The organism is Hymenobacter caeli, from assembly GCF_013294115.1.
Lineage (GTDB): Bacteria > Bacteroidota > Bacteroidia > Cytophagales > Hymenobacteraceae > Hymenobacter > Hymenobacter caeli.
Genome location: NZ_JABSNP010000002.1, coordinates 169,564 through 227,234 on the forward strand (window position 1 = coordinate 169,564; position 57,671 = coordinate 227,234).

The following is a 57,671-nucleotide window of genomic DNA, read 5'->3' on the forward strand; positions in this document are numbered from 1 at the left end:
TCCTGAGCGGTGAGCAGGCTCTCGTCGATTTCAATTTTCAGCAGCTTGCGCTCGCCGTTGGCGGTGGCCCGCACCAGGCCCCCGCCAGCCTCGCCGGTAGCCGTGAGGTGCTGCAATTCCTGCTGGGCTTGCTGCATTTTCTCTTGCAGCTCCTTCACCTTACCCATCATGCCCATCATGTCGAATGCCATACTGAAAAGTGCCCCGAGGGCGAATTAAATGCGGTTTTGAAAAAAATAATTGGTGCGGGAGCGGGGCCCGCGCCCCGGCCCGCCGCCCGCGTGTACAAGCCACTTGCCGCGCCCGAAGTTTCTTGGCGAACCACTAAAATCGGGGTTCGGCCCCCGCTCCCGGCCCACCGCCTTGTTCCGTGGTACGGGCCGCGGGCGCACAAAGGTACTATTTGCGCAAACGAGCGGATTACCTTCGCGCCTCCCACCTCTCTTTGTCACGCCCATGAAACTTCTGATTGTTCTCGCGCTCCTGAGTGCGTCGCTGCTACCGGCCGGCCGGGCCCAGGCGCAAACCCCCGCCACTACCCGGGTGCAAACCGCTTCCGGCCCCATTGAAGGCCTGACGGCCGCCAGCGGCATCCGCGAATTCCGGGGCGTGCCCTACGCGGCGGCCCCCGTCGGGCCCCGGCGGTGGCAGGCCCCCCAGCCCGTGCAAAAGTGGACCACCGCGCGCCCGGCCACGCAGTTCGGGCCCCGCGCCATGCAGCTGCCGCTGTTCGGCGACATGAACTTTCGCTCGAACGGGGTGAGCGAGGACTGCCTTTACCTGAACGTGTGGGCCCCCGCCCAAACCGCCCGGCAGAAGCTGCCGGTGCTGGTGTATTTCTACGGCGGCGGCTTCGTGGCCGGCGACGGCTCCGAGCCGCGCTACGACGGCGAGGCCCTGGCCCGCCGGGGCGTGGTGGCCGTCACGGTGAATTACCGGTTGGGCATCTTCGGCTTCTTCGCGCACCCCGAGCTGGCCCAGGAATCGCCGAACCACGCCGCCGGCAACTACGGCCTGCTCGACCAGAGCGCGGCCCTGCGCTGGGTGCAGCAAAACATCGCGGCCTTCGGCGGCGACCCCGCGCAGGTGACGATTGCCGGCGAGTCGGCCGGCTCGTACTCGGTGAGCGCCCAAATGGCCTCGCCCTTGTCGAAAACGCTGTTTGCGCGGGCCATTGGCGAAAGCGGCTCGCTGCTGACCTCGGGCCCGGGGCCCGCGCCGCTGGCCACGGCCGAGCAAACCGGGGCGGCGTTTGCCGCCGGCCTGGGGGCTCCGTCGCTGGCGGCGCTGCGGGCCCTGCCGGCCCAGCAGCTGCTGGAGGCCACGGGCCAGCCCGGGGCCCCGCGCTTTAGCGCGGTTATCGACGGGTACTTTTTCCCACAGTCGCCCGCGGCCATTTTCGCGGCGGGCCAGCAGGCGCACGTGCCGCTGCTGGTGGGCTGGAACTCGCAGGAATCGGGGCCCCAGGGCGTGCTGGGCGCGGCGGCCCCCACGCCGGAAGGCTTCCGCCAAGCGGTGCAGAAGCTGTACGGCCCCCGCGCCGAGGAAGTCCTGAAGCTGTACCCCGCCGCCACGGCCGCCGAGGCCGAGCAGGCGGCCACCGACCTGGCCAGCGACCGGTTCATCGCCTACGGCACCTGGAAGTGGGCCGACGTGCACGCCCAAACCGGCGGCCAGCCGGTGTACCGCTACCTTTTCGCCCGCCCCCGCCCGGCCATGACGCCCGAAATGGGCAACGCCACCGCCGGCCTGGCGGGCGGCGTGGTGCAGCAGCCCGCGGGGGCCCCCAAAGCCCCGCCGGCCAAGGGCGCGGTGCATTCGGCGGAAATTGAATATGCGCTGGGCAACCTGCCCACCAACAAGGTATATGCCTGGACGCCGGAGGACTTCCAGGTGTCGGAGACCATGCAAAAGTATTTCGCCAACTTCATCAAAACCGGCAACCCCAACGGCCCCGGCCTGCCCAAGTGGCCCGTGATGCAGCCCGGCACCGACGCGCAATTCCTGCGCCTGGACGTGAAAACCCAGGCCGAGCAGGAGCAGCACCGGGCCCGCTATTTATTCTTGGACCAGCAAATGGGAAAGTGACTTGAACTGATAGGTGGCTGCTTGCGCCGGCTGGGAGGCCCCACCCCGGCCCTCGGAGCCGTCAAGTTCTGGCGGGTCGCCCTCGGGGAACCTCACCCCCTAGCCCCCTCTCCAAAAAAGAGGGGAAACTAGCTCTAGTTCTAAAAAACTAATGCTTAGAGCCTAAGGCTAAAAACTAATTCCCCCTCTTTTTTGGAGAGGGGGCTAGGGGGTGAGGTTCCCCCGGGGCGACCCGCCGGGGGCTCGCAAGGTTCCCCCCCCGCATACCTACGCCGCCGCCAGCCGCCCCGCTGCCGGCCGCATCAATAATAAATACACCGCGCCCGACACGAAGAAGCCCACGAACCAGGCGTAATTGTACACGCCGAGCAGCGCGGGCCAGACCGTGGCCTTGTCCAGCGCGCCGATGTTGGCCAGAAAGCCGGGCACGTTGGGCACGATGCCCACCGCCAGGGCCAGCAGCGCCGCCGGGTTGAAGCCGCCGCGGTAGCCGTAGCGGCCGTCGTAGCGGTACAGCTCATCGACGTGTAATTGCTGGCGGCGGAGCACGTAGTAGTCGGCAATCATGATGCCGCCGATGGGGCCCAGCAGCGCCGAGTAGCCCACGAGCCAGGTGAAAATGTAGCCCGAGGGGTCGGCAATGAGCTTCCAGGGGGCGATGAGCACGCCGAGCACGCCGGTGAGGTAGCCCCCGGTTTTGAAGCTGATGCGGGCGGGGGCCACGTTGGCGAAGTCGTTGGCCGGGCTCACGATGTTGGCCGCGATGTTGGTGGCCAGCGTGGAGAGGGCCACTGCCAGCATGGCCGCGCTCACCAGCAGCCGGCTCTCGAACTTGGCCGCCAGCACCACCGGGTCCCAGATGGTGTGGCCGTAGATGACGAGCGTGGCCGACGTGACCACCACGCCCACGAACGAAAACAGCGTCATCGACGCGGGCAGCCCCAGGGCCTGCCCCACCTGCTGGGCCCGCTGGCTCACGGCGTAGCGCGTGAAGTCGGGGATGTTGAGCGAGAGCGTGGCCCAGAAGCCTACCATGCCCGTGAGCGACGGAAAAAAGAAAGCCCAGAACGCCGCCGGCGTCGCAAACTTGCTCGGCTGCGCCAAAATGGGCCCCAGCCCGTGCCCGGCCGCCACGGCCCACCACAGCAGGGCCCCCGCCGCCAGCGGCAGGAAAAAGGCCTTGAACACCAGCAGCTTGCGAATGCTTTCCACGCCCCGGTGCACCACGTACATGTTCACCAGCCAGAACAGGAAAAACAGCAGCGCTGGCCCCGTGGCCAGGCCCCAGCCGGCCGGGAACACGGCCGGCAGCGTGGCCAGCCCCGGCACCCACAGCACCGCCATCTGGTAAAGCGCGAAGCCGCCAATCCAGGTTTGGATGCCGAACCAGCCGCAGGCAATCAGGGCCCGCAGCAGGGCCGGCACGTTGGCCCCGCGCACCCCGAAGCTGGCGCGGGCCAGCACCGGAAACGGGATGCCGTAGCGGGCCCCCGCCCGGCCGTTCAGCAGCATGGGCCCCAGCACCAGCGTGTTGCCCAGAAAAATGGTGCCCACCGCCTCCCACCAGTTCATGCCGCCCTCGATGAGCGAGCTGGCCAGCATGTAGGTCGGGATGCACAGGCTCATGCTAATCCAGAGCGCGGCGTAGTTGCCCGTGCCCCAGGTGCGGGCCGCGGGGCCCACCGGGGCCAGGTCGGGGCTGGTGAGGCCGGCGGCGTAGGGCGGGGCCAGCAGTTCGGGGGCGTTAATCATGAGGAGTGAGATTAGCGGGGGCTGGGCAATGGCATCTAGGGCAATTTAGGAAATTACAAAAAAATTTAGGCCGTCATGCTGAGCGCAGCCGAGGCATCTCTACCGCGTCGTTGAACGATTGAATTAGTCGGCGGTAGAGATGCTTCGGCTGCGCTCAGCATGACGGCCTAAAGGCTCTCAAAAACTCCTAGATAGCTCATTCCCCCGTCACTGGCACCTGCGTTTCGCCGCTGATGAGGCGGGCCTTGCCGGGCAGTGTTTTGTGGCGCTCCTTGCCCAGGGCGGCGGCCGGCGCGGGCACCCAGTGGTGGCGGCCGCCGGCCCGCTCGTCGTTGAATTCGGTAGGGATGGTGCCGGCGGCCGTGCGCTCCTTCCAAGTAAGGCGTTGCGTGCCGTCGTCGGTGCGCTCCATCGTGATGCACTCCTCCACGGGGCAGACCAGCGAGCAGAGGTTGCAGCCCACGCAGTTTTCCTCGATGATTTCGGGCACCCGCGTGCCGGCGTTGAGCCGGATGGCCTGGTGGGCCCCGTCCTCGCAGGCGGTATAGCACAGCTGGCAGCCGATGCATTTCTCGGCGTGGATGTTGGCCGTCACTTTATATTTCATGTTCAGGTCTTCCCAGTGCAGCACGTTGGGCAGGGCCCGGCCCACCATGTCGTCGATGGTCTGGAAACCCTTGTCCGTCATGTACTGGGTCAGGCCCGCCGCCATTTCCCGGATGATGCCGAAGCCGAAGTGCATGGCCGCCGTGCACACCTGCACCGAGCTGGCCCCCAGCAGGATGTGCTCCACCGCGTCGCGCCAGTTCTCGATGCCGCCGATGCCCGAGATGGGTAATTTAATGCCCGGGTGCTGGGCGCAGTTCTTCACCATGTTCAGGGCAATGGGCTTCACGGCCGGGCCGCAGTAGCCGCCGTTGGTGCCCTTGCCGTCCACGACGGGGTAGGGGGCAAAGCGGTCCAAATCGACCCCCACAATGCTCTGAATCGTGTTGATGAGCGAAATGGCGTTGGCCCCCGCCCGCCGCGCCGCCAGGGCCGGCTCCGTGATGTCGGAAATGTTGGGCGTCAGCTTCACGATGACGGGCTTCGTGGCCACTTCCATCACCCATTCCACAATCATCTGCAACACCTTGGGTTCCTGGCCCACCGCCGAGCCCATGCCGCGCTCGCACATGCCGTGCGGGCAGCCGAAATTCAGCTCGAAGCCGTCGGCCCCCGCGTCCTGGCTTTGCCGCACGATGTCGTGCCACTCCTGCCGGCTCTGCACCATCAGCGAGGCGATGACGGCGTGGTTAGGAAACCGCTTTTTCACCTCCTCAATCTCGCGCAGGTTGTCGGCCAGGGGCCGGTCGGAAATTAATTCGATGTTGTTGAAACCCACCAGCCGCTTGTCGCGGTAATTCACCCCGCCGTAGCGGCTCGACACGTTCACGACCGGCACCCCCAGCGTTTTCCACACCGCGCCGCCCCAGCCCGCATCGAAGGCTTTCATCACCTGGTAGCCGGAGTTGGTGGGCGGGGCCGAAGCCAGCCAAAACGGATTCGGCGCTTTGATGCCGGCGAAATTGATGGAGAGGTCGGGCATGGGAATCTTGGTCTCAATTGAACGTCATGCTCGTCTGGCGTCCGCGCAGCCGAAGCATCTCTATCACTGACTAAATAATTGATTACTGCTACGGGAAAGATGCTCCGGCTGCGCGGACGCCAGACGAGCATGACCGCGCTATTTCCTGCCGGTAGAATTATTTGCTCAAATAAGCATGAATTCCCCGCGCCGCTACCTTCGCTTCGGCCGTTGCATTCACCACCTCCGCACCACCGTTGCGGGCGTCGCCGGAGGCAAAATATTTGGGGTTAGTAGTTTGCCCGGTCTGCGCATCGGCCACGATGCGGCCCTTCCCGTCGAGCTGTAAGCCCGGAATTAACTCCAGAAACCCGGTTTTCTTAGCCTGGCCGGTAGCCATGATGACCATGTCGCACGGCTCCACGAATTCCGAGCCGGCCACTTCGTGCACTCGGTCTCCCGCGGTGGCCGTGCGTACGAAGCGAACCCCCGTTACGTAGCCGTCGCCCAGTATTGCCACCGGGGACACGTTGAACAAGCCTTTGACGCCCACGCTTTTGGCCAGGTCGTATTCAAAGGCGTAGGCCCCCATTTCTGCGTTGCCCCGGCGGTAGGCCATCACCACGTTTTCCGCGCCCATCCGCGCCGATTCGGAGGCCGCGTCCATGGCCGTGTTGCCGCCGCCCAGTACCACCACCCGGCGGCCCACTTTTATTGCGTGGTGGTGCTGGCGCAACTCCGCAATAAATTCCACGGCCCCCAGGCAATTGATTTTGCCGTCGCCGGGCAAGCCTAACACATTGGTTGAACCCAGGCCGATGCCGAGAAAAATAGCGTCGTATTTATTCTCTAAGGCTGCCAATTCTGCCCGCGAATTAATGGGCGAATTAAAATGGGTAGCATAGCCAAACTGTGCTTGTAAGTAGGCCATTTCGGCCAGCGTTTCTTCGTTCGTGATTTTGTAGGGTGCTACGCCGTATACCGTCAGGCCCGAGGGCTGGGCCTTGGCTTCGAACACGTCCACCGCGTAGCCCAGGACCCGTAGTTCGCAAGCCGCTGAAATACCGGCGGGGCCCGCGCCGATTACAGCTACACTTTTTCCATTGGCCACGCCCGGCCCAAACAGCTTTTCGCCGCTCTTAATCACCTTTGTGGTCGCAAAACTCTGCAAACGGCCAATCTCAATCGGCTTCACCTCCTGCAAGTTGTACACGCAGGCTCCTTCGCACAGCACTTCCGTGGGGCACACCTTGCCGCAGGCGTTGCCGAAGTAGTTGGCCTCGTAAATCGTGCGCGCCGCCCCCGTGTCGTTGCCCGAATTAATCTGCCGGATAAACTGCGGAATGTCAATGCCCGACGGACACGCCTGAATGCACGGCGCATCGAAGCAAAACAGGCAGCGCGAGCTTTCGTACAACGCCTCCGTCCGGTTCATCAGCGGCTTGAGCTGCGCGAAATTCTCCGCGAATTGCTGCTCGGTAGTAGGGGTAGAAAATTCGGCCATAGCTTTTTAAATTATGAGTTCTGAATTATGAGTTCTGAGTTAAAAATCGCAAGCCAAAGTGGCTGCAAAGCCAACTCATACCTCATAATTCAGAACTCACAATTCCCGCTACAATTCCACCAGCTTCTCGTACGTCTCCGGCCGGCGGTCGCGGAAAAACTGCCAGGTGGAGCGCACCTCGTCAATCATGTCCAGGTCGAATTCTGCGACCAGCAGTTCGTCGTTGTCCTCGCTGGCCTGGGCGAAAATCTGGCCGCGCGGGTCCACGAAATAGGACGTGCCGTAGAACTTGCCCAGGTTCCAGGGCTTCTCGGTACCGACGCGGTTGATGCAACCCATGAAGTAGCCGTTGGCGGCGGCGTGGGCGGGCTGCTCCAGCTTCCAGAGGTACTGCGAGAGGCCGGCCACGGTGGCGGAGGGGTTGTACACGATTTCCGCGCCGTTGAGGCCCAGCACGCGGGCCCCGTCGGGGAAGTGGCGGTCGTAGCAGATGTAGACGCCCACCTTGGCGTACTTGGTTTGAAACACCGGGTAGCCCAGGTTGCCGGGCTTGAAGAAAAACTTTTCCCAGAAGCCGGAAGTGTGCGGGATGTGGTTTTTGCGGTATTTGCCGAGGTAGGTGCCGTCGGCGTCAATCACGGCGGCCGTGTTGTAGAGGAAGCCGGCCGATTCGCGCTCAAACACGGGTACAATCATCACCATGCTGTACTTCTTGGCGTATTCGGCCATGCGCTCGGTGGTGGGCCCGGGCACCGATTCGGCCGAGGCGTACCAGCTGGCATCCTGGCCGGGGCAGAAGTAGGGCGTGTTGAAAATCTCCTGCAAGCACAAAATCTGCACGCCCTGGCGGCCGGCCTCATCAATCAGCGGCAGGTGCTTCTGCACCATCGCCTCCTTGATTTCGGCAATGGTGCCTTCGCCTTCGGTCAGTGGCAAGCTCATCTGGATGAGGCCGGATTTGATGATTCTCGACATGATGGATGGTTGTAAGTGAAATCAGTTTAGCGCAAGGTTTCGCGAAGTTTAAAGTTAAGTTTCGCAAAGTTTTAACCGACTATTTCTTAGCGAAACTTAACCTTAAACTTCGCGAAACCTTGCGCTAAAAGTTGGGTTTGCCGCGCCTAATAAACTGTCCGTAGCCCCTGCCAACTTTGGCCTTGCCGGCGTCGATGGCCACTTTGCCGCGCAGCAGCACGGTGTCAACTTTACCGGTCAGCTCCCAACCTTCGTAGGCGGAGTAGTCGCAGTTCATGTGGTGCGTGGCGGCCGAAATTATATGCGTTTTATTCGGGTCAATAATTACCAAATCCGCGTCGGCCCCGATGCTGATGGTGCCTTTACGGGGAAACATACCGAAGATTTTTGCCGCGTTGGTGGACGTTATTTCCACGAATTTATTCAGCGTAATCCGGCCCTTGTTCACTCCTTCGGAAAACAGTAATTCCACCCGGTGCTCCACCGCCGGGTGGCCGTTCGGAATCTTTGAAAAATCTTCCTTGCCCAGCAATTTCTGCTCCCACATAAACGGGCAGTGGTCGGTGCCCAGCACATTTACCAGGCCCTGGTTGATGCCGGCCCAGAGTGTGGCCTGGTCCTTTTTCTCGCGCAGCGGCGGCGACATCACCACCTGGGCCCCCTTGGCCGCGTCTTCGTAGCGCGAGGCGTCCAGCAATAAATACTGGATGCAGGTTTCGACCAGTACGCGCTGGTTGCGCTCGGTGGCGCGGCGCACCTGGTTGAGGGCCCCTTCGCAGGTCAGGTGCACGATGTAGGCCTGCACGCCCGTGTAATTGGCGATGTCGGCGAAGCGGCCGGAGGCTTCGGCCTCCGTCACTTCGGGCTGCGAGCGGTAGTGGTAGAGCGGCGTGAGCAGGCCCTGGGCCCGGTGCTGGGCCACGAGCGTATCAATCAGGTCGCCGTTGGTGGCGTGGGCCGTGACGAGGCCGCCGTGCTTTTTCACTTCTGCCATCAGGCCCACCATCTGCGCGTCGTCAATCATCAGGGCCCCCTTGTAAGCCATGAAGGTTTTGAAAGACGTAATTCCCTCAGCCATTATTTCCTTAATTTCCTCCTTCGTGCCGGGGTTAAAATTCGTCACCGCCATGTGGAAGCCGTAGTCGCCCACGGCGTTGCCGGTGGCGCGGCCCTGCCATTCCTCCAGCGCCGAGCGCAGCGAATGGCCCTGCTTTTGCAGAATGAAATCAATTACTGTAGTGGTGCCACCGTGCAGCGCGGCACGGGTGCCGGTTTCGTAGGTGTCGCTGCTGAACGTGCCCATAAAGGGCATTTCCAAATGCACGTGCGGGTCGATACCGCCGGGTACCACGATTTTGCCGGTGCAGTCGATTACCTCCGCACCGTTGGCCGGCAGGTTGCGGCCAAGGGCGGCAATGATTTCGCCCTCCACCAAAATATCGCACACCGCGTCGGAATCGGCCGTGACCACGCGGCCGTTTTTCAGGAGGATGGGCATTGGAATTTATGAAGTTAATCAGCTAATACTGCTCTTAATACTTGGGTTTAGCTTTTTATATATCGCATAAACTACAAAACCGGCTGTAATTAAATTAACAATATTCCAGCTTATCATAAGGGCGGAGGCGGTTTTATCAAATGTTGTCATACTTTTCCAACTCCCGTATCCAACTTCTGAATCATCATGTTTGTCGTCATAATTCATTAGCGCAATGCTAAGAGCAGCATAGATAATAAAATCGACCACAATCAAGAAAGCCACGGTTATGATACGTGTGATTATTCGTTTTGCCATTGAATTGAGGTGTTATCAATGTAACTAAACACCAAAATGTATTGAATTCAAATAGCGCTAGTTGGACTAATTCACGTGCTTATCCGCAATATCCAGCGCCTCTGAAATGATAGACAACCCTTCGTCAATTTCTTCTTTGGTGATGGTGAGCGGCGGGCAGATGAAAATGTAGCTCCAGCGCACGAACGTGTACATGCCCAGCTCGCGGATTTTGGCGGCCACTTGGTTCATCACCGCCATCTGGTCGTTGGTGGCGTTCCAGGGGGCCATGGGCTCCTTGGTGGCGCGGTTTTTTACCAATTCCAGGCAGCCGAAGAGGCCGGTGTTGCGCCAATCGCCGATGCTGGGGTGGTGGCGCATGAGTTGGGCCACCCGCTCGTCGAGGTAGTGCCCCATTTGCACCGTGTTTTCGAGCAGGCCGTCCTCCTCGTAAATGTCAAGCACGGCCACCGCGGCGGCGCAGCTCACGGGGTGCGCCGAGTAGGTGAGGCCCAGCGGCAAAGGCTTGTCGTCAAAGGATTTGGCAATGGCGTCGTCCACCATTACGGCCCCCAGGGGCAGGTAGCCGGCGGTGATGCCCTTGGCCATGCACATGAGGTCGATTTTCACGCCGTGGTGGTCGGATCCGAACCATTTACCGGTCCGGCCAAAGCCGCTCATCACCTCGTCGGCCACCAGCAAAATGCCGTGCTTGTCGCAGATTTCGCGGACGCGGGCCCAGTAGCCGGGCGGGTACTTGATGCAGCCCGACGTGCCCGACTCGCCCTCCAGAATAATGGCCGCCACGCTGCCCGGGTTTTCGTAGCCGATGATGCGCTCCATCGCGTCGGCGGCGCGCTGAGCGCACTGCGCGGGCGAATCCGAGTACCAGGGGCAGCGGTAGGCGTAGGGGTTTTCGACGTGGACCACGCCCGGCATGGCCTGGCTGTCCACGGCAAACTTGCGGGGGTCGCCGCCAGCGCTCATGGCCCCGTAGCTGGCCCCGTGAAACGACTGGTACAGCGTCACAATCTTGTGGCGGCCGGTGTACACCCGCGCCAGCTTGATGGCGTTTTCGATGGCCTCGGCCCCGCCCAGCGTGAAAAAGGCCTTGGTGAGGTTGGGAGCCGTTATTTCGGCCAGCCGCCGGCCCAAGTCGCCCCGGGCCTTGGTAATCATGCCCGGATAGACGTAGCTCAGCTCGCGCATTTGGGCGGCCACGGCCTCGGTCACGCGCTGGTCGCCGTGGCCGATGTTCACGTTCATCAGCTGCGACGAAAAGTCGAGGTAGCGCTTGCCGTCGCGGTCGTACAAATACACGCCCTCGGCCCGTTCGGCGCTGATGGGATTCAGGCCCGTTTGCTTCGACCACGAGAAGAGCGTGTGGTCCAGGTTGTCGTGCAGGATTTGGGTCGGGTCGGGAGCGAGGGTGGTTTCCATAAGGCGTTAATTTTTTAGAACGTCATGCCGAGCGCAGCCGAGGCATCTTGCGTGCTGGCATTTGGAGCATCTACTAGCCGCTCCAGGTTTGTAAATCTATTGGTTCCCAGCCAGGATTAAGCGTGTTGATGAGAAAATCCTTTTTTACCCGGGACCAATTTTTGATTTGCTTTTCTCTTGCTATGGCTTGTTTTGCTCCAGGACTAATTTCGAAATAAACAAGCAGGTTGCATTGGTAGCGTCCCGTGAATTTCCCGGCCTCGCCCAGGCCTGCGCTGTGCTCGTGCAGGCAGCGCGTCAAGTCGTTGGTTACGCCCGTGTAGAGCACGGTGCGGACTTGGTTAGTGAGAATGTACACGTGGAAACCCAAGGGGTTGGTATCTTTAGAACGTCACGTTAATAGGCCGTCATGCCGAGCGCAGCCGAGGCATCTCGCGTGCGTCGTTGCACGGGGTTTGATTACTGCTGCACGCGAGATGCCTCGGCTGCGCTCGGCATGACGTTCTTTTGTTAGGCTGTGCTACCTAGCTCATCCAATTCACCCGCGACTCGGGGTTCCACTTGGTCGTGGTCTTCTTCAGCTGGGTCCAGAATTCTATCGAGCTTTTGCCGGTGATGTCGCAGGCCCCGAACTTCGACTCGTTCCAGCCGCCGAACGAGAACGGCTCGCGGGGCACCGGCACGCCGATGTTGATGCCAATCATGCCGGCGCTGGCGTGGTCCATCACGTAGCGGGCGTGGCTGCCGCTCTGCGTGAAAACGGCCGCGGCGTTGCCGTAGGGGCTGGCGTTTTCCAGGGCCAGGGCCTCGTCCAGGGTGGTGGTGCGCAGGATGGCCAGCACCGGGCCGAACACTTCTTCCCGGGCGATGCGCATGTCGGGCGTCACGTAGTCAATCACGGTGGGGCCCACGTAGTAGCCGTCTTCGTGGCCGGGCACCACGGCGTGGCGGCCGTCGAGCAGGATTTTGGCCCCCGCCGCTTCGGCTTCGTCGATGTGCTGCTCGATGCGCGCCTTGGCTGCGCGGCTGATGACCGCGCCCAGGTTCTGGCCGGGCACGATTTTGCGGGCTTCCTCGACCAACTTGCGCACGATGTGGTCGATGGCCCCCACGCCCACCATCGTGGAACCGGCCATGCAGCGCTGCCCCGCGCAGCCCGACATGCTCGCCGCTACGTTGGCGGCCGTCATGTCGGGGTTGGCGTCGGGCAGCACCAGCAGGTGGTTTTTGGCCCCGCCCAGGGCCACGCACCGCTTGAGGTTACCGGTGGCGCGGATGTACACGACCTTGGCGATTTTGGTGGAGCCCACGAATGACACCGCTTTGATGCCGGGGTGGTCGCAGATGGCCTCCACGATTTCCCGGTCGCCGTTCACGATGTTCAGCACGCCGTCGGGCAGGCCGGCTTCTTTGAGCAGCTCGGCAATCTTCACGGCGCTCAGCGGCACTTGCTCCGAGGGCTTCAGCACCATGCAGTTGCCCAGTACCAGCGCGTTGGGGATGGTCCAGTGCGGCACCATGTTGGGGAAGTTGAACGGCGCGATGCTGGCCACCACGCCCAGCGGCTTGCGCTCGCTGCGGCACTCCACGCCCTTGCTCACTTCCAGCACTTCGCCGCCGATGAGCTGTGGCAGGGAGCAGGCAAACTCGGTCAGCTCGATGGCCTTTTCAACTTCGGCGCGGGCCTCGTCGTAGGTCTTGCCGTTCTCTTCGCGCACCAAGTCCGACAGGGCCCGCACGTCGCGCTCCAGTAAGGTTTTGTAGCGGTAAAAAATCTGCACCCGCTCTTTAATCGGCACGGCCGACCACGCCGGGAAGGCCGCCTGGGCCGCTGCCACGGCCGCGTCGAGGGCCCCCGCGTCGCTCACGGGCACCGTGGAAAGCAGGGCCCCATCGAGGGGACTGAACACGTCGAGCGTGGCCGCGCCGGCCGTGGCGGTGGCTTGGCCGGCCACGTAGTTTTGGATGGCCGGGTACTTCAACGTCTGGACTTCCATGGGAATTGCGTGGAGTGAAGGGCGCAAGCTACTGGTTTTGCGCAAATTCGCACACCACGGCCGCAAATAATTTTCCCCTTTGCACTTTTCTCCGGTCGAAAGGGCGCAAAAGTTCTCGCCGCCCGCCGCAAAGGGGGGGTAAACCCGCTGAAAATGCCGCCCCGGGGCCCTCGAGTGGTAGCGCGGTGGCGAGGGCTCCGCCATTTTGGTACGTCCGGTACAATACCAGCTTTAACGTGCGAAAGAATAACTTAAACGTCCCGATTTAATGAATGCGGTGTGAATCCCATGCTGACGTTAATACCAGTTAATATGAATTTACTGTGATTCTGTATGTATTTTCAATAAAATAATTCATCTTTTGGCTCTACTCTTGAAAGACAGTAGCATAAGTTTCGCCCGGTTGCTATATTTGAAATAATTCGGATAGTAGGCAGTCAAAGCCTGTTAATCAGACTGCTGCATCCGGCTTTATTGAACTGGGATAGTCCGATGAAGCAATTATACTTTTCTGCGAGATAAAATTATTTTACATTGCTTATGTCGTCACTTCCTGCCTCGCTGCTCCCCCCCGACGAGGCCGCACGGCTGGATAGCCTGCGGTACTACGACATCCTACCTGCTTTCCATGAACCCGTGTTTGACGAGTTCGTTGCGCTGGCAGCCCGGGTTTTCAGCCTGCCCATCTCCCTCATCGCCCTCGTTGACGAAGAGGAGGTGCATTACAAGGCCAACTACGGGATGCCGGGCAACGACGTGCAGCCGCGCAGCGAAGCGCTGTGTGCCACGGCCATTCTCAAGGATACGGCGGTAGTATACCAAGACCTGACGGTTGAGAAAAGCCCGTTGATTACGGCGCGGGCGGCCCGGGCAGCTCAGGTCAACGGCCTCCGCTTTTACGCGGCGGCCCCGCTGCGAATGCCCGACCGCCGCAACATCGGGTCGCTGTGCATCATCGACCGCCAGCCCCGCGTTTTCAGCCCCGACGAGCAGCGCCTGCTCGAGCGGCTGGCCGGGGTAGTGAGCAAAACGGTGGCCGTGCGCTGCGCCTGCCGGAGCCTGCCCGGCGGGGGCGAGTGGGAGTGGGACGGCCTGCGCCAGCGCCTGCAAGGCGAGACGCAGTCGCTGACGGCCCTGGTGCGCTACCTGTTTGCCCGCCAAGGCGTGCAGGTGCCGGTGCTGGCCGATAGCCTGGCCCAGGTGAGCCGGCGGCTCGAGGACCTGCACGAAGTACTGGACCAGTTCCAGGGCTAGCCGCCGCGGGCGGCTCTAATGTTCGGCCAGGGTAGGTGGTGGGCAACTTCCGTGCGGAAGGGCGGCAACCGTGCGCATTTATTTGTGTCCTTACGGAGCCGCTTACCGCAATTGGGCGGGCGGCGGAGCGCGGCCATGCGCAATCGATTGATGCCAAATACTTCCTTTTATATTTGCTGGCAGCGGCGGCCGGCTTGTGTGGCCGTTGCCCGGCTGTTTGCCGGCCCACAATGCGCTACCTATCTGCTTAGTCCCACCCATCGCCTACCAAAAAATCATGGAGCAAAATACGTATGATGCCATCGTCATCGGTTCGGGCATTTCGGGCGGCTGGGCCGCTAAAGAGTTGACGCAAAAAGGGTTGAAGACCATTATGCTGGAGCGGGGGCGCGACATCAAGCACGTAAAAGACTACGTGAACGCCAACAAGGGCCCCTGGGAGCTGCCGCACCGCGGCGGCAAAACCCAGCAGATGATTGCCGACTACCCCGTGCTGAGCCGCGACTACACCCTGAACGAAGCCAACCTGGATTACTGGGTGAACGAGAAGGAAAGCCCCTACGTGGAGGTGAAGCCCTTCGACTGGTTCCGGGGCTACCACGTGGGCGGCCGCTCGCTGATGTGGGGCCGGCAGTCGTACCGCTGGAGCGACTACGACTTCGAGGCCAACGCCAAGGACGGCATCGCCGTCGACTGGCCCATCCGGTACCAGGAAATGGCCCCCTGGTACAGCCACGTGGAGAAATTCGCCGGCATCAGCGGCAACCGCGACGGGCTGCCCCAGCTGCCCGACGGCGATTTCATGCCGCCCATGCTCATGAACGTGGTGGAAAAAGACGTGGCGGCCCGCGTGAAGGCCAATTACGAGCACCGGCGCATGGTCATCGGCCGGACGGCCAACATCACGCAGCCGCTGCCCGGCCGCACCAACTGCCAGTACCGCAACAAATGCTGGCTGGGCTGCCCGTTCGGGGCGTATTTCAGCACCCAGTCCTCGACGCTGCCCGCGGCCGTGGCCACTGGCAACCTCACGCTGCGGCCGTTTTCCATCGTCACCAAAATCCTTTACAACAAGGACACCAAGCGGGCCACGGGCGTGGAAGTGCTGGACGCCGAAACCAACCAGACCTACGAGTACCACGCGAAAATCATCTTCCTCAACGCCTCCACGCTGAATTCGGCGTGGGTGCTGATGAACTCGGCCACCGACGTGTGGCCCGAGGGCCTGGGCAGCAGCAGCGGCGAGCTGGGCCACAACCTGATGGACCACCACTTCCGGGCGGGGGCCCACGGCGACGCCGTGGGCTACGACGACAAGTACGTGTTTGGCCGCCGCGCCAACGGCATCTACGTGCCGCGCTACCGCAACCTGTTCGGCGACAAGCGCGACTACATCCGCGGGTTTGGCTACCAGGGCAGCGCCGGCCGCGAAGGCTGGGCCCGCGAGATTCCGGAGATGGGCATCGGGGCCGAGTTTAAGGACGCCCTCAGCGAGCCCGGCAAGTGGACGATGGGCATGACGGCCTTCGGCGAAACGCTGCCCTACCACGACAACCGCGCCTACCTCGACAAAACCAAGAAGGACAAGTGGGGCCTGCCCGTGCTGGCCATCGACGCCACCATCCGCGAAAACGAACTGAAAATGCGCGTGGACATGGCGGCAGATGCCCAGGAGATGCTGGAAAAAGCGGGCCTGAAAAACGTGAAAACCTACGACAACCGGCACGTGCTGGGCGGCGGCATCCACGAGATGGGCACGGCCCGCATGGGGCGCGACCCCAAAACGTCGGTGCTCAACAAGTACAACCAGGTGTGGGACGCCCCCAACGTGTACGTGACCGACGGCGCCGCCATGACCTCGGCCGCCTGCCAAAACCCCTCGCTGACCTACATGGCCCTCACGGCCCGCGCCGTGGACCACGCCGTGGGCGAACTCAAAAAACAGAACGTTTAAGCCCCGCTAACGTCTAAATCCCACTTTTATGGATCGTAGAGATGCTTTGGCCCGCGTGGCCCTCCTGATGGGCGGCACCGTCATCGGGGCCGATTTCTTTCTAAGCGGCTGCTCCTCGCCGGGCAAGCCCGCTGCCGCCGCCGACGCCCCCGTGGCCGCCACCGGGCCCCTGCTCGACGTGGACCAGATTCGCCTGCTCGACGAGGTAGGCGACACCATCTTGCCCACTACCGCCGCCTCGCCTGGGGCCAAGGCCGCCCACATCGGCCGCTTCATGAACGTGATGGTGCGCGACTGCTACACCCCCGCCGACCAGAATATATTCATGGACGGCATGACGAAGCTCAGCGAGGCGGCCAACAAGCAGTACAGCAAGAGCTTCCTGGCCTGCACCCCCGCCGAGCGCACGGCTTTCCTCACGGCCCTTGACAAAGAGCAGAAGGCCTACACCGCCAATAAGAAAGCCGACGACCCGGCTCACTACTTCCGCATGATGAAGGAACTCACGCTGCTGGGCTACTTCACGTCGGAAGTGGGCGCAACGCAGGCCCTGCGCTACCTGCCCGTGCCCGGGCGCTACGACGGCAACGTGCCCTACAAAAAAGGCGACAAAGCCTGGGCCACCTCCTGAAAAATCTTTGGTAAAAATCTCCCGCTGCCCCCCAAATTTCTTTTTTATGACCGCCACCGTCCGCTTTAAGCTGTCCCTGATGATGTTCCTGGAGTTCTTCATCTGGGGGGCCTGGTTCGTGACGCTGGGAACGTACCTGGGCAGCAACCTGCACACCAGCGGCGTGCAGGTGGGCGTGGCCTTCCTCACGCAGTCCGTCGGGGCCATCGTCGCGCCGTTCATCATCGGCCTCATCGCCGACCGGTTTTTTTCGGCCCAAAAAATACTGGGCGTGCTGCACCTGGCGGGGGCCGCGCTGCTGTGGTACGCCGCCGGGGCCACCAGCTTCGACGGCTTTTACCCCATCATCCTGCTGTACATGATTTTGTACATGCCCACGCTGGCGCTGGTCAACTCCATCTCCTTCCGGCAGCTGCAAAACCCGCAGAAGGAATTTGCTTCCATCCGGGTGCTGGGCACGCTGGGGTGGATTGTGGCGGGCCTCACGATTGGCTGGCTGCACTGGGAAAATAAAAACAGCGCGGGCCTGACCTCGCTGGACCTCACCCTGAAAATGGCGGCGGGCGCGTCGGCCCTGCTCGGGGCTTTTAGCTTCCTGCTGCCGCCCACGCCCCCGGTGCAGCAAGCAGGGCCCGTCGCCGTGGGCGACCTGCTGGGCCTGCAAGCCATTGGCCTGCTGAAAAACCGCTCGTACCTAATTTTCTTCCTGGCCTCGGTGGCCATCTGCGTGCCGCTCTCGTTCTACTACGGCTTCACCAACGTGTTCCTGAACGAGGTGGGCATGAAGTCGGCGGCGGGCGTGCAAACGCTGGGGCAGGTGTCGGAGGTACTGTTCATGCTGCTGATTCCGGTGTTTTTCAGCCGGTTGGGGGTGAAGAAGATGCTGGCCATCGGGATGCTGGCCTGGGTGGTGCGCTACGTATTTTTTGCCTTTGGCAACGACGGCAGCGCCTACTGGATGCTGATTGCGGGCATCGTGCTGCACGGCATCTGCTACGATTTCTTCTTCGTCACGGGCCAGATTTACACCGACAACCTGGCCGGCGAGCAGTCGAAAAGCGCGGCCCAGGGCTTCATCACCCTGGCCACCTACGGCGTGGGCATGCTCATCGGCTCGCTGCTGTCGGGCCGCATCGTGGACGCCCACCAGACCGCCGGGGCCCTGCACGACTGGCACGCCATCTGGCTCATCCCCGCCGGCATTGCCGCCGCCGTGCTGGCCGTGTTCGTGCTGCTGTTCAAAGACGACAACGCCCCCGTGCCGGCCGAGACAATCAGCTACGCCGAAGCCAATGCCCGCCTGGAGGTGTGATTGCTTAGCTGTTAGCTTTCGTTCAGGTAATTCACATAATGAAAGCTAACAGCCAATAGCTAACAGCTAAAATACTATCGCATGAAATTACGACTGGGCATGATTGGCGGCGGGCAGGGGGCCTTCATCGGGGGCATCCACCGCATGGCCGCCGCCCTCGACGGGCTGTACGAGCTGACGGCCGGGGCCTTCAGCAGCGACGCCGAAAAATCGCGGGCCACGGGCGTGCTCCTCGGCCTCGCGCCGGACCGCGTGTACGCCACCTATGAAGCGCTGATTGCGGGGGAGTTGCAATTGCCCGCCTCCGAGCGGGTGCAGGTCGTGGCCATCGTCACGCCCAACCACCTGCACTTTGCGCCGGCCCGGCGGGCCCTGGAAGCCGGCTTCCACGTCATCCTCGACAAGCCGATGACGTTTTCGCTGGCCGAGGCCCGGCAGCTCCGGGAAATTGCCGCCGCCAGCGGCCGGCGGCTGCTCCTCACGCACACCTACACCGGCTACCCGATGGTGAAGGAGGCCCGGCAGCTCGTGGCCGCCGGCACCCTCGGGGCCGTCCGCAAAGTGTACGTCGAGTACCCGCAGGGCTGGCTCAGCGCCTTTGAGGAGGGCGGCGACAACAAGCAGGCGGCCTGGCGCACCGACCCCGCCCGGAGCGGCGCGGCCGGGGCGATGGGCGACATCGGCACCCACGCCTTCAACTTGCTGGAGTACGTGGCGGGCCTGGAAGTGACGCAGCTCTGCGCCGACATCAACACGGTGGTGGCCGGCCGCCGGCTCGACGACGACGGGGCCGTGCTGCTCAGGCTCGGCAACGGGGCCAGCGGCGTGCTGGTGGCCACGCAGGTGGCCGCCGGCGAGGAAAACAACGTCCGCATCCGGGTGTACGGCGACCGGGGGGGGCTGGAATGGCAGCAGGCCGACGCCAACACGCTGCTGGTGAAGTGGCTGGACCGGCCCGCCGAGATTCGGCGCACTGGCACCGGCTACGTCGGCTCCTTCGCCCGGCACAACGCCCGCACCCCGGCCGGCCACCCCGAAGGCTACCTCGAGGCCTTTGCCAACCTCTACCGCAACTTCGCCCTGGCCCTGCAAGCCGACCTGGCCGGCCACCCCGCTTCGCCCGAAGCCCTCGACTTCCCGAGCATCGCGGAGGGCGTGCGCGGCATGGCCTTTATTGAGAACGTCATCGCCTCGGGCCGCTCGGATACAAAATGGACCGATTTCACCGTCTGATTCGCTTATGACCACCCTCCAGGGGCCCGCCATCTTCCTCGCCCAGTTCATCGGCGACCAGGCCCCGTTCAACAGCTTGGCGTCCATTTGTGCCTGGGCCCAGGGCCTGGGCTACCGGGGCGTGCAGCTGCCGACCCTCGACCCGCGCTTCATCGACCTGCAAAAAGCGGCCGAGAGCCAAACCTACGCCGACGAGATTAAGGGCGTTGTGAACGCGGCCGGCCTGCAAATCACCGAGCTGTCCACGCACTTGCAGGGCCAGCTGGTGGCCGTGAACCCGGCCTACGACCAGCTGTTCGACGGCTTCGCGCCCGAGGCCTACCGCCGCAACCCGGGGGCCCGCCAGCAGTGGGCCGTGCAACAGCTCAAGTACGCGGCGCGGGCCTCGCAAAACCTGGGGCTAACGGCGCACGCCACCTTCAGCGGGGCCCTGCTCTGGCCGATGGTGTACCCCTGGCCCCAGCGCCCGACGGGCCTGGTTGAGGAAGGTTTCGCGGAGCTGGGCCGCCGCTGGCGGCCCATTCTGGACGAGTTTGACCGCTGCGGGGTGGACCTGTGCTACGAAATCCACCCCGGCGAAGACCTGCACGACGGCGTGACGTATGAAATGTTTCTGGACCAGGTGGACCAGCACCCGCGGGCCTGCCTGCTCTACGACCCCTCGCACTTCGTGCTGCAATGCCTGGACTACCTGGCCTACCTCGACATTTACCACGAGCGAGTCAAGATGTTCCACGTCAAGGACGCCGAGTTCAACCCCACGGGCCGCCAGGGCGTGTACGGCGGCTACCAGAGCTGGCTGAACCGGGCCGGGCGCTTCCGCTCGCTCGGCGACGGGCAGGTCGATTTCAAGGCCATTTTCAGCAAGCTCGCCCAGTACGACTTCCCCGGCTGGGCCGTGCTGGAGTGGGAGTGCGCCCTGAAAAACGCCGAAGACGGGGCCCGCGAGGGGGCCCGCTTCATCCAGGACCACATCATCCGCGTCACCGACAAGGCCTTCGACGACTTCGCCGCCACCGCCCCGGACGCCAATTTCAACCGCACCTTGCTCGGATTATAACCGCCTCGCTCCCATGAGAAAAATTGCCTTGCTCCTCGGATTCTGTGCCCTGCTCGCCGCCTGCGAATCGGGGGCTAAAAAAGAAGCGGCCACCGACGCCAGCGTAAAAGCTGCCTCCTCGGCCGAGCTGACTGGCGACAGTGCCACGGCGTCGAATGTTTCCGCCGTGGACCACCAGCTCCAGGCCGATACCAGCGTTTCCAAAATAGGCACCGAGCACACCGGGGGCGTCGTGGCCGTGGGGGCCAAGCTGATGGCGGCCTCCGATTGCGTCGGCTGCCACAAAGAGCGTGAAAAACTGGTGGGCCCCGCCTACGTGGCCATCGCCCAGAAATACCCGGCCACCGAAGCCAACGTGGCCATGCTCGCGGGCAAAATAATTTCGGGCGGCAAAGGCCACTGGGGCGAAATACCCATGACGCCGCACCCCGGCTTGTCGGTGGGCGACGCCAAGGAAATGACGAAATATATCCTGAGCCTGAAATAATTAATTCGGGCCGGCCGTATTTATTGAGATGCTTGCTAATTAATTCGCCATGACCGAACGCCACAGCCGCCGCACCGCCCTCAAAAACGTGCTGGCCGGCACAGCCGCCGCCGGGGCCGCCGGGGCCCTCAGCGCTTTCGCGCCATTGGCTAAACCCTTGGAAACCGGCGCCTTGAAAAATAACATCAACCATTCGGTGTGCCGCTGGTGCTACAACGATTTGTCGCTCGACCAGTTGTGCGCCGCCGCCAAAGGCATGGGCCTGAAAGGCATCGATTTGGTGGGGCCCAAAGAGTGGCCGACGCTGAAAAAATACGGGCTCGATTCGCCCATGTGCAACGGGGCCGAAATTAATTTGACCGACGGATTTAACGACCCGCAATTTCACGCCACGCTGCAAAAGAATTATTCGGCCATGATTCCGCTGGTGGCGCAGGCGGGCTACAAGAATTTAATTTGCTTCAGCGGCAGCCGCCGGGGCAAAGACGACGAGACCGGCTGGGCCAACTGCGTGCAGGGCCTGCGCCCCCTGGTGGAGCTGGCCGCCCAGCACAACGTGGTGCTGGTGATGGAGCTGCTTAACAGCAAAATTGACCACAAAGACTACCAGTGCGACCGCACCGCCTGGGGCGTGGCGCTGGCCAAAAAGCTGGGCTCCGAGCATTTCAAGCTGCTTTTCGACATCTACCACATGCAGATTGACGAGGGCGACATCATCCGCAACATCACCGATTACCACCCCTACCTCGCGCACTACCACACCGGGGGCGTGCCCGGCCGCCACGAAATCGACGACACCCAGGAGCTGTATTACCCGGCCATTATGCGGGCCATTGCGGCTACGGGCTTCAAGGGCTACGTGGCCCAGGAATTTATTCCCAAACAGCCGGACAAGCTGGCTTCATTGCGCAAAGCCGTGCAGCTGTGCGACGTTTAATTACCAGAAAATAATTAATTGCTTACCTCGCCAAAAAAAACGATGACGCACAGAAGAGATTTCCTCAAGCAAGCCGGGTTGTTGTCGGCCATTTCTTTGATGAACCCGGGGGCCCTGTTCGCCGCGCCCCGGGCCCTGAAAGTGGGGTTGCAGCTCTACTCCCTGCGCGACTACATCGGCAAGGACGTGCAGGGCGTGGTGGCCAAGATTGCGAAAGCGGGCTACCAGGAAGTCGAAACCTACGGCTATAAGGACGGCGGCTTCTGGGGCCTGAAACCGAAAGAATTCAAGGCGCTGCTGGCAACGCACGGCCTGACGACGTCCAGCGGCCACTACGGCCTGGACGATTTCATTCGGGACGGGAATCAGGACGCGTTGAAAATGGCCATTGAGGCGGCCAAAGGGTGCGGCCAAACCTACGTGGTCGTGCCTTACCTGGGCGATAAGCTGCGGGCCACGGCGGACGATTTTAAAGCCGTGGCGGCCAAGCTGAACCAGGCGGGCGAAATCTGCAAAGCGGCGGGCCTGAAGCTGGGGTACCACAACCACGACTTCGAATTCAAGCCCATTGGCGGGGCCGTGCTGTACGAGGTGCTCCTCAAGGAAACCAGCCCGGGCCTGGTGGATTTCGAGATGGATTTGTACTGGGTGGTCCGTGCCGGCCTGGACCCGATTAAATTAATTGATGCCCACCCCGGACGCTTCCCCATGTGGCACGTGAAGGACATGGAAAAGGCTGACCCCGAACACAATACGGAGGTTGGCGCGGGTACCATCGACTTCAAAAAAATCTTCCAGCACGCGAAGACTGCCGGGCTGAAACACATTTTTATGGAGCAGGAATATTTTGCCATCGACGCCTACCAGAGCATCACGCAAAGCGCGGCCTACATCAAAAAAAACCTGCTCTCCTAACCGGCTCTTCCAACTCCCACCCACACTTAATTCCCGCCCTATGAAATGCCACTTGCTGATGGCCGCCCTGCTGGCCGGCAGCTGCGGGGCCGCCCACGCCCAGCAAACCGCCAAACCGGAAGACACGGAGGTGTACGAGCCCGTGCCCAAGGCGGTGACGCCGGCCCCGGCCGGCACCAGCGCCGCGCCTTCCGACGCCCTGGTGCTGTTCGACGGCAAGAACCTGGACCAGTGGGTGTCGGCCGACGACCGCAACGCCCCGGCGAAGTGGACGGTGGCCGGCGGCATCCTGACCGTGAACAAAGGCACGGGCAACATCGAAACCAAGCGGGCGTTCACCAACTACCAGCTGCACCTGGAGTGGCGCGTGCCGGCAAACATCAGCGGCACCGGGCAGGCGCGGGGCAACAGCGGCGTGTTCCTGGCCTCGCTGGGCAAGGGCGACGCGGGCTACGAGCTGCAGATTCTGGACGCCTACAACAACAAAACCTACGTCAACGGCATGGCGGGCAGCATTTACAAGCAGCTCGTGCCGCTGGCCAACCCCGCCCGCAAGCCCGGCGAGTGGCAGGCCTACGACGTTATCTGGACCGCGCCCACGTTCGGCGCGGGCGACGCCGTGGCCACCCCGGCCCGGGTTACGGTGTTCTTCAACGGCGTGGTGGTCCAGAATAACGCGGTGCTGCTGGGCCCCACGCAGTACATCGGCAAGCCGAGCTACCAGCGCCACGGCCCGGCCCCCATCAAGCTCCAAGCCCACGGCGACAAGAGCGAGCCCCTCAGCTACCGCAACATTTGGGTGAGGGAATTACCGGCCGCAGGCCAGTAGGGCCGGGTGGTTGTTCGCCGGGACGTATAATAAAAACGGTCATGCTGAGCTTGCCGAAGCATCTCTCCCGTTGAGTAACCCAATGATTGGGATACTCAGCGGGAGAGATGCTTCGGCAAGCTCAGCATGACCGTTTTATTACGGGTGTAAGCAAGCCGCTTACACCAGGTTTTTCTTGATGTAATCGATGCTCTCAGTGACGCTGTCGAAGGGCGAGCCGGGGGTGGCGTCTTGCTCCACGAAGAAGTATTGCAGGCCGGCTTCTTTGGCGTGGGCGAAGATTTTTTTGAAATCAATGCTGCCGTTGCCCACTTCGGTGAAGGCTTGCTGGAGCGTTTTGTCCATGTCTTTCACGTGCCAGAGGGGGAAGCGGCCGGGGTGCTGCTTGAACAGGGCCAGCGGGTCGTGGCCGGCTTTGGTTACCCAGTACAGGTCCAGCTCCATCTGCACCAGCTTTTTATCGGTGGCCAGCAGCAGGTCGTAGGGCAGCTGGCCGTTCTGGGCCTTGAACTCGAAGTCGTGGTTGTGGTAGCAGAGCTGGAGGCCGGCCTTCTGGCACCGCTCGCCGGCCTTGTTGAGCTGGTCGGCCACGTACTTGTAGTGGTCGAGGGTGCCGCGCTCGGCTTCCGACAAGTAGGCGCACACCATGTACTTGACGCCCGCCGCCGCCGCGTCGTCCACGGCCCGGTCCCAGTCGTGCAGCATGGTGCCCGGCACCGGGGCCCCGTTGGCCATTTCTTCGCCCAGGCGGTAGTGGCTGCTGGGCATAATCAGCCCGTTTTGCTTGAGCAGGGCGGCGAAGGCCTGGGGCGTCATACCGTAGAACTGCTGGCTGCCGGTGTAGGTAGCGCCTTCCACCGAGTTGTAGCCGATTTTGGCCAGCTGGGCCAGGGTGCCGGCGGGGTCTTTGGCCATCGCCTCGCGCACGGTGTACAGCTGCAGGCCGATGTAGCGCTTGTTGTAAGCCAGCAGGGAAGGCGAGACCAGCAGGCCGGCGGAGAGCAGGGCCGACGAGGCCAGGAAAGAACGGCGGGAAAGCATGGGGCGGGTGGGTTGAGTGAGCGAAGGTGCGAGGAAGGCCCGCCGGACCGGTTGCAGCAGCGCGAAAGCCAGCGACGGGTGGGGGCTAAGGTAAGCAGCCGCAGCTATTTGCCCGCGGTGGCCGCGAAAAGCTCAAGGGGCCGGGCTACTCGGAGGATAGCCGCTGCAAATACGCCCGGAACTCGGCCGTGCCGTAGTCGGCCATGCCTTCGGTGCGGACGGCCACGGTGCCGTCGGGGGCCAGCACGAAGGTGGTGGGAATGGAGCGCGTGGTAAATACTTTGGGCAGCGGCGCGGCCGGAAAAAACACCGGGAACGTGTAGCCCGCCTGCTCCACCACCCGGCGGGCCCGCGCGGGCTGCTCGTCGAGCGACACCAGCACGAAAGCCACCCGGGCGGTATCCACCTGTCCGTAGAGGCGTTGCAGGGCCGGCATTTCAGCGCGGCAGGGCGGGCACCAGCTGGCCCACAGGTTGAGGAGCACTACTTTGCCAGCGAAGCGGCGCAGGTTAGCGGGGCGGCCGTCGAGGGTGTACAGGGGCACGCTGGGCAAGCCACCGGCGGCCCCCACGCGGTGCCCCGGCCCGGGTAGCGCAGGCAGCGCGGGCCGCCAAAACCCGGTGGCCAGCAGGCCGCGCTGCAAGGTGCCCACCACCGGGGCTTTCAGGTCGGTGAAAAACACTACGGCCAGCCCGGCCAGAAACAAGCCCTGCCCCAGGTCGGCGCGGCGGCGGCGGAAGAAGTGCATGGCGGTTTTTGGGAAAAGACGAGGGGGAAGGCAAGCGGAACGGGCTGCCGGCTTTTTCCGCCGGCTGACCGCTAATCATTGCAGCTAGTCGGACGACTAAGACTTGCAAACGGGCCTCAGATAATGGGAAGCTTCGGTAGCGCACTTTCGCGGCCCCGGGCAGCAATTACCGGGCAGCCGGCGAAAAGCCGGCAGCCCGGGGCCCGGCGGCGCTACTTCAATATGGTGACCGAGCCGGTCTGGCGCACGGCCTGGCCGGTTTCGTCGGTTTGATCGAAGCGCCACACGTACACGCCGTTCACGGGGGCGTGGCCGTTGATGGTGCCGTCCCAGGTGGCGGCGCGGTCGGTGGCGCGGAACACCTGCTGGCCGTTGCGGTCCACGATAACCAGCACGAAATTCTGCAAAAACCGGCCTTTTATTTCGAACACGTCGTTCAGGCCGTCGCCGTTGGGCGTGAAGGCGTTGGGCAGCAGCAGGCGGGTGCGGCGCGTGAGCGGGGCCACGCTGGAGTAGCTGAACGTACCCGCCGGAATGCCCGCCCCGCTGATTTGCAGGCGGTAGCGCAGCACCTGGCGGTCGGCGGGCGGCGCGGCATCGGTGGCACTCAGCGCGGCGGTGGGGGCCGCCGTGGCCAGCACCGTGCCGTCGGGGGCCAGAGTTTGAAGCGCGTAGCGGGCCGGCTGGCCCGGGTCGGGCCCGGCGAAGGCCGTCCAGCTCAAACCCACCGTATTAGCGTCGTCGTCGAGGGCCCGGGCGGTGAGGATGCTCGGGCAGGCCGCGTTGCTTTCGGCCGATGCATTGCCGCACACGTCGGTGAAGCGCACCGAGTAGCACACGGCCGCCACCGCCGCGCCCGGGGCCCCGCCGGTGGAGTCCGTCACCGCCCGCCCGGTGGTAGTGGTGAGGAAATCGGTAGTCGGGCCGCCGCTGGGCTGGCGGCGGTAGCGCAGGCTGCCGCCGGCCGGCACGGGGCCCCCGGGCAATGCGGGCGTGAGCACCGCCAGGTTCTGGGCGTTGAAGCTGGCCACGAGCAGCGGCGCGGCCGGGGCCACGCCGGAGCTGGTGACGAGGCTGGCCTCGTTGGACACCACGGCCCCGCCGTCGGTGCTCACGCGGTAGGTGTAGCGGGTGCCGCACACCACGTCGGCATCTTCGAGCCCGCCGGCTACGGGCACCGCGCTGCTGATGGCCACGCCATTGCGGGTCACGGCGTAGGGCCCCGGGGCGGGGTTGGCGTCGGCCAGCCGCAGCTGGTTGCGGCCCCCGGCCGAGGCCACGGTTAGGCTCAGGGTGTAGCGGACGGGCGAAACAGCGGTGCCCGTCTGGCAGTAGTCGGTGCGCAGCAGCTGGTAGCCGCCGGCCAGGGCCCCGGGCACCACCGCGGCGGTGCTGCCGGGCGGCACGTCGGCCACGGCCTGGAAGGGCCCGGCGGTGCCGGCCGGGGCCCGCTGCAACGTGTAGCGGTAGCCGGCCGGCAGCTGGTCCACGGCCAGGGTGGCGTCGCCGCCGGGCAGGGGGGCGCTCAGCGCGAGGCGGTTGAGGGCCGGCACCTGGGCGGGGGGCAGCACGGGGATGGACTGCGTATTGGTGCCCTGGCAGATGCCCGCCGGGTTGTAGGAGCCCGTCACGGTGATGGTGGTGGCCCCGAAGGACAGCGCCACCACTTGGGGCTGGTTGCGCTGGATGGGCACGGCGGGCCCGTTGGGGCCCGCCTGCACGGTGTAGCTGTCGTACACGGCGTCGGTCACCGTGACCAGGGCCGAGCCGGCGGGGCAGGGGTCGATGCGGAACGGCGGCGGCACGGTGGCCGAGGCCACGAGCACGCGGGTGTAGAAGGTGCCCACCACGCCCCCGCCGGGCAGCACGGTGTTGGCGTTTTCCGAGATGGTGACCGGGCCGGCGGCGGCGGGCGTGTAGCGGTAGGTGGTGCTGGCCCCGGTGGGCGAAATCAGGCAGCCGGGCGGGTAGACGTCGGTGCCCGGCAGGGCGGTGTAGTAGGTCAGGTCGGCCGACACGTTGCGGCTGGCGCAGGGCACGAAGCGCACCGCCCGGCCCACGCACAAGGCCTGCACTTCCTGCCCGGTGGCAGCGTCCACGACGGCAAACGGCACGCCGCCGCAGCCGGGAGGCGGGGGCTGGGCGCAGTTTTGGGCCAAACCTCCGCCGGGGACCAAGACCAGGGCCGCGCCTAAAAGCAACAGGAAAAAAGAACTGGGGAAAGTCAACTTCATGCCCAAAAATACGTGCGGCCCGGCCCAATACCCCGCCCGGCCACCCGGACTACTCAAGCTTCCCAGGCGCGGCTGCGCACGAACGCCGCCGCCAGCCGCAGGGCCGGGTACGGGGCCTGGCCGGGGCCCGTGGCGGGCACCGCCGCCCGAAACGCTGCCAGCAGCCCGGTATAAGAGCCCGCCCCGGGCCCCGCTTCCCGCGCCTGGGCGGCGGCCAGCAGCTCCATACCCAGCAGCTGCTCGGCGTTTTCCACCAGCTGGCGGGTGCGCTGCGCCGCGTAAACATCTGTTTCTGCTTTAATGGATTGGCTGGCCACCAAGCTGTGCGCCGCCAGCCCTGCCGCTCCAGCGCCCAGCGCCGCCGCCCACTGCCCGGTGCGGCCCGCCGAGGCCCGGCCCAGCGCGGCCACGGCCTCCGCCAGCGGCCCCAGCGCCGGGGCCAGCGGTACCGATGCGGCCCCCAGAGCCTGCTCCACAGCCGGCTCTGCGGCTGCCAGCGCCGCTACTGCCGGGCCCATTGCATCTTCAGCAGTGTCCGGCGACAAGGCCCGCACCACCGGGACGGCCCCGAGCAGCCGCCGCGTGCGCAGCAGGGCGTCCACGGCGTAGGCCAGCGCGAGCGGCGCGCCGCGCCCCAGGGCGGCGGCCTCGCCGGCCCGCAGCGCCAGCGGGGCCCAGCTGAACAGGCTCAGGGCGTCGGCCGTGGCCAGGCGGTAACCCTGGTAGTTGACCTCGCCTTCGCCCAGCAGGGGCAGGGCCAGGTGGGCCCGGGCGGCCGCGTCGCCGCCCTGCTCAAACACCACCGGCAGCAGCTCACGGTTGTAGAGGGCCAGCAGACGCTCGGCGGTGCTCGTTGCCAGTCCAGCGGGCTGATTAACCAGCTGCTGCGCGGTCAACAACAGCATCAGGCGCACCAACGGCTGGGGCACCTCAGGGCCCGTGCCGCAGGCCCCGGCCCGCAGCGCATCCAGCTCGGCGGCGGGGGCAGGGGCCCCGGCGGGCGCGAAACCGGCGGCCACCCCGGGAGCCAGGGCTACGGTTTCGCCGCTGGCCAGCAAGTCTGCCAGGGTAGTAAGGGTAAGGGGCGCGTCGGGCGCTAGCAAGTGGGCGGGCATGGAAACATCGGTAAAAAGCGGGCCGTGCTCCGGTTACTGCGCACCAACCAAGGCCGCCACCGCCGCTTCGGCCGAAAGCAGCTGCTCCTGGCCGGAGCGCATGTCGCGCAGCTTCACCTGGCCGGCGGCCCGCTCGTCGGGGCCCGCCAGCAGCAGGTAGGGGATGCCCTTCTGGTCGGCGTACTGGAACTGCTTCTTGAGCTTCGCCGCGTCGGGGTACAGTTCGGCGGGCACGCCGGCGGCCCGCAGCCGGGCCAGCAGGGGCAGGCCCGCCGCCAGCGAATCGGCGTCGAACTGCGCCAGCAGCACCCGCGTCAGGGTGCCCGTAGTTTCAGGAAATAACTCCAGCTCTTCGAGGCAGTCGTAGAGCCTATCGACCCCGAACGAAAAGCCCACGCCCGACACGCCCGGCAGCCCAAAGGCCCCGGTGAGGTTGTCGTAGCGCCCGCCGCCGCTCACGCTGCCCATCGCCACGTTGTTGATTTTCACCTCGAAAATGCAGCCCGTGTAGTAGCTGAGGCCCCGGGCCAGGGTAGGGTCAAATTCGAGCCGGTCGAACTGCGCGAAGCCGGAGGCCTGGAGCAGGTCGCGCACCGCGGCCAGCTCGTTCAGGCCCCGGTAGTAGGCCGCGGCCGAGTCGTCGAAGTCGTCGGTGGGCTCGGCGGGGCCCGGGCGCTGGCCGTCGGGCTCCACGCCGGCCGTCACGAAGCCGACCAGCAGGCGCTCCAGCTTTTCTTCGTAGCTGCCCGCCACCGCCAGCAGCGCAAACAGCGTGTCGACGGTTGCGTCCTGAAAGCCTTTGGCCAGCAGCTCCTTGCGCACGCCATCGGGCCCGATTTTATCCAGCTTGTCGATGGCCACGAACAAATCCGTCTCTTTGCCCTCGCCGCCCAGGGCCTGGTAAATGTTGCGCAGCACCCCGCGGTGGTTGATTTTAATCGTAAAATCCACCAACCCTAATCCATTCAGCACCTGGGCCATCATCAGCACGATTTCGGCCTCGCAGAGCAGCGAGTCGGTGCCCACCACGTCGGCGTCGCACTGCCAGAACTCGCGGTAGCGGCCGCGCTGGGGGCGGTCGGCCCGCCACACGGGCTGCATCTGGTAGCGCTTGAAGGGGAAGGCGAGCGTGTTTCGGTTCATGGCCACGTACCGGGCGAAGGGCACCGTGAGATCGTAGCGCAGGCCTTTTTCGGCGATTTTGGGCAGCACGGCGCGGGGCCCGGCGGCGAGGTCCTCCGGGGTCACGTTCGGGGTGATTTCGCCGCGGCGCTCCTTCACCAGGAAGTTGCCCGAATTCAGCACTTTAAACAGCAGCTGGTCGCCCTCGTCGCCGTACTTGCCGGTCAGCACCGAGAGGTTCTCCAGGGTGGGGGTTTCAATCGGCGCGTAGCCGAACTGCTCGAACGTGCGCCGGATGACGCCGAAAATGTGCTGGCGGCGGGCCACCTGGGCCGGGCCAAAATCGCGGGTGCCTTGCGGGATGCTGGGTTTTTCCATTACGGCCGCAAAGGTACGGGCGGGGCCTAATGCAAAATTGGGCCGAAGAAACGACGAACGCGCCCAGCGGCCGCCCTTCGTTTCTCCGGCCCAATGCTACATCAATTCGGCGCATTGCGGTTATTCACCGCCCTACGGCTTGGCCGAATCGACCACCACGCGGGCGTCGCGGTTGGCCAGGGCCCAGGCGGTGTGGAAGATGAGCTGGTCGCGGCGGGCCATGGCCGGGAAGTCAATCTTGTCCACGTCGTCGGTGGGCTTGTGGTAGTCGGGGTGCAGGCCGCTGGTGTAAAAAATGACCGGCACCTTGTGCTTGGCAAAGTTGTAGTGGTCGGAGCGGTAGTAGATGCGCTCGGGGTCGGCGGGGTCGTTGTACTTGTAGTCGAGGGCCACGGGGTTGTACTGCTGGTTGGTGGCCTCGCTCAGGGTGTGCAGCTCGGAGCTGAGCTTGTCGTCGCCCACCAGGTACACGTAGTCGCCCTTGCCCAGGTGCACGCTGTCCACGCGGCCCACCATGTCGATGTTGAGGTCGGTGACGGTATTTTCCAGCGGAAACACCGGGTGGTCGGTGTAGTACTGCGAGCCCAGCAGGCCCTCTTCCTCGCCCGTGTTGGCCAGAAATAAAACGCTGCGTCGGGGCCCGTGGCCATCTTTTTTGGCCTGGGTGAAGGCCCGCGCCATCGCCAGCACGCTCACCGTGCCCGAGCCGTCGTCGTCGGCCCCGTTGTACACCACGCCGTCCTTGGTGCCGAGGTGGTCGTAGTGGGCCGACACGACCACGATTTCGTCCTTCTTGTCGGTGCCTTCGAGGTAGCCCAGCACGTTTTCGGTCGTGAACGGCTCCTTCTTCTGCGGCGCCTGCACCGTGGCGGTGGCGGGCTTGAAAGGCGAGGCCACCGGCTTGCCGGCCTGGGCCACGGCCTTGGCGTACTTGGCCAGGCCGGCGGGCTTGGTGCCGAGCAGGGCCGCGCCCATCTCGGGCGACACGATGAACAGGTTCTGGCCCCGGCGCGGCGCGGCGTCGGCGAAGGCCAGCTGCTCGCGGCCCAGCAGGCCCTGGTACAGCTTGGGGGCCGCGGCGAAGGCCTCGGCCGTGGGCTCGACGAAGAAGGTGGAGCGCGGCATGAGCGGCCGGATGGCCGGCGTGCGGGCCATCAGCTCGGGGAAGCCGGGCGTGCCGTACGGGCTGGGCTTGCCGTCTTTGCCCGGCAGCAGGGGCTGGCCTTTCGGGCCGAGGGGCTCGCCGAGCAGCATCACCAGGTCCTTGCCCTTCAAGTCGCCCAGCGCGGCGAAGTCGGCGTAGCCCGCGGTTTGGATGCCGTAGCCGGCAAACACGGGCTGCACGGGCGTGGCCGTGGCGAACGTGCCGTCCACGATGGCGTAAAAATCTTTGCCCAGCGCGTAGGTTTTGCCCCCCACCTGCACCGACGTGGCCGGGTCCACGCGCACGCGGTTCATCTGGAAGTGCTGGATGTAGGGGTTGTCGGAGCCGGGCACGGGGCCCGCCAGGCCGTCGGCCGCGAAGGCTTTGGCGAGGTAGTCGGCGGCCATTTTCTGGCCTTTCTGGCCGGTTTCGCGGCCTTCGTAGGCATCCGAGGCCAGCACCGAGAGGTCCTGCTTCAGCCCGTCGGGCGTGATGGCGGCGGCGTAGGGCAGCGACCAGTCGGTGGGGGCCGCCGGGGGCGCGGGCGCGGCGGGCGGCGCGGCGCTGGCCCGGCCGGGCTTGGCCTTCACTTTGATTTTGCCGGTGGGCACCTGGGCGGCCACGGCCCCGGCGGTGAGGGCCAGGGCGGCGGCCAGGTAAATGGGTTTCAGCATGGGTGAAAGAAAAAAGGTGCTATCGTCGGCGAAAAGTACAAGCCAGGCCCGGAACGACGAAGCAGACGGGGGCCGGAAGGGCGGGCGCGGGCCCAGGAACCGTAAAAGCGGCCCACTCGCACTCATTACTGCTGCCCGCCAAAACGCAGCGGGAGCCGCGCTGGGCAGCCGGGCCCTTAGCCCCCAAACCCGCCGCCGCCGCTGGGGGCGTTGTCAATCTTTTTGCCGGGCTTGCTGGCCCCGATGTACCAGGTGAAGCCCAGCCACGCCACGCGCGTTTCGTACTTGTTGTAGAGGCTGGTTTGCAGCTCCGGCGTGGCCAGCTCGGTGCGGCGCACCTGGGTGTTGAGCAGGTCGCTCACGCGGAAAGTGAGGGCCGCGCGTTCCTGAAACAGCTGCTGGCGCAGGGCCAGGTCGAGGCCGCCGGTGGGCAGCTGGCGGCCCTGGGCGGTGAGCACCGTGGAGCGGACATTGCCCGTGAGCTGCACGTCGAGGCCCTTGCGGGGCGTGAAGTTGTTGGCCAGGCGGGCGGTGCCGGCCAGGGCCGAGCGGTTGGCGGCGTCGGCCGCGTTGGTGGCAATCTGGCTGCGGTAGACGGAGCCGCTGGCCGACACGCGCCACCACTTCGTCAGGGGCTGGGCCCAGGTCATTTCCAGGCCCAGGTTGGCGGTGTTGCCGTAGTTGAGGTACGTTTCCTGGGTCACCACGCCCACGTTGGCGGTGCGGGTGGCCAGCGTGTCGATGCTGCGCACCCGCTGGATGGCGTTTTGGGTGAAGCGGGCAAACACGGTGCTCGTGAGGCTGGCCCCGCCCGCCAGGTTCAGCTGGTGGCCCAGCTCCAGGTTGTGGCTGAATTCGGGCAGCAGGGCGGGGTTGCCTTGGCGGTAGTTGCGCGGGTCCTGGTAGAGCTGCAAGGGCAGCTGCTGCATGAAGTCGGGCCGGTTCAGGCGGCGGGCGTAGCTGAACTGCAGGCGGTTCTGGCCGGGCTCTTTGCCCAACTCGCGGGCCACCGTGGCGCTCGGGAAGAGGCTCACGTAGCTCCGGTTCACGCTGGCCCGGCCGTCGGTCAGGCCCCCGTTCAGGAAGGTAGCTTCGGTGCGCAGGCCGCCCTGGGCGCTCCAGCCGTGGCTGAGCTGCTGCGAGAAGGTGGCGTAGGCCGCCGGCAGCACCTGCGTGAAGCGGTAGTCGAACGAGTGGGCGGCGTCGGGCAGAAGCTCGCCGTCCGTGCCCGGCACTTGCATGGCGGTGCTGCCGCTGTTGCGGCTGCCCACCAGCTTCAGGCCGGTTTCGAGCTTGCCCTTGCCGCCGGCGGTGGGCCGGGTGTAGTCCGCCTGCCCGAAATAAATCTGGGCGTCCACCCGCTGGTCCTGCCGGAAGCCGGCGGGCGCGGGGCCCCCGGTCAGCGTCTGCGTCACCGGAATGGTGGCGCTGATGAGCACCGCGCCAGCGTTGGCCGTCAGCTCGCGGCCCTTGTGGGCGGCGTAGGTGCGGCGGTAGTCGGCCGAGGTTTCCAGCACCTTCACGTTCACGTCGGCCAGCTCCTGGCCGTACTGGGTGGTCACGGCGGGCGCGCCCACCGTTTGCTGGGTCAGCACCTGGTTGTCGGTTTCCGTCTGGTGCTCCAGGTGCGGCTGCACGCTCACGCTCAGGGTCTGCTCCGGGGTCAGGTCGTAGCTCAGGCCCAGGCTGAGGCCGTGGTTGCGGTTGCGCTGGCGGCCCTGGCCGGCCTGGGTGGTAAACAGGCCGGTGCCGTCGGGCAGCCGGGCCGTCTGGGTGCTGCTGGTGCGGGTGCGGTACACCTGGTCGTTGCCGTCGTAGCCCAGGTTCCAGGTGGCCTTGCCGTGGTGGCGGCTCAGGCTCAGGCTGGGGGCGTACTTGTCGCCGTTGGCCACGTTCAGGGCCGCCTGGCCGTTCCAGCCCTCTTTTTTGTCCTTCTTGGTGATGATGTTGATGACGCCGGCCCCGCTGGCGTCGTACTTGGCCGACGGGTTGGTCATCACCTCCACCTGGGCAATCTGCGAAGCCGGAATCTGGTCGAGGCGCGGGCCGGGGCCCCCGTTGCCGGTGCCGGCGGGCTTGCCGTCAATCAGGATGGTCAGGTTGCTCGAGCCGCGCAGGCTTACCGTGCCGGTGGCGTCCACGGCCACGGAGGGCACGTTTTGCAGCACGTTCACGGCCGTGCCGCCCACGCTGCTCAGGTCTTTCTCCACGTTAATCACCGTTTTGCCCAGCTCCTGCTGCACAATAGCTTTCTGGGCCACTACCCGCACTTCGCCCAATTGGGTGGCGGCGGCGGCCAGCCGCAGGGGCCCCAGGGCCACGCTCGGGGCCTCGGCCGTCAGGGCCAGCACCCGGCGCTGGGGCTTGAAGTTCAGGGCCTGCGTCCGCAGAATGTAGCGGCCCAGGGCCAGGTGCTCGGCCCGGAACGTGCCGTCCAGGCCCGTTTGAGTGCCGGTCACCAGCGTCGAATCGGCGGCGCGCAGCAGCAGCACGTCGGCAAACGGCACGGGCTGGCCGCCGGCGGCTTCCTGCACGGTGCCGCTGACCTGGGCCGGGCCCGTTTGCTGGGCGTGGAGGCCCAGGGGCAGGGCCGTAAGGAGCAGGGCCAGGCCCCGCAAGGGCTGGCTGAGGCAAGGCAAGAATTTCATGGTGAGTGAGTTGGGGCGGGCGCGCTACCGAAGTGGCCCTGGGTCCGGCAGCGGCCGCGGTTCCGCTGGGGTGAGGGCCGGGGCCAGTAGCGGCGCCGGGTTAGGGAGAAAGGCGGGCGGCAAACCGCCGCCCGGTCGGCAGCCCGATTGGCTGCTCAGCGTCAACAGGTACTAGGCCATCGACAGAACAAAGGTATGGTAGGTACTTTGTGATGCAAGGTACTAATGTAATAAATGCCTGTTAGTTTGAATAAAAATCTTCTTACGCGCTGATAATCAGCTATAAAATTTTTATCAGAATATTCATTTGCCGAATTTTCAACCGCTTAGATGCACGCATTCGACCAGCGGTTGCCCGGAACTCGGCCTTTTTTGGCTGCTTGCGCCGGTCACAATCACACAGTAAATTTGTTCTTGAACCAAAAAAACTAGACCTTCATGCCGAGCACAGCCAGGGGGTGACCTGGAAGCATTTCGCCGGCGGGTACCCGCCGGCCCGGCGTTTCGTTACAAAGCCCCCGCCCAAAGCGCATAAAAAAACCGCCGGACTGCACAGTCCGGCGGTTCAAAGTGCCCTGGCGGCGCGGGGCCCCTACTTCTTGCGCGGTGCGGGCCGCCCCGGGGCTTTGGTGCCGGGGGCCACTTCCAGGCCGTTCTGGAAGGTTTTGCGGCTCTCTACCTTCACGCCATCGGCCCCGAGATACGACCACACGCCGGTTTCCTTGCCGTTGCGAAACGTGCCGCGTACGGCCAGCGTGCCGTCTTCGCGCAGCTCGCGGTAGGGCCCGGCCTTGAGACCGTGGGCATACGTGGTTTCGGCCCGTAGCTTGCCCGAGGGGTAGTTTTCGGTGCCCAGCCCGGTGATGAAGCCGTTCTCGCAGACCAGCCGGCTGGCCACCTTGCCGTCGGCAAAGTAAGTGAGCTGCTCGCCCGCCAGCTTGCCCGCCGGGTTGTACAGCGCCACGCGCTGCACCTGCTTGCTGCCGGGAAAAAACGTGCGCCAGGTGCCGGCGGGGCGGTTGTTCTTGTAGGTTTCCTCGGCCAGCGGCAGGGGGCCGCCGGGGCCGTAGCGCGTCACTTTGCGGTCGCGCCCGGCGTTAGCGTAGTCGGTTTCCTCGGTCAGCTGGCCGGCGTCGGAAAACTCCTGGGCCCGGCCGGTGGGGGTGCCCAGGCGGTAGGTGGTTTTGCTTTTGATTTGGCCGTTTTCGTAGTAGCTCGTGGCGGGGCCGTCGAGGTTGGCGGTGCCGCTGGTGGCGGGGGCCACGCGCTTGGCCAGGTCGTCGCCGAGGGGGTTGCGCACGGGGCGCTGCGCCACCGGGGCGGGGGCGTAGGTGCTCTCGGTCTGGAGCTTGCCGCTGGGGTAGTAGCTGCGGTAGCGGCCGCGGCCGCTGGCGTCGGCCAGCACCTCGGTTTCGAGCTGGCCGGTGGGGTAATACGTTTTGTAGGGCCCCGCGAGCAGGCCCTTGTGCAGGGTGCCCTCGCTCTGCACCTGGCCGCTGGCGTAGTAGAATTTCACCGCGCCCTCGGGCTGCCCGTCCTGGTAGGTGATGTCGGCCTGGGGCTTGCCGTCGGCGTACAGCTCGTGCATCGTGCCGTTGGGCTGGCCCTTGGCGAGGGTGGTTTTCAGCTTCACCGCGCCGGTGGGGTGGTAGTAGGTCAGCTCGCCGCTGGGCTCGTCGTTGTCGAAGCTGCCTTCCTGGGCCACCTTGCCGTTTTCGTAGTACGTTTTGAAGGGGCCCTGGCGCACGCCGTCGCGGTAGGTGGTTTCGAGCCGCCGGGTGCCGCCGGGGTGAAACTCGACGTAGGCCGAGTCGCGCTTGCCGGCCCGGAAGCTGGTTTGCTGCTCCAGCTGGCCGCCGCGGTAGTAGCGCCGGTAGGTGCCCTGGGGCACGGTGTCGCCGGCTACCACGGCCGTATATACCTCGCGCTTAGCGGTTTTGGTCGAGTCGTAATAGGTCACGAACCGCTTGAGTTTTTGGGCGTGGGCAGGTAGGGCAAGCAGGGCAAAGGCAATGAGCAGGTATTTCATGGGCGAAAGAACGGACGGGGTAGCTATTAAATTTCGCGCCAAGTTTCGCTAAGTTTTAAAAAAAAGAAGTTTCGCAAAGGGGCCCCCAGATAGGGCTTCCTCTGCGAAACTTCTTTTTTAAACTTGGCGAAACTTGGCGCTACACGGCCTCCAGCACGATGGCCGAGGCCCCGCCGCCGCCGTTGCAAATGCCCGTGACGCCGATTTTGCCGCCCTCGTTGCGCATCACGTTCAGCAGCGTCGTCACGATGCGGGCCCCCGAGGCCCCCAGCGGGTGGCCCAGGCTCACGGCCCCGCCGTACACATTCACCTTGGTGCCTTCGAGCTTGAGCAGCTGGTTGTTGGCTAGCGAAACGACCGAGAACGCCTCGTTGATTTCATAGAAGTCCACGTCCTTGGCGTCGATACCGGCGTGCTTCAGGGCCTTCGGAATGGCCAGCGCGGGCGAGGTCGTGAACCACTCCGGGGCCTGCTCGGCGTCGGCGAAGCCGCGCACGATGGCAATGGGCTTGATGCCCAGCGCGTCGGCTTTCTCGCGGCTCATCAGCAGCACGGCGGCCGCGCCGTCGTTGAGGGTCGAGGCGTTGGCGGCCGTCACGGTGCCCTCCTTGCCGAAGGCGGGCTTGAGGCCGGCCAGCTTTTCGAACTGCACCTTGGTGTACTCCTCGTCGTCGTCCACCACGGTCGTTTTGCCGCGGCTTTCGATGGTGACGGGCACGATTTCGTCTTTCTTTTTGCCGGCTTTGGCGGCGTTGGCGCTGCGGGTGTAGCTCTCGCGGGCAAACTCGTCCTGCTGCGCGCGGGTGATGCCGTAGTGCTGGGCCGTGTGGTCGGCGGCCACGCCCATGGCGTAGTCGTGGTAGGGGTCCCAGAGGCCGTCTTTCATCAGGCCGTCAATCATTTGGCCGTGGCCGTACTTGGCCCCGAAGCGGGCCTTGTCGAGGTAGTAGGGCACGTTGCTCATGCTTTCCATGCCGCCGGCCAGCACCACTTCGGCCTGCCCCAGCATGATGGCCTGGGCCGCGTACATGATGGCCTTCGAGCCCGAGGCGCACACCTTGTTCACGGTGGTGCACTCCACGGTGTCGGGCAGGCCGGCTTTTTTGGCCGCCTGGCGGGCCGGGGCCTGGCCCAGGTTGGCCGAGATGACGTTGCCCATAATCACCTGCTCCACTTCGGAAGCGGCCACGCCGGCCTTGTCCAACGCGCCTTTCAGGGCAATGGCGCCCAGTTCCACGGCCGTGAGCGAGGCCAGGGCCCCGCCAAACGAGCCAATCGGGGTGCGCACCGCCGACACAATTACAACTTCCTTAATCTGCATGGTTTCAACAACAAACGGGGGTGGGAAAAAAGTATCAGAAACTGCGGTAAAAGTACGCCTCCTCCGGCCCTCACCAGGTGGGCTGGCCCCGGCGGGCGGCGGGCCCCGGGCGGCGCGGCACCTGTTGCAGGTACTGCTGCTCCTGGGCTTGCAGCGCGTCGAGCAGCTGCTGGGCCTGGCCCGGCGACAGGCTCATGGCCTTCAGCCGCTCGCGCTGCGTCTGAAGCCGGGCATCGGTGGCGCGGGCGGTGTCGGTGCCGGGGCCCCCGCCGCGCCCCGCCGGGTCGGCTGGCCCAGGGGCCGCCGCGTCGCCCAGGCCCTGGCTGCCGCCGGGCTGGCCCCCGGTGGGTACCGGGCCGGCGGCGCCGGCCGTCGCGGGGGCGCGGCGGCCGGTGGCGGCCGCGCCGGGCCGGGCGGTGGGGCGCTGGGCATCGGGGGCCCCGGCCGCGTCGGGCCGCGACTGGGGCGGCCCGCCGGGCGCGGCCGCGGGCTGGTTGGGGTCGGGGGCCAGGCCGGGTTGGGCGTTGCCGGCCTGGTTACCGGCCGTCGGCACCGGCCGGCCGTTGGGGGAGGGGCCGGCCGCGACGGGCTTTTTGGCGGCGGGTGGCGGGCCGGGGGCGGCGGACGGCGGGCCCAGCTGGGGCGTGGCGCGGTGGTGGGCCAGGTAGGCGCTCAGCACCTCGTAGTCGTAGCGGGCCCCGGCGTTGGCGGGGTCCAGCACCAGGGCCTGGCGCAGCAGGCCCAGCGCCGGGGCCAGCTCGCCGGCCCCGGCGGCCAGCACCGCCAGCTGCTGCCGGGCCACGCTGCCGATGGGCGGCGGCACGCCGGCGTCGAGCAGCAGCCCATAGGTGGCGCGGGCGGCGGCCAATTGCCCGGCCCGGCGCTGGGCGTGGCCCAGGTTCAGGCGCAGGGCCGCCGCGCCGGCCGCCGCGCGGTTGGTGGCCGCCGCCGTGGCAAAGGCCCGGGCTGCGCCGTCGGCATCGCCCCGGGCGTAGGCGGCCTGCCCGGCGGCGGCGGCGGCGTTGCGGTCGCGCACCCACGTCAGCTCGCGCCACGCGGGCGGCGTCAGCAGCAAAAGAAGCAGCAGCGGCTTGGTCATGGGGTTTCAGTGCCTGGCGCCCGGGGGCGGGCCTGCCGAACGGCATTCCTAAATTAGTCGTGTAAAAATAAACGGGTTATCAGATGTCAACCGTTCGTTGACACCTGATAACCAATAATTTATGTTTTAAATAACAACCACCAACCAATGATTTCGCAGCTACGAATAAGGTCAAGCCGGCTCACTGTTGATGCCCGGTACCTGCTGCGGCATTTCTACCGGCCAAATTTACGGCCGAATGACGACCACCGTAAGGGCCACGTCCAGCGCGAGCAGCACCAGGGCCACGCCCAGCGGCAGGCGGTAGCGGTTGTCGGCCACGGCCACGGTGCGCACCTGCTCGGTGGGGCCTTGCACGGCCCGCAGATCGGCCAGCAGGGCCGGGAAGCCGTTTTGGCGGTCGTTCAGGGCCACGTACTGGCCGCCGGTCTGGGCCGCGAGCTGGAGCAGCGGGGCTTCGCGCAAGCGGCTCGTGACGGGCCGGCCGGCGGCGTCGCGCACCAGCCGCCCGCCGGACAACGGCAGCCGGGCCCCGGCTGCCGTGCCCACGCCCACCGCGAATACCCGGGCCCCGCTGCGGGCCAGGGCCCGCAGCGGGGGCTCCAGGTTTTCGCCGAAGTCCTCGCCGTCGCTCACCACCACCACGGCCGTGGCGCGGCCGGGCCCGCCCGCCCCGCCGGGGGCCGGGGCCAGCCGCGCCAGCACCAGCTCCAGGGGCACGCGCAAAGCCGTGGGGCCCGGCGGCAGCAGGCTGGTGCTGAGCGTGTTCAGGAACGTCTGCACGGCCTCCTGGTCGTAGGTGAGCGGGCACTGCACCACCGCCTGGCTGCCGAATACCACCAGCCCCAGCCGGTCGGCGGGGAAGTGCTCCACCAGGGTTTGCAGCTCGGCCTGGGCCCGCAGCAGGCGGCTGGGGGCCACGTCGGGCGCGTCCATCGAGCGCGACACGTCCACCACCAGCCACAGGTCCTTGCCGGCGGTGCGCACGGGCTGCGGGCTCACGCCCCGCGCCGGGCCCAGCCAGGCCAGCAGCAGCAGCGCCCCGGCCGGCAGGCGTAGCGGCAGCTTCCAGGCTAGGCGGCCCGCCCGCCGCCCCAGGGCCCGCGCCAGCCGCCCGGTGCGCAGCACGTAGGCCAGCACCAGCAGTAGGGCCAGCGCGGCGGCGGCCAGCGGCAGCTCAAAATAGGGGTATGCCCAGGTAAGCAAGTCGTGGCGAAGGAAATAGCGAAAAACAACGGCCCCGGGCCCCGCCCGGCGCAAGGCCAAAGATAATTTTTTTGGCCCCGCCCCGCGGGTTTTTCCGCCCGGCCCGTATATTTGCAGCCGCTTCGGACGGAAGCGTCCAGCCAATTGGAGAGATGGGTGAGTGGCTGAAACCAGTAGTTTGCTAAACTGCCGTAGCTCTAAAGGTTACCGGGGGTTCGAATCCCCCTCTCTCCACCGAAAAGCCCCGTTTCCTCCCCGGAAGCGGGGCTTTTGCTTTTCAGGGGCCGGACTGCCGCGGGTTTTGTGGCCGTTGCTGCCCGCTGGCTGGGCAAGGCAGGCGACGCAAACGGGCGTCTTACGGGGCCCCGGGCGTGGTTTTCGGCCCAAGCCAAGGGTAGGTTGCGCCTCCGTGGCCCGGGCCCCGCCTGCCACCCGCCGGCAGCCGCGCCCGCAACGTGTACCGCTTGGACCTGGCCACCGGGCTGGCCAAGCGGCTCGGCAACACCGTGCCCGCCAGCACATCGTTCAACTTTGAAATCCGCGACTTAGCGGTGTCGTTACCTGTAAACGTGCCTTTGCCGGTGGAACTGGTCAGCTTTACGGCCGTGGCCGAAGCGCCGGCCACCGTGCGCCTGGCCTGGGCCACGGCTTCGGAGACCCACAGCGCTTACTTTGCCGTGGAGCGCAGCACCGACGGCACGCGTTACGCCCCCGTGGGGCAGGTAGCGGCGGCGGGTACCTCGGCTACGGCCCACGCCTACGGCCTGACGGACGTCGCCCTGCCGGCCGGGGCCGCCCTGCTCTACTACCGCCTGCGGCAGGTGGACCAAGACGGCACGAGCCATTACTCGCTCGTGCGCCCGGTGGCCATCGCGCCGGCGGCCACTGGCCTGCGCGTGTATCCCACCCCCGCCAGCGCCGCCGCCACGCTCACCGGGGCCCCGTCCGGGGCGGCGGTGCAGGTGTTCGACGCCCGGGGCCGCCGCGTGGCCGCAGCTATGGCCGATGCTACCGGCACGGCCGCACTGGCCGCCGGCCTGCCGCCGGGGGTGTACGTGGTCCGCAGCGGCAGCCGCACGGCCCGTTGGGTGGTGGAATAAAGAGCCAAAAAAGCCCTGCTGGTCCAGCAGGGCTTTTTTAATTGTGCGTAGCGGCGGTTAGTTGAACAGCGCGGCGGGGTTGGCCGCGAAGTTCTTGGCAATGGCCTTCACCGTGGCCGCGTCCAGGGGCTCGTCGAAGGCTTCGGCTCCGGCGGTGGAAGAGGTGACACCGGTTATGGCCTGCACGCTTAAGCCCGCCTGGGTGGTGTTGCTTTCCGCTGGGTAAGCGGCGCTGGCTCCCGCGTTGTAAGGCCCTACGGTGCTGGGGGCGCCGCTCACGTTGTTGTTGGGCAGCGGCGGGGTGGCTGGCGTTTCATCGGGCGTAATCCAGCTCTTGGGCGTGGCCGAAGTGGGGCTTTGGATGCCGCCGCGCCGCAGCGAGCGGATGCGCGACGAGTGCCGGGCCTCCACCGAGTGGATGTTGAGGGCCGCCTCCAGAATGTCTTTCTGGGAAATGAGGTTGGCCGCACCGCCCTTGTAGGCCCGCACGCCGGTATCTACAAACTGCTGGCCCACCATCAGAAAGTCCGACACGCTGGTGAAATTGCCCGCGTTGGGGGCCGTCGTGCCGCCCAGCGTCGGGAACAGCGCCGTGCGGGTCCGGTTTTGCGAGCCCGTGTAGTCGTAGCCCGCCCGCGTGGGGTCGGCAATAGCTGCGGTGCCCAGTACGCTGCGCAGCGTGCTGATGTGCAGGTTCTCGTCGTTGAGGATGATGGTGATGGCCCCCGACTGCTCGGTATTGAGAATGTTCGAGGCTAGCGCCGTTTGGTAATAGTATTTTTCCAAGTACTCCAGCTGCAAAGCCAGGTTGAGGGTGTCGATTACGACTTGGGGCAATGTGCTGGTTTGGCCGTAAGCTTTGGTAAAAAGCGTGCTTACGGCCAGGGGCAGGGCCGCCGCCGATACCTTTTTGCCGAAGCCCACCAGATTGCGGAATGCCGCCCGGCGCGGATTGAACCGGTCGTATACCTCGCCGCCGTCGGCCTTGGCGATGTCATCAATAATTTGAAGTAAGTCCATGAGAAAGCAAAATTTAAAGAATGGGAGGGAGGTGCCGGGGTCCTAAGCGAAGCTGTTAGCGCTGAGCTTGGAGCCGGCGGCCAAGAAGTTGTTGGCCGTGGCCAGCACCACCTGCGGGCGCTTCGAGCGTTCTTCGCCCGTACCCATCGTGTCCACCACGTCATTGGCCACGAAGGTGTTGGTGGTTATCAACTCCCGAATGACTGCCGCGTGGCGGGCTTCCACCGACACGATTTTGCCGGCCAGCGTGAGGTAGTCTGCGCTGGTAATAAACCGGCCGGCCCCGTTGTAAGCCGCCACGCCCAGGTCCTCAAAAGCCATGGCCGCGTTCAGCACACCCAGCTTGGTCGAGCCCGAGGCCGTGGTGCGTTGCATGAAGTCGATGCCCGAAAAGTCGGGCACCAATGCGTCAGTGATGCGGCCCGTGGTGATGGCTTGCTTGAAAAACTCGCGGTGGATGATTTCGTGGTCCTTCAAGTCCGAGAAAATGGCTTTCTCGGCGGCCGACGCCGTGCCGGTGTAGTAGGAATTGGCCACCACTTGGGTGTAGAACGCCGCCTCGAGCTGCTCCAGGGCGTAAGCGTAGTTCAGGATGCCGGTATCGCCGCTGCCCACGTCGATGAAGCCGCCGCTGGGCGAGTTGGTGTCGTCTTTTGAGCAGCCGGCCAGGTAAAGGCCGCCCAGCGCCAGGCCGGCCCCGGAATAACGTAGAAACGACCGCCGGGGCACCGGCGCCAACAGGCCCGGAGCATCCGTCTCGGGCACTTTGGGAAGGGAAGAAAGATGGGAGGACATAAGAAAAATAAAATGTGAAACGTGCCCTCGATACGCATTTTGCCCACGCTCATTCGGTTGATTACCAGAAAATCAGTAGTAATACAACCAACATCCGGGTAAACACCTACCGTATCCCCTCTTTGCTCTGCTGGCCCCTGGCATTGCGTATCCGGCTTTCCGCCGTACCTTTGCCGGGCCAGGGGCATCAGGTAGAGTTATTCTTTAACTGGCGCTGCGGGTATTTTCGGGGTGTAGCGTAGCCCGGTATCGCGTCTGCTTTGGGAGCAGAAGGTCGTAGGTTCGAATCCTGCCACCCCGACATATTTTTTAGCACTAACCCGCTGACTTAACTGCCCAGCGAAATTGCGTGCCTGATGCGATGACAATTCGCGCACAGTAACGCACATTTCTTCAGTTCGCCGTGAATTGCGGCCAGCGACTTGAGCCTCAACTTAGACCAGTCCACGTCCTTCTGGGCTGGGTCGCGGTGATGGAATTCAAACACGGCGTAATGACTGTCGCGGATATGAACGGTGCAGTCTTCGCACTGGCTGCCTAAGTGCTGGATTGCGTCAATTTTGCGCTTTATCCACCGTTGCTGGCAGCGGGTATTAAAACACTTGCGGCAATAAACCATGACCCCCTGCGAGTGCGTGGCAGATTTATAAAAATCAGCCACTTCTTTAAACTGTTTGCAGTCAATACATTGTTTCATGGCCTTGTAGTTTAATGGATAAAACAATTGCCTTCTAAGCAGTGGTTCCAAGTTCGATTCTTGGCAGGGCTACCAAATTAAAGGGGAAACAGCCTGTTTTGGGGCAGCAAATCCAAACAGCTAGTCTCGGTTTGAAATCAAAGCGTGCTCATTGTCAGTGGGGTCTTCGGCCGTTCTGACACTGCGCAAAAAGGCCCTTGCCAGCCCTGGCAAGGGCCTTTTTACGTCCTGGGAAAACTTGCCGAAAAATAGGCAAAATGGAATAAAAAGGGTACTTTTGAGTGTTCTCTTAGTGGCTGGTTTTTGCAGCCGCTTTAACCCCCTTTTGCATGAGCGAAATAGCAGAAAAGAAAGCCCCCGCCGAATACACGGCCGATAGCATCCAGGTGCTCGAAGGGCTGGAGGCCGTGCGCAAGCGCCCCAGCATGTACATCGGCGACACGGGCGTCAAAGGCCTGCACCACCTGGTGTGGGAAGTGGTCGACAACTCCATCGACGAGGCCCTGGCCGGCCACTGCGACCGCATCGAGGTCACCATCAACGAAAACAACTCCGTGACCGTGCGCGACAACGGGCGCGGCATTCCCGTCGATTTCCACGCCAAAGAAGGCCGCTCGGCCCTCGAAGTGGTGATGACCGTGCTGCACGCCGGCGGCAAGTTTGACAAAGATTCCTACAAAGTTTCCGGGGGCCTGCACGGCGTGGGCGTGAGCTGCGTGAACGCGCTGAGCACCGACCTGAAAGTGACCGTGCGCCGCAAGGGCCACATTTACGAGCAGGACTACAAGATTGGCGTGCCGCAGTACGCCGTGAAGGAAATCGGCGACACCGACGAGCACGGCACGCAGGTGGACTTCCTGCCCGACGACAGCATCTTCACCGAAACCGTTTACAAGTACGACACCATCGCCACCCGCCTGCGCGAGCTGTCGTACCTCAACAAGGGCATCCGCATTACCCTCACCGACCGCCGCGAGCAGAACGCCGCGGGCACCGGCTTCCGCTACGAGGAGTTTTATTCGGTGGGCGGCCTGAGTGAGTTCGTGCAGTACCTCGACAGCGCCCGCACCGTGCTCATGCCCCTGCCCATCCACGTGGTGAGCGAGAAGGGCGGCACGCCCGTGGAAGTGGCTTTGCAGTACAATTCCGACTACCAGGAGCACATCTACTCCTACGTCAACAACATCAACACCATCGAGGGCGGCACGCACGTGGCCGGCTTCCGCGCCGCGCTTACGCGCACGCTGAAGAACTACGCCGATAAGTCGGGCAAGCTCGAAAAGGCCAAGGTGGAGATTTCGGGCGAGGACTTCCGCGAGGGCCTCACGGCCGTGATTTCGGTGAAGGTGCAGGAGCCGCAGTTTGAGGGGCAGACCAAAACCAAGCTCGGCAACTCCGACGTGAGCGGGGCCGTGAACACGGTGGTGGGCGAAATCCTGCAACAGTACCTGGAGGAAAACCCCCGCGAGGCGGGCATCATCGTCGAGAAAGTGATTCTGGCCGCCAAGGCCCGCATCGCCGCCCGCAAAGCCCGCGAAATGGTGCAGCGCAAAACCGTGCTGGGCTCGAATTCGCTGCCCGGCAAGCTGGCCGACTGCTCGGAGTCGGACCCTGAAATCTGCGAGCTGTACCTGGTGGAGGGCGACTCGGCCGGCGGCACCGCCAAGGCGGGGCGCAACCGGGCGTTTCAGGCCATCCTGCCGCTGCGGGGCAAAATCCTCAACGTGGAGAAGGCCCAGGAGCACCGCATCCTCGAAAACGAGGAAATCCGCAACATGATTACGGCCCTGGGCGTCACCTTCGGTACGCCGGCCGACCCGGAAAAGGGCATCGAGGCCGATGCTAAAGGCCTGAACCTGGCCAAGCTGCGCTACCACAAGGTCATTATCATGACCGACGCCGACATCGACGGCTCGCACATCCGCACCCTGATTCTAACCTTCTTTTTCCGCTACATGCGGGCCCTGGTCGACAGCGGCTACATCTACATCGCGCTGCCGCCGCTCTACCTCGTGAAGCGCGGCAAAGAAGAGCGCTACTGCTGGAGCGAAGAAGAACGGGAGCAGGCCCAGCGCGACCTGGGCCGGGGCAAGCCCGACACCGTGAACGTGCAGCGCTACAAAGGCCTCGGCGAGATGAACGCCGAGCAGCTCTGGACCACCACCATGCAGCCCGCCACCCGCTCGCTCAAGCAGGTAAACGTGGAATCGGCCGTGGAAGCCGACCACCTGTTCTCGATGCTGATGGGCGACGAAGTGGCCCCCCGGCGCGACTTCATCGAGCAAAACGCCAAGTACGCCAAGCTGGACATTTAATGCCAACGACGCGCAAAAGAAAAGCCCGCTGCAAAGCGGGCTTTTCTTTTGCGCGTCGTGTTTAGGTACGGTGAAAGGATGCGGCAACTTGTTTCGTCCGGGGCCCCTGGAAATTTATTGCGGGCTGCTCGTGAAAACCGATGCAACCGCCGGCATTCCCAGGTAGTGAACCAGTAACGGCGGCCGAACTAAACCGGGGCGGTGGCCAGTAAAAAATAATTAATGAGACGCTTAAAGGCCCGGCTTTTGTCGGCGAGTAAACGGAAAATAATTATTCCGATTAAAGCAACGCTGATGCCGGCCAGCACGTCCAATACGTAGTGGTGGCTATTGTAAACCGCGGAAAACCAAATGCCCACCATGACGGTGAGGAATAGATAATTAAAGATTCCCGACCGGTTTTTAACGGCGTAAAATAATACAATGACCGGGTAGGCCGAATGCAGGGAAGGCATGGCAGCGAAGATGTTGGAGTTCTTCGCGTAGATAGATTTAAAGATGTTAACGCCGAAAAATGCGTCAAATCTTGCCAGCCCGGCCGTGCTGCCCATCCGCAGGGGCTGGAATTGAAAGCCATGTTGCTGCACGTACCACGGGGGGGCAGCCGGGTGCAGGTAATAAATTACAAACCCCAGCAGGTTTACTAATAGAAACGTTAGCGAAAACTCAAAAAATAGCGGCCGGTTCTTGAAGAATAAATAACCCGCGAAAGCCAGCGGGATGGGTACCCAGCACAGGTAAAATACGCCGCACATTACGTCAAGCCACGGGCTGCCGTGCAGTAGCCAAAACTCGTTGGGTGTCAGCGTTTGGTTGCCTGCGTGAATGCCAAACAAGCTTTTTTCCGCGTGGTACAGCGGCGCGATGTCCACCGCCCGGTAGGCATAGTTCGGAAACGCCTTCATGTAGTCGTAAAGAATCCAGAAAACGACGAAGATAGAAAAACCCGTGATGAATCGGCGGGTGGTCGCCGAGAGGTAATAGCAGGCGTTGCAGATAGCAAGCAGCACCAATTGCTCGGGCCGAAAACCAATTAATAAATAGGAAAAGAGCAGGTAAGCCAGCGACAGCGCTGGCACTACCAAGCCCTTTGTACCTATCCTTGGGGGTGAATCACGCATACTGTTCGCGAGTGGCTACGGGATTGGTTGGCGCAGCAGAAGTGGCTGCCCTGTGGCTGGTTGACTCACACGTTCACCCGTTCGACCACCGGTTCGCGGGTGGTCGTGTTGCGGCCCCGGAACTCAATGTACTTAACGTTGGGCACCCAGAACGTGCCGCCGTCGATGCGCAAAAAAACCCGGTCCAGCACGATTTGCTTGCTGGCCAAAGTCGTGTACACGTGAAAAGCTTTGTCGGCACTGGATTTCATCAGGTAGAAACGCACCTTGTCGTAGGCGGCAAACTTCAGCTCGTATTTGTCGGGCCCCAATTTCTTGGTGCTAATGCCGTAAGCGAATTTGCGCTGAATGAAATTCAGCTCTTTGCGCTGGCCCTGCTCGGCGTACCTAATCCAGAATACGTGCACGGGCTCGTCTTCGTCCAGGGCCCCGTTCCCGTCCACGTTGAGCTGGTAGATGACGGTGTTGCTGTTGGGGTCGCGCTGCAAGTAAAACAGCTGGTTGGCAATGCCGGCGGGCGTGGGAAAATCGGTGCTGGGCAACGGCGCGGCCCGAAGCGGCTGCAAGCCGCCAACCCAGCCGCCGAGGAGGAGCAACAGCGTGCCGGCGGCTACTTTCGCGGCAGTTGGAACGGGTCGGGCCGGCTGCATTTTCAGGTGCAGCGATTTTTTGGCGTCGAGCAGGCGCGACACCGCGGTTATGTTCGACAACACGGCGAGCACGGTGATGGGAAACGTGAAAATCGACATGGTTTCGAACACGTGGAACGGCACGCCCGGCACGTACAGCTTGTAATTGCCGCCCAGGTACGCCGAAGCCAGGCCGCAGGCCAACGCGCTGACGCCCAGCAGTACCACGCGCTCGGGGCGCTGCATCAGGCCGCCTTTGCACTCAATGCCCAGCCCCTCGGCCCGGGCCCGGGTGTAGCTCACCATCATGGAGCCGATAAGGGCAATGAAGGCAAAGAGCGAGCTGAAAAAGTAGTGGTGCGCCACGAGGTAATAGCAGATGCCCAGGAACGTGAACAGCTCGCTGTAGCGGTCCAGTACGGAGTCGAACAGGGCCCCGTACTCGCTTTTCATGTTGCCCAGGCGGGCCACCTGCCCGTCGAGCATGTCGAACAGGCCGGCAAACAGGATGAGGGCCCCGCCCCAGCCCACGTAGCGCAAATCGCCCCGGTGGCCTTCCTCGCCGCCGGCAATGAAGACCACGGCCACCCCGATGTTCAGCAGTAGCCCGGTGAGCGTTACCGCGTTGGGCGTGAAACCAATTTTAATCAACAACCGCACGAAGGGATTTATAATCTTATAAATCCCCGCCTGCAAGCCGTTGCGCAGCGTCATTAAATTCATGCGAAGGGTCGGCAGCAGCCGGTTAGAAATCAACTTTAAAGCGCCCCCGCAGGCCCCATTCCGAGATGTTGGGGTTGTCGAGGTAAGTGAGCCGCTTGACGATGTCCAGCCGGAACAGCTTGAAGATGTTGGCCACGCCCACGCTGGCTTCGGCGTAGGGCTGCCGGCCCAGTGCAAACGTAGTGGGCTGGCCCTGGGCATCTTGCAGGAACTGGTATAGCTCCGGGTGGAGGGTAGGATTGTTTTGGTCCCGGATACCGCCGTACAACAGCTTGAGGGAGGCCACTTCCCGTAGCTTCAATTGTTTTATCAGCGGCAGCTTGTTGAAAAAGAATCCGTTGAAGTTTTGGTCAATGAAGAAGCTGGCGTAGTGGTCGCTGGAAAACTCCAGGAAATTCATCAGGTTATACGAATTCAGCTGGTACGAGTACGTCTGGTTGGCCCGGTGAATGTCGAGCAGCGGGAAGGGCACCTGCCCGAAAATGTAGCCCCCCTCCACCGTCACGTCGGCGTGGCCCAGCTGCGACAAATAAAACCGCTTGGTGGCGTTGAGCGCAACGTTTTTGTAGTTGTACTCGCCGCCGAGCACGCCCTTGAGGCCCGTGGTGAGGCGGGCCGTGAAAACGGGGTAGGGCCCGATGATGGGCACGCGGTAGAGCTTGCCCTGGTAAAACGTTTCCTTGGGGGCCCAGCGCAGCGACAGCATCGCCTCCGTGGTACTCAGGTTGGCAACGGGGTTGGGGCGGTCGTCTTCGACGTTGCGAAAATACAAGCCGCCCGCCGGGGCCTGCTGCCATTTTTTGACGCCCAGCGTGTAGGAGAAGTGGTTGTTGAACTCGTGCACGTAGTCGAGGCGGTACACGTCGTTGTACAGCCACTTGTCGTTGACGCCGCGCTTGAAAGAAAGCAGAAAGTTGTCTTCCTGCACAAATTCCAGCTCCTGGCCCGGAATCTTGGTGTCGCGCTGAAAGCTGGCGCGGATAAAGTTTTGCGGGAAAGTGTAGACCGATTTATTGTTGAGCGAATACGTGGAGCTGAGAAAGTATTTCCACCGCTCGTCTTTGAAACCGTAGGCCGAATAGGTTTCGAAATAAATGCGCTTGCTCAGCTCCGGCGTGGTGCGGCCGCCCAGCCGCAGCCGGAAACCTTCGACGGGGTTAAAGCTGTAAAACGTGTTGGACGGCCCAATTTCAAACGGCCCGAACGACTTGTAGCCGGACAGCACGAAGGTGAAAATCTCCAGCGTGCGCCGGAACGACTTGATGGTTTGCAGGGTGTCGACGTTGGTGTAAATGGCCTTCTCGACCTGCGTGAGGCTGTCGGGCCGGTTGCGCCGCCAAAAGGCGTCGGGGCGGTGGTCGGTGCTGTCGGCAGCTATTTGCGCGGGGCCGTCGTACACTTCGGGGCCCTCGGGCTTGTTAATTTCGTAGTGCTGGTACGAAACCGTGCGCTCGCCGTAAAAGCCGGAGCCTTTGTTTTGGGAAACGCCGAAATCAATGGCCAACGCGCTTTTGCTCAAATGGTAGCGCTTGTCGGGGTTTTCGGCGAAATCCAGGCGGGCGTTCAGGCTCTTGACGAAGTTGAGGTTGATGCGCTTGTCCACCGAAAGCACCGCTTGCTGCACCGCGTAGTTGCCGTCGAGGGTGACGTAGAGCTTGCCGTTGAAGAGCATGTCGCCCTTGGCGCGCGGGGTAAAGCTCAGCTCGATGAGCTGCGGGGTTTGCTGCTTAAGGGTATCGGTGATGTAAAACTGGTAAAACGTGGGCGAGTTGTTGGCAATCGGGCTCAGCAGCTGGTTGCCCAGCAGGGACACGTTGTTGGCGTAAATGTCGATGTCCTGGTACATCCGATTGAAATAGGTGCTCAGGCCCTCGTTGTCAATAAAATGCTTGTCGAACTGCACTTGCTTGGTGCCCAGCGCGACGGTTTTTCTTTTCTCGGGGTTTTTGCGGTAGTATTCTCTGGCCAGCTTTTCTTCCATGTACACGGGCAGGATGTTCACGCCGCCCGCCGCGGTAGAATCCTGCTTTTCAAACAGAAACTGGTAGTTGCGGAATATTTTTTTGTTCTTGAATTTCTCCGATAAGTTGCTGAACGCGAAGGTCATCTTCTCGTACTTGTCGTACTCCACGTAGTCGTAGCTTTCCGGCCGGTTCTTTTCCTTGTTGTCGATGACCTGGCGGATGAGGGCGACGGCGGGGTTTTCTTTGTTGCGGTAGCGGGGCTGCTTTTGCCCTTTCACCACTACTTCGTTCAGCAGGGCCGCGGTGGGGGTGAGCTGCACGTTCAGCTCCTGGGGCACCCCGGCCACGATGGTTTTCGTCACGGTTCGGTAGCCCAGGTAGTTGAACACCACCGACGTGTACGGGGCGGGCACCCGCAGGGTGTAGTGCCCGTCGAGGTCGGTATTGGCCCCCACCCCGGCCTGGGGCACCGCAACCGTGACGTAGGGAAGCTTTTCTTTGGTTTTGGCGTCCATCACCACGCCCTCAATGGTGGTGGTTTGGGCGGCCACGGCCGCCGGCAGGCCCAGCAGCGCCAGTAGCAAGCACGCCACGCTTCGGTAGCGGAGCGCGGTAAACAAACTATTCATGGCTTCTTAAAGACAAAATGCAGCTGCAAAAAGTAGTTGAATCCGACCCCGACCAGCAAGGAGACCACCACTTTACTGTACACGTAGTTCAGGTGCAGCACCTGAGTGAACAGGTAAACGCCGGTTGCGTTCAAAAGCAGGCTGCCCAGCCATACTACGAAGTAGCGGAGGCCCTGGGTTGACGTGCTTTGCCGCGCGGCGTCGAACACAAAATGCTTGCCCAGGTAGAAGTTGGTGAGGCCCCCGGCGGCGTTGCCCGCCGCGGTGGCCGCCAGGTACCAGACGTGCAGCGCCTCCACCCCGGCGATGGTGACCAGGAAATCGACGGCGGTGCCCGCCGCCGCCGCGGCCTGCGCCTTTACCAGCCGGGGGTAGCGCATTTAACGACTGCTGAGTTTTAACCCGGCCCGGAGCAGCGCGTTGCTGTAAACGCCGGCCAGTACGTCGTCCAACATCACGCCCACTCCGCCTGGTAAGTCCTCCATTTTTCTAATGCCCAACGGTTTGGCGATATCAAAAAACCTGAACAGCGCCAGCCCCGCCAGCAGGTTGGGCCCCGTGACGGGCACGCACAGCATGGCCACCCACATGCCGGCCGCTTCGTCGATGACCACCCGGGCGCTGTCTTTGCCCCACGCGGGCTCCACGCGCTGGGCCGCCCAGGTGCCCAGGGCCAGCAGGCCCGCCGTGAGCAGGCCCGCCGGCCCGGGGCGCGTGGTGGGGCCCCGGCCCCGGGCCAGGTACAGGCCCAGGCAGCAGGCGGCGGCGGCCACCGTGCCGCCCCCTTTCAGGTGGCCCACGCCCAGCACCGAGGCAATTGCTTTGAACACGCGGCGGGGGAGGTTAAAAAGCTTCGGCCGCGTCCTGGTACTCGTCGGGCGCGGCGTCCGTCACGGGCTCCTCGCCCATGATGTGGCGCAGGGTGTTGTGCAGCGTCACCAGCTGCTTGAAGATGTCGTGCTCGGGCCGCAGGTCGTCCACGGTTTGCGGCGATTTGAGGTAGAACGAGAGCCACTCCTGCACGCCGCTCATGCCCGCCCGCTTGGCCAGGTCCATGAACAGGGCCAGGTCCAGCACCAGGGGGGCCGCCAGGATGGAGTCGCGGCAGAGGAAGTTGATTTTAATCTGCATCGGGTAGCCCAGCCACCCGAAAATGTCGATGTTGTCCCAGCTCTCCTTGTTGTCGCCGGCGGGCGGGTAGTAGTTGATGCGCACCTTGTGGTACATGTCGCCGTACAGCTCGGGGTTGACTTCGGGGTGGAAGATGTCCTCCAGCACGCTCAGCTTCGACACCTCCTTGGTGCGGAAGTTGTCGGGGTCGTCGAGCACCAGCCCGTCGCGGTTGCCCAGGATGTTGGTCGAGAACCAGCCCCGCACGCCCAGGGCGCGGGCGCTGAGGCCCGGGGCCACGATGGTTTTCATCAGGGTCTGCCCCGTCTTGAAGTCCTTGCCGGCCACCGGCGTGCCGGTGATGGCGGCCAGCTCCAGCAGCGCGGGCACGTCCACGGTCAGGTTGGGAGCCCCGTTCACAAAGGGCACGCCCTCCTTCAGCGCCGCGTAGGCGTAAATCATGCTGGGCGCAATGTTGGCCGCGTTGGCGTGCAGGCCTTCCTCGAAGGCCGCCAGGGTGCGGTGCGTTTCGGAGGGCTCGTGGTAGATTTCCGTGGAGCCGCACCACACCATCACCAGGCGGCTACAGCCGCGCGTAGCCTTAAAGGTGCGGATGTCGTCGATGACCTGCTCGGCCAAGTCATGCTTCGTGGTGAAGGACTTGATGTGCGTGCCGTCCAGGTTTTTCACGTAGTGCCGGTCGAACGCCGCTTTCATGGGCACCAGCGCCTCCAGCTCGGGGCGCACGGTTTCCAGCGTGCGGGCGTCCAGCACGCCGGCTTTCAGGGCCGCCTGGTACACGTTGTCTTCATACACATCCCACCCGCCAAACTCGATGTCGTCGAGGTCGGCCAGCGGCACGTAGTGCTTGATTTTGGGGTAGTTGTTCGCCGTGCGCTTGCCCGTGCGGATGTTGCCCATCTGGGTGAGCGAGCCCACGGGCTGGGCCCCGCCCTTGCGCACGGCCAGCACGCCGGCGATAAGGGTGGTGGCCACGGCCCCCATGCCGGGCAGTAAGATGCCCAATTTGCCGTCAGCGGGGGCAAGCTGCCCTGTCTTTTCTTTCATATGGTTTTGGTGTTCGGTGCCCGTTTAAATTGGTCTGGTGCAGCCGGGCCTCGGGCAGGGCAAAAATTTCGAGATGAATCCGGCAGTATTTAAGGTCGCCGGGGACGGTGTAACCGGACCAGGTGCAAAAGTTCTGCAATGGGGGATGAATTCTTTTTAGTCGCTATACGGAAGGGCCCGGCGGTACACGTTGGCCGCCCAACTTTACTTTGACGTTACGAAAGAAAGATTAAACAGTAAAAGTATCACGAACGAAGCGGCCTTGGGCCCCGGGCCGGCGGCCGCCCCGGTCAATCCGAGGCCACCACGGGGGGCTGGGGCCCGCGCAACGGGGCCACAACCACCGGGGCGGGGCTCGGCCGGGGCCAGCGCAGGCCCTTCAGTACCAGTACGGCGGCGGTGCCGGGCGCGGTGGCCGGCACTACCGCCGCCAAGGCCGACACTTCCCCCGCCAACCCAGGGGGCCCCGCCAGGATTTGCAGCGAATCGCCGGGGCAGAGCCGCGCGGCGGCGGCCGGTACCTGCACCCGCACCGGGCGGCTTTGCGTGAGGTACGCGTAGGGAGCACCCGCCGCCAGGTAGTCGCCAGCGCTGACTTGCAGACTCCTGACCTCGCCGGCGGCCGGGGCCGAAACGAAGACGATGCGGGCGCGGCTCAGGGGGCCCACGGCCAGCTTCAGCAGCAGGCTGCCGGCTGCCACCCGCTGGTCCTCGCTGAAATATACCTGCGTTACGTGGCCTCCCCCGGGCACGCGCAGCACCTGGCGCGGGGCGGCCAGCACGGTGCCGGCCAGGGCCGGCCCGGTGGGCCGGCCGGGGGTGCGCTGCCCCACCACTACCAGCGCCACCGGCGGCGAGCCCGCTTCGCGCCGCCGCACGGCCCGGTACAACCCGCTTATTACGGGCACGGCAACGACCAAAAAAATTAAGAGCTTTTTCATGGCGGTGGGGCTCAGAGGCCGAAAATTGAAAAGGGAGGGGCCGGGGCCACGCGGGCCGGCAACCGGCCCCGGCCGGTTCCACCGCGGCCACGATTTTTTGGTCTGCGGGGCCCCCGCCGCTTCGGCCCCCGGCCGACTTGTACCAACGGGAGCCCCTTTAAGCGAAACAAAGCCTTCGTCCAGTAGACCAAAAACATTTTTTGGTCTAAAAGCAAGTACAGGAATGGCAGCATGGTTAAACTGTCTGAAGAGTAGACGACCGTCAGACCATTTTAGTGTCTTGGTCGAAAATTGGGCAAAAAAATCAGGCTTTCAGTCCGTGCACTACCGTGCGGCTCAGGAAGGTCACGGCGGGCTCCATCAACTCGAAATTGTTCGCAAACACCATTTCCTGCTCCAGCCCGTACAGGCCGCTGAGAAACACAAAAGCCATGGTATCCAGCTCCTGCGGGGTAAGGGTTTTCAGTTCGCCGGAAGCCGCGCCGAACACCAAAATACTTTTGAGCAGGGTGCTTTCCTGCTTCAGGTGGCGCTGGCGGATGCTGCGCAAAAAGCAGGCATCTGCCATGATTTCCTGACTAAGGATGTTGTAGAGGGCAACTTTTTCCCGCAGCTCCCGCAGCTTCCCGGCCGAAAAGGCGAACAGCTTGCCCTCGGCCGTGGCCGCCTCGTCCACGGCCCGGGTCACCCGCTGCACCATGTCGGCGGTTTCGCGGTCCAGCACCGCCGAAAATATTTCCTCCTTGTTTTTGTAATAGTAATACAGCGTGCTTTTGCCCTTGCCGATGGCCTTGGCTACGTCGTCCATCGTCACCTTGTGCAACCCGTGCTGCTGGAACAGGCGCTGGGCCGCTTGCACCACGTTCTCGCGGGTGGTTTCCTCTTTGGTGCGGGTGGGGGGGGCAGTGGGCATGTAGGAGCACGACTGAGCGGACAACAGGAAAACAGACTTTCGACCAAAAAGATTTTTTAGTCGATAAAATAAATCTTCCCGGCCCGGTGATGTGGCCGGCCGCCACCTGGCCCCCAGAAACGCCGTAAGCCGTTACTTTGCCTACGGCCGGTGCGGAACCTTAAAAATCCGTTAAATCTGTCAAAATCCGTTAAATCCGTGGTTTATGAAACTGTTCAAGTCCGCCGACCTTATCCGCAAGAGCAAGTATATCAGCCGCGATTTAAGCTGGCTGCGTTTCAACTACCGGGTGCTCGACCAGGCCCAGGACGCCGGCAAGACGTTGTTCGACCGGCTCAAATTCATGGCCATCACCAGCTCCAACCTCGACGAATTTTTCATGATTCGGGTGGGGTCGCTCTACAACTACCTCGACTACGGCAAAGAACGGGTGGACTACTCGGGGCTGCGGGAGCTGCCGTTCCGGCGCAAGCTGCTGGACTTTGCCCACCGTTTTGTCAACGACCAGAGCCTGACGTACGTGAACGAGCTGAAGCCCATGTTTGAGAAGAACGGCTTCAATATTCTGAAAGTGAGCGACCTGACGGAGATTGAGGCCCGCAAGGCCGACGGGTTTTTCAAGAACACGGTGTTTCCGCTGCTCACGCCGATGGTGTACGACGCCTACCACGGCTTCCCGCTGATGATGAACCAGATGCTCATCTTCGGGGTGGTGACGCACGCGGCCGGCACCGGGGGCCTGGGCCTCGACGGGGAGGCCGAGAAAGGGCAGGAGCGGCTCACCTTCGTGCAGATTCCGCAGAACCTGACGCGCTTTTTTGAGTTGCAACGCAAGGACCGGGTCATCTTCGTGCCCATCGAGGAAATCGTGCGCGAGTACCTGCCCCGGCTGTTCCGCAACGTCGAAATATTGTCGGCCAACCTGCTGCGCATCACCCGCAACGGCGATTTCACGCTGGAAGAATCCGACGACATCGACAACGATTTCATCAAGGAGATTCAGGTGGGCCTGAAAACCCGCAAGCGCGGCCGCGTGGTGCGCGTGGAGGTGGAGCCCAACGCCTCGCCGCTGCTGATGGAGGTGCTGCGCGAGCGGTGGAACATCGACAACGGCAACGTGTTCGTCATCAATTCTTTGCTGGACATGAAAGGATTGTGGCAGATTGTGCGCCACCCCAACTTCCGGGGCAAGGGGGCCAGGTCGCCGGCCCCCGTCGCGCCCCTGAGCCTGCCCGAGGGGGCCGAAGACAACCTGTTCGAGTACCTCAAGCACCACGACGTGCTGCTGCACCACCCCTACAACAGCATCGAGCCGATGGTGCGCCTGCTGGAGCAGGCCGCCGAAGACCCGCAGGTGCTGGGCATCAAGCAGACCATTTACCGGCTCGCCGACGACTCGCGGGTGAGCGCGGCGCTGCTGAAAGCGGCCGAAAACGGCAAGCACGTGTCGGTGCTGTTCGAGGTGAAGGCCCGGTTTGACGAAGAGAAAAACATCCGCGAGGGGGCCCGGCTGGAAAAGGCCGGCTGCTTCGTGATTTACGGAGTGAGCAAGTACAAGACGCACACCAAGCTGCTGATGATCATCCGCAAGGAAGGGGAGAAGGTGACGCGCTACGTGCACATCGGCTCGGGCAACTACAACGAGCAAACCTCGCGCCTCTACACCGACCTGAGCCTGCTGACGACCAACGACACCTACGGCCACGACGTGTCGGAATTCTTCAACGTCATCACCGGCCACTCGCAGCCCGACGACTACGAGTACCTCATCACGGCCCCCAAGGACATGCGCCAGCAGCTCGTGCACTTGGTGCGCGAGGAGGTAAAACACGCCAAGAAAGGCCAGCCCAGCGGCATCGTGATGAAGATGAACTCCTTGGAAGACAAAGAGTTGATTGACGAGTTTTACAAAGCTGCGAAGGCCGGCGTGCCCATCCGGTTCATCGTGCGGGGCATTTGCTGCCTGCGCCCGGGCCGGCCGGGGCTCAGCGACAACATCGAGGTGCGCAGCATAGTGGGCGAGTACCTGGAGCACGCGCGGCTGTTCTACTTCCACAACGGCGGCGACGCCCGCCTGTACGCCGGCTCGGCCGACATCATGGTGCGCTCCTTCGACCGGCGCATCGAGGCGCTGTTCCTGATTGTGAACCCGCAGCTGCGGCGCGAGGCCATCAGCAT

At 63.8% G+C, this 57,671-nt stretch carries 46 protein-coding genes and 3 tRNA genes (2 of these 49 only partly in view); 17 read left to right on the forward strand and 32 right to left on the reverse strand.

The window, feature by feature from the left end; translation table 11 throughout:
* Positions 1-191, reverse strand: the 5' portion of a protein-coding gene (locus HNP98_RS02430; protein WP_173808464.1) for a YbaB/EbfC family nucleoid-associated protein. 148 nt of this gene lie to the left of the window's left edge; the window shows 191 of its 339 coding nt (coding positions 1-191); its start codon is at positions 189-191; its stop codon lies off the left edge, out of view.
* A 265-nt stretch (positions 192-456) separates the two neighbouring features.
* Between HNP98_RS02430 and HNP98_RS02435 the strand changes: the two genes are divergently transcribed.
* Positions 457-2,088 carry a carboxylesterase/lipase family protein gene (locus HNP98_RS02435; protein WP_173808465.1) on the forward strand — a complete coding sequence of 544 codons (1,632 nt, stop codon included), beginning with the start codon at positions 457-459 and terminating at the stop codon, positions 2,086-2,088.
* Between the two features lie 267 nt (positions 2,089-2,355).
* Here the strand turns inward: HNP98_RS02435 and HNP98_RS02440 are convergent, their stop codons facing one another.
* From HNP98_RS02440 to HNP98_RS02480, 9 genes are all read right to left on the reverse strand, one after another.
* Positions 2,356-3,840: an NCS1 family nucleobase:cation symporter-1 gene (locus HNP98_RS02440; protein WP_173808466.1), complete on the reverse strand. Its 1,485-nt coding sequence runs from the start codon at positions 3,838-3,840 to the stop codon at positions 2,356-2,358.
* 196 nt (positions 3,841-4,036) lie between these two features.
* Complete coding sequence (gene preA, locus HNP98_RS02445; RefSeq protein ID WP_173808467.1) at positions 4,037-5,428, reverse strand: NAD-dependent dihydropyrimidine dehydrogenase subunit PreA; 1,392 nt, start codon at positions 5,426-5,428, stop codon at positions 4,037-4,039.
* Positions 5,429-5,585: 157 nt separating this feature from the next.
* Positions 5,586-6,911: an FAD-dependent oxidoreductase gene (locus tag HNP98_RS02450; protein ID WP_173808468.1), complete on the reverse strand. Its 1,326-nt coding sequence runs from the start codon at positions 6,909-6,911 to the stop codon at positions 5,586-5,588.
* 108 nt (positions 6,912-7,019) lie between these two features.
* Entirely contained in the window at positions 7,020-7,886 is an 867-nt protein-coding gene (locus tag HNP98_RS02455; RefSeq protein WP_173808469.1) for a nitrilase-related carbon-nitrogen hydrolase, read from the reverse strand.
* 124 nt (positions 7,887-8,010) lie between these two features.
* Complete coding sequence (hydA, locus tag HNP98_RS02460) at positions 8,011-9,384, reverse strand: dihydropyrimidinase (RefSeq protein WP_173808470.1); 1,374 nt, start codon at positions 9,382-9,384, stop codon at positions 8,011-8,013.
* Positions 9,385-9,402: 18 nt separating this feature from the next.
* Positions 9,403-9,648, reverse strand: a complete 246-nt coding sequence (locus HNP98_RS02465; protein ID WP_173808471.1) for a hypothetical protein — start codon at positions 9,646-9,648, stop codon at positions 9,403-9,405.
* Positions 9,649-9,747: 99 nt separating this feature from the next.
* Positions 9,748-11,100: an aminotransferase class III-fold pyridoxal phosphate-dependent enzyme gene (locus HNP98_RS02470; RefSeq protein ID WP_173808472.1), complete on the reverse strand. Its 1,353-nt coding sequence runs from the start codon at positions 11,098-11,100 to the stop codon at positions 9,748-9,750.
* Positions 11,101-11,173: 73 nt separating this feature from the next.
* On the reverse strand, positions 11,174-11,458 hold the full coding sequence (locus tag HNP98_RS02475; protein WP_317171017.1) for a GIY-YIG nuclease family protein: 285 nt from the start codon (positions 11,456-11,458) through the stop codon (positions 11,174-11,176).
* 166 nt (positions 11,459-11,624) lie between these two features.
* Positions 11,625-13,097, reverse strand: coding sequence for a CoA-acylating methylmalonate-semialdehyde dehydrogenase (locus HNP98_RS02480; protein ID WP_246274925.1), 1,473 nt, complete (start codon positions 13,095-13,097; stop codon positions 11,625-11,627).
* A 540-nt stretch (positions 13,098-13,637) separates the two neighbouring features.
* Between HNP98_RS02480 and HNP98_RS02485 the strand changes: the two genes are divergently transcribed.
* The 10 genes from HNP98_RS02485 (at position 13,638) to HNP98_RS02530 (ending at position 23,709) form a co-directional block, all read left to right on the forward strand.
* The gene (locus HNP98_RS02485; RefSeq protein ID WP_173808474.1) at positions 13,638-14,351 is read left to right on the forward strand and encodes a GAF domain-containing protein; all 714 of its coding nucleotides are present in this window, start codon (positions 13,638-13,640) and stop codon (positions 14,349-14,351) included.
* Between the two features lie 277 nt (positions 14,352-14,628).
* Positions 14,629-16,305 carry a GMC oxidoreductase gene (locus tag HNP98_RS02490; protein ID WP_173808475.1) on the forward strand — a complete coding sequence of 559 codons (1,677 nt, stop codon included), beginning with the start codon at positions 14,629-14,631 and terminating at the stop codon, positions 16,303-16,305.
* Between the two features lie 28 nt (positions 16,306-16,333).
* Positions 16,334-16,936, forward strand: coding sequence for a gluconate 2-dehydrogenase subunit 3 family protein (locus HNP98_RS02495; protein ID WP_173808476.1), 603 nt, complete (start codon positions 16,334-16,336; stop codon positions 16,934-16,936).
* A 46-nt stretch (positions 16,937-16,982) separates the two neighbouring features.
* Positions 16,983-18,248: a nucleoside permease gene (locus HNP98_RS02500; RefSeq protein WP_173808477.1), complete on the forward strand. Its 1,266-nt coding sequence runs from the start codon at positions 16,983-16,985 to the stop codon at positions 18,246-18,248.
* A gap of 81 nt (positions 18,249-18,329) precedes the next feature.
* The gene (locus HNP98_RS02505) at positions 18,330-19,481 is read left to right on the forward strand and encodes a Gfo/Idh/MocA family protein (protein WP_217425624.1); all 1,152 of its coding nucleotides are present in this window, start codon (positions 18,330-18,332) and stop codon (positions 19,479-19,481) included.
* Between the two features lie 7 nt (positions 19,482-19,488).
* Complete coding sequence (locus HNP98_RS02510) at positions 19,489-20,541, forward strand: sugar phosphate isomerase/epimerase family protein (RefSeq protein WP_173808478.1); 1,053 nt, start codon at positions 19,489-19,491, stop codon at positions 20,539-20,541.
* Between the two features lie 13 nt (positions 20,542-20,554).
* Complete coding sequence (locus HNP98_RS02515; RefSeq protein ID WP_173808479.1) at positions 20,555-21,028, forward strand: c-type cytochrome; 474 nt, start codon at positions 20,555-20,557, stop codon at positions 21,026-21,028.
* Positions 21,029-21,077: 49 nt separating this feature from the next.
* Entirely contained in the window at positions 21,078-21,965 is an 888-nt protein-coding gene (locus HNP98_RS02520; protein WP_173808480.1) for a hydroxypyruvate isomerase family protein, read from the forward strand.
* A 42-nt stretch (positions 21,966-22,007) separates the two neighbouring features.
* Positions 22,008-22,880 carry a sugar phosphate isomerase/epimerase family protein gene (locus HNP98_RS02525; RefSeq protein WP_173808481.1) on the forward strand — a complete coding sequence of 291 codons (873 nt, stop codon included), beginning with the start codon at positions 22,008-22,010 and terminating at the stop codon, positions 22,878-22,880.
* 40 nt (positions 22,881-22,920) lie between these two features.
* Entirely contained in the window at positions 22,921-23,709 is a 789-nt protein-coding gene (locus HNP98_RS02530; protein WP_173808482.1) for a 3-keto-disaccharide hydrolase, read from the forward strand.
* A gap of 159 nt (positions 23,710-23,868) precedes the next feature.
* Here HNP98_RS02530 and HNP98_RS02535 read toward each other — a convergent pair whose 3' ends face one another.
* The 11 genes from HNP98_RS02535 to HNP98_RS02585 all read right to left on the reverse strand — a co-directional run bounded on the left by HNP98_RS02535 (position 23,869) and on the right by HNP98_RS02585 (position 40,468).
* Positions 23,869-24,750, reverse strand: coding sequence for a sugar phosphate isomerase/epimerase family protein (locus tag HNP98_RS02535; protein WP_173808483.1), 882 nt, complete (start codon positions 24,748-24,750; stop codon positions 23,869-23,871).
* Between the two features lie 145 nt (positions 24,751-24,895).
* Positions 24,896-25,498, reverse strand: coding sequence for a TlpA family protein disulfide reductase (locus HNP98_RS02540; RefSeq protein ID WP_217425625.1), 603 nt, complete (start codon positions 25,496-25,498; stop codon positions 24,896-24,898).
* A 212-nt stretch (positions 25,499-25,710) separates the two neighbouring features.
* Positions 25,711-27,732, reverse strand: coding sequence for a gliding motility-associated C-terminal domain-containing protein (locus tag HNP98_RS02545; RefSeq protein ID WP_173808484.1), 2,022 nt, complete (start codon positions 27,730-27,732; stop codon positions 25,711-25,713).
* A 53-nt stretch (positions 27,733-27,785) separates the two neighbouring features.
* A complete protein-coding gene (locus tag HNP98_RS02550) occupies positions 27,786-28,847 on the reverse strand; it encodes an aromatic amino acid lyase (RefSeq protein ID WP_173808485.1) in 1,062 nt (353 codons plus the stop codon).
* A 33-nt stretch (positions 28,848-28,880) separates the two neighbouring features.
* A complete protein-coding gene (hisS, locus tag HNP98_RS02555) occupies positions 28,881-30,347 on the reverse strand; it encodes a histidine--tRNA ligase (protein WP_173808486.1) in 1,467 nt (488 codons plus the stop codon).
* Positions 30,348-30,479: 132 nt separating this feature from the next.
* Positions 30,480-32,165 carry a M28 family peptidase gene (locus tag HNP98_RS02560; protein ID WP_173808487.1) on the reverse strand — a complete coding sequence of 562 codons (1,686 nt, stop codon included), beginning with the start codon at positions 32,163-32,165 and terminating at the stop codon, positions 30,480-30,482.
* Between the two features lie 176 nt (positions 32,166-32,341).
* A complete protein-coding gene (locus HNP98_RS02565; protein WP_173808488.1) occupies positions 32,342-34,813 on the reverse strand; it encodes an outer membrane beta-barrel protein in 2,472 nt (823 codons plus the stop codon).
* 592 nt (positions 34,814-35,405) lie between these two features.
* Positions 35,406-36,842 (reverse strand): toxin-antitoxin system YwqK family antitoxin, encoded by a 1,437-nt coding sequence (locus tag HNP98_RS02570; protein ID WP_173808489.1) that lies wholly within the window; start codon positions 36,840-36,842, stop codon positions 35,406-35,408.
* 139 nt (positions 36,843-36,981) lie between these two features.
* On the reverse strand, positions 36,982-38,163 hold the full coding sequence (locus HNP98_RS02575; RefSeq protein WP_173808490.1) for an acetyl-CoA C-acyltransferase: 1,182 nt from the start codon (positions 38,161-38,163) through the stop codon (positions 36,982-36,984).
* Between the two features lie 70 nt (positions 38,164-38,233).
* Positions 38,234-39,262 carry a hypothetical protein gene (locus HNP98_RS02580; protein ID WP_173808491.1) on the reverse strand — a complete coding sequence of 343 codons (1,029 nt, stop codon included), beginning with the start codon at positions 39,260-39,262 and terminating at the stop codon, positions 38,234-38,236.
* Between the two features lie 228 nt (positions 39,263-39,490).
* The gene (locus HNP98_RS02585; protein WP_173808492.1) at positions 39,491-40,468 is read right to left on the reverse strand and encodes a VWA domain-containing protein; all 978 of its coding nucleotides are present in this window, start codon (positions 40,466-40,468) and stop codon (positions 39,491-39,493) included.
* A gap of 146 nt (positions 40,469-40,614) precedes the next feature.
* Between HNP98_RS02585 and HNP98_RS02590 the strand changes: the two genes are divergently transcribed.
* Positions 40,615-40,702 (forward strand) — tRNA-Ser (locus tag HNP98_RS02590).
* Between the two features lie 221 nt (positions 40,703-40,923).
* Entirely contained in the window at positions 40,924-41,568 is a 645-nt protein-coding gene (locus tag HNP98_RS02595; protein ID WP_173808493.1) for a T9SS type A sorting domain-containing protein, read from the forward strand.
* Between the two features lie 57 nt (positions 41,569-41,625).
* Here the strand turns inward: HNP98_RS02595 and HNP98_RS02600 are convergent, their stop codons facing one another.
* Positions 41,626-42,588, reverse strand: a complete 963-nt coding sequence (locus HNP98_RS02600; protein WP_173808494.1) for a ferritin-like domain-containing protein — start codon at positions 42,586-42,588, stop codon at positions 41,626-41,628.
* Positions 42,589-42,630: 42 nt separating this feature from the next.
* Positions 42,631-43,383 carry a ferritin-like domain-containing protein gene (locus tag HNP98_RS02605; protein ID WP_173808495.1) on the reverse strand — a complete coding sequence of 251 codons (753 nt, stop codon included), beginning with the start codon at positions 43,381-43,383 and terminating at the stop codon, positions 42,631-42,633.
* A 227-nt stretch (positions 43,384-43,610) separates the two neighbouring features.
* Between HNP98_RS02605 and HNP98_RS02610 the strand changes: the two genes are divergently transcribed.
* Positions 43,611-43,684, forward strand: a tRNA-Pro gene (locus HNP98_RS02610).
* Between the two features lie 27 nt (positions 43,685-43,711).
* On the opposite strand, the gene HNP98_RS02615 is transcribed toward HNP98_RS02610, so the two are convergent.
* A complete protein-coding gene (locus HNP98_RS02615) occupies positions 43,712-44,080 on the reverse strand; it encodes a hypothetical protein (protein WP_173808496.1) in 369 nt (122 codons plus the stop codon).
* On the opposite strand from HNP98_RS02615, the gene HNP98_RS02620 reads away from it, so the two are divergent.
* Together HNP98_RS02620 and gyrB are read left to right on the forward strand one after the other, a co-directional pair.
* Positions 44,081-44,155 (forward strand) — tRNA-Arg (locus tag HNP98_RS02620).
* Positions 44,156-44,409: 254 nt separating this feature from the next.
* Positions 44,410-46,395 carry a DNA topoisomerase (ATP-hydrolyzing) subunit B gene (gene gyrB, locus HNP98_RS02625; protein WP_173808497.1) on the forward strand — a complete coding sequence of 662 codons (1,986 nt, stop codon included), beginning with the start codon at positions 44,410-44,412 and terminating at the stop codon, positions 46,393-46,395.
* A 188-nt stretch (positions 46,396-46,583) separates the two neighbouring features.
* Here the strand turns inward: gyrB and HNP98_RS02630 are convergent, their stop codons facing one another.
* From HNP98_RS02630 to HNP98_RS02665, 8 genes are all read right to left on the reverse strand, one after another.
* Positions 46,584-47,516, reverse strand: a complete 933-nt coding sequence (locus HNP98_RS02630; protein WP_173808498.1) for a phosphatase PAP2 family protein — start codon at positions 47,514-47,516, stop codon at positions 46,584-46,586.
* Positions 47,517-47,581: 65 nt separating this feature from the next.
* Complete coding sequence (locus HNP98_RS02635) at positions 47,582-48,868, reverse strand: DUF4833 domain-containing protein (RefSeq protein WP_173808499.1); 1,287 nt, start codon at positions 48,866-48,868, stop codon at positions 47,582-47,584.
* Positions 48,869-48,890: 22 nt separating this feature from the next.
* Positions 48,891-51,461, reverse strand: coding sequence for a DUF5686 and carboxypeptidase-like regulatory domain-containing protein (locus HNP98_RS02640; RefSeq protein WP_173808500.1), 2,571 nt, complete (start codon positions 51,459-51,461; stop codon positions 48,891-48,893).
* Entirely contained in the window at positions 51,458-51,841 is a 384-nt protein-coding gene (locus HNP98_RS02645) for a GtrA family protein (RefSeq protein ID WP_173808501.1), read from the reverse strand. Before HNP98_RS02645 ends, HNP98_RS02640 begins: the two co-directional genes overlap by 4 nt.
* The gene (locus HNP98_RS02650; RefSeq protein ID WP_173808502.1) at positions 51,842-52,291 is read right to left on the reverse strand and encodes a phosphatidylglycerophosphatase A family protein; all 450 of its coding nucleotides are present in this window, start codon (positions 52,289-52,291) and stop codon (positions 51,842-51,844) included.
* Between the two features lie 13 nt (positions 52,292-52,304).
* Complete coding sequence (locus tag HNP98_RS02655; RefSeq protein ID WP_246274926.1) at positions 52,305-53,597, reverse strand: inositol-3-phosphate synthase; 1,293 nt, start codon at positions 53,595-53,597, stop codon at positions 52,305-52,307.
* Between the two features lie 332 nt (positions 53,598-53,929).
* On the reverse strand, positions 53,930-54,547 hold the full coding sequence (locus HNP98_RS02660) for an efflux RND transporter periplasmic adaptor subunit (RefSeq protein WP_173808504.1): 618 nt from the start codon (positions 54,545-54,547) through the stop codon (positions 53,930-53,932).
* 337 nt (positions 54,548-54,884) lie between these two features.
* Positions 54,885-55,493, reverse strand: a complete 609-nt coding sequence (locus HNP98_RS02665) for a TetR/AcrR family transcriptional regulator (RefSeq protein ID WP_173808505.1) — start codon at positions 55,491-55,493, stop codon at positions 54,885-54,887.
* A 205-nt stretch (positions 55,494-55,698) separates the two neighbouring features.
* Here HNP98_RS02665 and ppk1 point away from each other — a divergent pair, with 205 nt between their 5' ends.
* A protein-coding gene (ppk1, locus tag HNP98_RS02670) for a polyphosphate kinase 1 (RefSeq protein ID WP_246274927.1) crosses the window boundary here: on the forward strand, positions 55,699-57,671 show its 5' portion. 364 nt of this gene lie beyond the right edge of the window; 1,973 of the gene's 2,337 nt are visible here — the first part of the coding sequence; the start codon lies at positions 55,699-55,701; the stop codon falls past the right edge of the window.

What these genes read in the sequence shown, in the direction of transcription:
- HNP98_RS02435 (WP_173808465.1), top strand. Translation starts at nt 457, where the DNA reads ATGAAACTTCTGATTGTTCTCGCGCTCCTGAGTGCGTCGCTGCTACCG.
- HNP98_RS02440 (WP_173808466.1), bottom strand. Translation starts at nt 3,840, where the DNA reads ATGATTAACGCCCCCGAACTGCTGGCCCCGCCCTACGCCGCCGGCCTC.
- preA (WP_173808467.1), bottom strand. Translation starts at nt 5,428, where the DNA reads ATGCCCGACCTCTCCATCAATTTCGCCGGCATCAAAGCGCCGAATCCG.
- HNP98_RS02450 (WP_173808468.1), bottom strand. Translation starts at nt 6,911, where the DNA reads ATGGCCGAATTTTCTACCCCTACTACCGAGCAGCAATTCGCGGAGAAT.
- HNP98_RS02455 (WP_173808469.1), bottom strand. Translation starts at nt 7,886, where the DNA reads ATGTCGAGAATCATCAAATCCGGCCTCATCCAGATGAGCTTGCCACTG.
- hydA (WP_173808470.1), bottom strand. Translation starts at nt 9,384, where the DNA reads ATGCCCATCCTCCTGAAAAACGGCCGCGTGGTCACGGCCGATTCCGAC.
- HNP98_RS02470 (WP_173808472.1), bottom strand. Translation starts at nt 11,100, where the DNA reads ATGGAAACCACCCTCGCTCCCGACCCGACCCAAATCCTGCACGACAAC.
- HNP98_RS02480 (WP_246274925.1), bottom strand. Translation starts at nt 13,097, where the DNA reads ATGGAAGTCCAGACGTTGAAGTACCCGGCCATCCAAAACTACGTGGCC.
- HNP98_RS02485 (WP_173808474.1), top strand. Translation starts at nt 13,638, where the DNA reads ATGTCGTCACTTCCTGCCTCGCTGCTCCCCCCCGACGAGGCCGCACGG.
- HNP98_RS02490 (WP_173808475.1), top strand. Translation starts at nt 14,629, where the DNA reads ATGGAGCAAAATACGTATGATGCCATCGTCATCGGTTCGGGCATTTCG.
- HNP98_RS02495 (WP_173808476.1), top strand. Translation starts at nt 16,334, where the DNA reads ATGGATCGTAGAGATGCTTTGGCCCGCGTGGCCCTCCTGATGGGCGGC.
- HNP98_RS02500 (WP_173808477.1), top strand. Translation starts at nt 16,983, where the DNA reads ATGACCGCCACCGTCCGCTTTAAGCTGTCCCTGATGATGTTCCTGGAG.
- HNP98_RS02505 (WP_217425624.1), top strand. Translation starts at nt 18,330, where the DNA reads ATGAAATTACGACTGGGCATGATTGGCGGCGGGCAGGGGGCCTTCATC.
- HNP98_RS02510 (WP_173808478.1), top strand. Translation starts at nt 19,489, where the DNA reads ATGACCACCCTCCAGGGGCCCGCCATCTTCCTCGCCCAGTTCATCGGC.
- HNP98_RS02515 (WP_173808479.1), top strand. Translation starts at nt 20,555, where the DNA reads ATGAGAAAAATTGCCTTGCTCCTCGGATTCTGTGCCCTGCTCGCCGCC.
- HNP98_RS02520 (WP_173808480.1), top strand. Translation starts at nt 21,078, where the DNA reads ATGACCGAACGCCACAGCCGCCGCACCGCCCTCAAAAACGTGCTGGCC.
- HNP98_RS02525 (WP_173808481.1), top strand. Translation starts at nt 22,008, where the DNA reads ATGACGCACAGAAGAGATTTCCTCAAGCAAGCCGGGTTGTTGTCGGCC.
- HNP98_RS02530 (WP_173808482.1), top strand. Translation starts at nt 22,921, where the DNA reads ATGAAATGCCACTTGCTGATGGCCGCCCTGCTGGCCGGCAGCTGCGGG.
- HNP98_RS02535 (WP_173808483.1), bottom strand. Translation starts at nt 24,750, where the DNA reads ATGCTTTCCCGCCGTTCTTTCCTGGCCTCGTCGGCCCTGCTCTCCGCC.
- HNP98_RS02540 (WP_217425625.1), bottom strand. Translation starts at nt 25,498, where the DNA reads ATGCACTTCTTCCGCCGCCGCCGCGCCGACCTGGGGCAGGGCTTGTTT.
- HNP98_RS02545 (WP_173808484.1), bottom strand. Translation starts at nt 27,732, where the DNA reads ATGAAGTTGACTTTCCCCAGTTCTTTTTTCCTGTTGCTTTTAGGCGCG.
- HNP98_RS02550 (WP_173808485.1), bottom strand. Translation starts at nt 28,847, where the DNA reads ATGCCCGCCCACTTGCTAGCGCCCGACGCGCCCCTTACCCTTACTACC.
- hisS (WP_173808486.1), bottom strand. Translation starts at nt 30,347, where the DNA reads ATGGAAAAACCCAGCATCCCGCAAGGCACCCGCGATTTTGGCCCGGCC.
- HNP98_RS02560 (WP_173808487.1), bottom strand. Translation starts at nt 32,165, where the DNA reads ATGCTGAAACCCATTTACCTGGCCGCCGCCCTGGCCCTCACCGCCGGG.
- HNP98_RS02565 (WP_173808488.1), bottom strand. Translation starts at nt 34,813, where the DNA reads ATGAAATTCTTGCCTTGCCTCAGCCAGCCCTTGCGGGGCCTGGCCCTG.
- HNP98_RS02570 (WP_173808489.1), bottom strand. Translation starts at nt 36,842, where the DNA reads ATGAAATACCTGCTCATTGCCTTTGCCCTGCTTGCCCTACCTGCCCAC.
- HNP98_RS02575 (WP_173808490.1), bottom strand. Translation starts at nt 38,163, where the DNA reads ATGCAGATTAAGGAAGTTGTAATTGTGTCGGCGGTGCGCACCCCGATT.
- HNP98_RS02580 (WP_173808491.1), bottom strand. Translation starts at nt 39,262, where the DNA reads ATGACCAAGCCGCTGCTGCTTCTTTTGCTGCTGACGCCGCCCGCGTGG.
- HNP98_RS02600 (WP_173808494.1), bottom strand. Translation starts at nt 42,588, where the DNA reads ATGGACTTACTTCAAATTATTGATGACATCGCCAAGGCCGACGGCGGC.
- HNP98_RS02605 (WP_173808495.1), bottom strand. Translation starts at nt 43,383, where the DNA reads ATGTCCTCCCATCTTTCTTCCCTTCCCAAAGTGCCCGAGACGGATGCT.
- HNP98_RS02615 (WP_173808496.1), bottom strand. Translation starts at nt 44,080, where the DNA reads ATGAAACAATGTATTGACTGCAAACAGTTTAAAGAAGTGGCTGATTTT.
- gyrB (WP_173808497.1), top strand. Translation starts at nt 44,410, where the DNA reads ATGAGCGAAATAGCAGAAAAGAAAGCCCCCGCCGAATACACGGCCGAT.
- HNP98_RS02630 (WP_173808498.1), bottom strand. Translation starts at nt 47,516, where the DNA reads ATGCGTGATTCACCCCCAAGGATAGGTACAAAGGGCTTGGTAGTGCCA.
- HNP98_RS02635 (WP_173808499.1), bottom strand. Translation starts at nt 48,868, where the DNA reads ATGAATTTAATGACGCTGCGCAACGGCTTGCAGGCGGGGATTTATAAG.
- HNP98_RS02640 (WP_173808500.1), bottom strand. Translation starts at nt 51,461, where the DNA reads ATGAATAGTTTGTTTACCGCGCTCCGCTACCGAAGCGTGGCGTGCTTG.
- HNP98_RS02645 (WP_173808501.1), bottom strand. Translation starts at nt 51,841, where the DNA reads ATGCGCTACCCCCGGCTGGTAAAGGCGCAGGCCGCGGCGGCGGCGGGC.
- HNP98_RS02665 (WP_173808505.1), bottom strand. Translation starts at nt 55,493, where the DNA reads ATGCCCACTGCCCCCCCCACCCGCACCAAAGAGGAAACCACCCGCGAG.